Raw genomic sequence first — 57671 nt, forward strand, 5'->3', positions numbered from 1 at the left:
CATGTAGGCCCCTGCCATATTCATCGCAAAACCGGCCGCCCTGCGCGCCTGTTCGGTCGTGTCGATATCGGCCAGGGCTTGCTTGTACAGTTCGATAGCCCGGTGATTCTCCCCCTGGTAGCGGTAGGCGGTGGCCAGCAGATTTTGGTTTTCCAGCCTCAGCGGGGTGCCCGTGTCCAGGGCCATCGCCCGTTCCAGCACGCGTTCGGCAGAATCTACCTGCTGTTGCTCAAGCAACCGCTCGCCCCGTCCCAGGAGGGCCTGTTGCTGCCCGTATAAAAAACCGAGCGAATCGGCCAGATGCTGCGCCTGTAAAAAATAGACTTCCGCACTGTCCATCTGGCCGCGGTCAAGGGCGTCCCGGCCTATTTTATTAAGGATATTCACCTTGTGGCTGTCGGCCGGCAAATTCTCCAGGTTCGCCTTTATCCTTTCGATCGACCCTCCTTGTTGTCCCCACACCGCACTACTGGCACCAAAGCAGAAGGCCACAGCCAGGATCAGCCATTTAACGACATGCCGCAATTCCCACAACCAGTTCCCAAAAACATGCATAGCCAACGTATTGTTATTCATTCAGAGAGCACCATTAAAGATCTTTTCCAACACCACACCGCATCCCGGACAGCGGGGGATTTACATTGTTTGCCCGGATGGTCAAAACAGATTGTCGCACCCGCCAGGCATGATGCAACCGACAGTTTTGCAAAAGGCCTCGTTTATACGACAGAACATATTATGACAAGAATTATAACCAGGTAAAGTTTATGTAATCCCGCAATTATTTGTAAATTTGGAATCCAAAAATTCGGAGCAGTCTATTTTAACATCTGCCGGGCAAACTAACAATGTTCAGCGCAGATCAATTGTAAAAGGTAATCACCGAATAGAGCTGCAGAAGAATTTTTGTGCAACCTAAAGTACCTTTATAATTGATTACCGACAATGAAATTAGAGCAACTCAAAGATCTGTTATCAGATCGTATCCTGGTGCTGGATGGCGCCATGGGCACCATGATACAGGGATATGATCTGGCAGAAGATGATTTTCGCGGAACCCGTTTTGCTGATTTTGACCACGAACTGCAGGGCAACAACGACCTGCTCAGCCTCACCCGGCCCGATATAATCAAGGAGATCCATTCCCAGTTTCTTGAAGCGGGCTCTGACATTATCGAAACCAACACGTTCAGCGCCAACCGTATTTCACAGGCCGACTACCACCTGGAAGACCTGGCCTACGAGCTGAATGTCGCATCCGCACAAATCGCCCGCGAAGCCGCAGACGAGTACACCCGGCAGAATCCCGATAAACCGCGCTTCGTAGCCGGTGCTATCGGTCCCACCAACAAGACACTCTCCCTTTCGCCGGACGTGGAAGACCCCGGCTGCCGCGACATTTCGTTTGACCGGCTGGTGGAGACCTACGCCGAGCAGATCCGCGGGCTGTCCGAGGGTGGCGTCGACATCCTGCTGGTGGAAACGATCTTCGATACCCTGAACGCCAAAGCCGCCATCTACGCCATCCACAAACACGAAGAAGAGACCGGCCAGGCGTTCCCGGTCATGATCTCCGGAACCATCGTGGACCAGAGTGGGCGCACGCTCTCAGGGCAGACCACCGAGGCGTTCTGGATCTCGATTTCCCACACCCGCAACCTGCTGAGCGTGGGCCTGAACTGCTCACTCGGCTCCAGGCAGATGCGGCCCTACATCGAGGAGCTTTCCAACATTTCGGACTGCTTTACCAGCCTCTATCCCAATGCGGGGCTGCCCGACGAGATGGGCGAATACAACGAGTCGCCGGAATTTATGGCCGACCAGTTCAGGGAATACGCCGAATCCGGGTTTGTCAATATCGTGGGCGGCTGCTGCGGCACCACGCCCGATCACATCCGTGCTATTGCGGAGGCCTCCACCCGGTATGAGCCGCGCACTATTCCAGAGCAGGAGCCCTACCTGCGGCTCAGCGGACTGGAACCGCTGGTGGTGCGCCCCGACACCAACTTTGTGAATGTGGGCGAACGCACCAACGTGATGGGGTCGCGCAAGTTCAAGCGGCTGATCACCAACGGTGACTTTGAGGAGGCGCTCTCGGTGGCCCGCCAGCAGGTGGAAAACGGCGCCCAGATTGTCGACGTCAATATGGACGAGGGAATGCTCGATTCCGAAGAGGCAATGACCGACTTCCTGCAGCTTATCGCCGCCGAACCTGATATCTCAAAAGTGCCGATCATGATCGACTCCTCAAAATGGTCGGTCCTGAAGGCGGGACTCAAAACGGTACAGGGCAAAAGCGTAGTTAACTCCATCAGCCTGAAAGAGGGTGAAGAGGAGTTCAAGAAGCAGGCGCGCGAGATCCTTGATTTTGGAGCAGCCGTTATCGTCATGGCGTTCGACGAGAAGGGACAAGCCGACAACTTTGAACGACGTATCGAAATTTGCGAGCGCGCCTACAACATCCTTACCAGGGAGGTCGGGTTTGCCCCGCAGGATATCATCATGGATCCCAACATCCTGACGGTGGCCACCGGCATCGAAGAGCATAACAACTACGGCGTGGACTTTATCAGGGCCACCCGGTGGATCAAGGAAAACCTGCCGAGAGCCAAGGTAAGCGGGGGGGTCAGCAACATCTCCTTCTCGTTCCGTGGAAACAACCCTGTACGCGAGGCGATGCATTCCGCTTTCCTCTATCACGCCATCGACGCCGGCATGGATATGGGAATCGTCAACGCCGGCCAGCTGGAGGTCTACGAGCAGATCCCGGAAAAACTGCGGGCTCTGGTGGAAGATGTGCTGCTGAATCGCCGCGACGACGCCACCGAACGACTGCTGGAGTATGCCGAAAAAATTAAAAATGAAGAATCCGGGCAAAAGGCCGTAAAAAAAGAGGAATGGCGCGAAAACAGTGTGGAAAAACGTATTGAACACGCCCTGGTAAAGGGAATTGTGGACTATATTGTTGAAGATGTGGAAGAAGCCCGCCAAAAACTTGACCATGCCATCGACGTCATTGAAGGTCCCATGATGGCGGGCATGGACGTGGTGGGCGACCTGTTTGGATCCGGCAAGATGTTCCTGCCCCAGGTCGTAAAAAGCGCACGCGTCATGAAAAAGGGTGTGGCTCACCTGATCCCCTACATCGAAGAGGAGAAAGCCCAGAACGACAACAGTGAGCCCAAGGCCCGGGTACTGCTCGCCACCGTCAAGGGCGATGTCCATGACATCGGCAAGAATATTGTCGGCGTAGTGCTTCGCTGCAACAATTTTGACGTGATCGACCTCGGCGTGATGGTGCCGGCGGAAAAGATCCTGGAAGAGGCGCACAGCAACAAGGTGGATGTGATCGGCCTCAGCGGACTCATCACCCCTTCGCTGGATGAGATGGTACATGTGGCCAAGGAACTGAAGCGTGAAGGGTTCAACCAGCCACTGCTCATCGGCGGCGCCACCACCTCGAGACTGCATACAGCCGTCAAAATTGAGCCGATGTATGATCAGCCGGTCGTACACGTACTCGATGCCTCCCGAAGCGTCTCCGTAACCGGCAACCTGGTCTCCAAAACGCTGCGCAACGACTTTGTAGCGGAGATCAAGGAGGAGTACCGGCAGCTGCGCGACCAGCATGAAGGGCGCACCAGCCGCAGAAATTACCTGTCCCTGGAGGAGGCCCGCAACAATAAAACAGACATTGACTGGCCAAATACCCCCGTTGTAAAGCCCAAGAAGCTGGGAATCCACCTTTTTGAGGATTACCCTCTTTCAGAGCTGCGCAACTATATCGACTGGGGACCCTTTTTCATCACCTGGCAGATGCCCGGCCGCTTTCCCCAGGTGCTGGAGGATGACAAGTACGGTGAAGAGGCCCAAAAGCTGTATGAGGAAGCCAACAAGCTGCTGGATCGCATCGTCAAGGAGCAGCTGCTGCAGGCGAACGGGGTAATCGGGCTGTTTCCCGCTAACAGTGTGGACGACGACATCGAAATCTATACGGATGAAACGCGCTCGGAAGTCCGTACGGTACTCCACACCCTGCGGCAGCAGGCGGAAAAACGCCGGGGGCAGCCCAACAAGGCGCTGTCTGATTTTGTAGCGCCCAAAGAGACCGGCATCGACGATTATGTCGGGGGATTTGCCGTTACGGCCGGACTGGGTTCCGGGAAGCTGGTCCGGCGGTTCGAGGAGCAGCATGACGATTACCACGCCATCCTGACCAAGGCACTGGCTGACCGCCTGGCCGAGGCGTTTGCCGAGCTGTTGCACGAAAAGGTGCGAAAAGAGTACTGGGGATACGCCCCCGACGAAAACTTTAACAACGAGGAGCTTATCCGGGAAAAATATACCGGTATTCGTCCGGCAGCGGGCTATCCCGCCCAACCCGATCATACGGAAAAGGATATCCTGTTCGACCTGCTGGATGTCCAGGAAAAAACGGGCATTAAGCTGACCGAAACGTACGCCATGATCCCCCCGGCTTCGGTAAGTGGACTCTATTTTGCACACCCGGATTCCACCTATTTTAACGTCGGCAACCTCAAAAAAGACCAGGTAGAGGATTATGCGCGTCGCAAAGGCATGAGTGTAAAGGAGATAGAACGATGGCTGCAGTCGAACCTGGAGTATGATCCGGAGTAGTTGTTTGAATGAGTGATTGAATTAATGATTGAGTGAGTGCTTTTAGGGGGTGAGACGTGAAACGGCAGACGTGGTAGACTTCAAATGCTCAATGTATTAAAAATTTAAGGCGGTCAGTCGTCGGTCGTCGGTTCAATTCCTCTTAGGTGCTATTATAAGCCGTACCTGTATTGGCGTTTATTGTCTGCAATCAGGGATTTTTGGATCTAAATATCAATCAATTCTCATCGGGCGGCATAATTGCATGTTTCCAGGGAGGGGCACGACGATCCTTAAACCTGTCCTTTATCGACAAGAAGCGGCTATCAAGGCGGACCTCTCTACATTCGGCTGCTTTCCTTGTGTGCATTGCTCCGCGGGCGACGCGTCCACCGGCCGTCCGTAAAAAATGGACCGCCTGTATAATAAATTCCGGGTCTGTATAGTTATGTTCGTTGGATTGGGAAATAAGATCATCAGCTTTCTCGCCGGCTCTTGAATTTTTGGGGTCATTTAAACAATTTTTGGGCGATCAACTGGTGGGACCCAATCAATACAGTCAGAAGACGTTGAAAGACCTGTCTACCTGCTTTCAATGTGTTCCTAAACCAAGGGAAAAATGGGGATAGGTTTTTCGACCTCTCTCGACGGCGGGAAGGGATATCCGCGGTACACTTCAACAACCGCAGACCTTCCGGCATCAGCGGATCATCTTACAGGTTCAACAAAACCGGCCTGCGTAAACAGGGTCATGGATCGGCACTTTCCGGTTACGGCAGGCACAGGCTTGCCGGGCTGCTGTACCTGACCCAACACAGGTGTTATTCCTGTATTGATCGGCTATCCTTTACACAGTTCACAATGTATTCTGTAATCTAAAACATAACATGTACTAGGTATGGAAAAGATATATTACGCAGTCAGTTTCTGTCTCCTGCTTTTTTTTATCGGATCTATTCCACCGGCCGGTAACGCGGCCCCGCCGGACCAGGGCATCATGCTGTATACCGCCTATACCAGCCGGTCTGTGACACCTGGACAAACACTCAATTACGATATCGAAATTATTAACAACACCGGGCGAATACAGAATGTGGACCTGAACCTGCTCCGTGTCCCCGAAAGCTGGGAGCCCTCCTTTACTTCGGGTGCCAACACCATCCAGCAGATCGCCATAAAGCCGCGAGTGGGAGACTCGGGTGGTGGCTCCAGGACTCTTACCCTGCAGCTGCAGGTGCCCCTGAAAATCGAGAAAGGCACTTACCGCTTTTCCGTCCTCGCTTCCACAGAAACAGGCCTGGAGTATGAGCTGCCCCTGAGAGTTCAAGTCACCGAACAGGGAATTTTTGAAACGGAACTGCTGGTGGACCAGGCCAACATGGAGGGCTATGCCGATTCCGATTTCAACTACACGGTGACGATCAACAACCAGACCGCCCGGGAACAAAACTACGCCCTTACCGCCGATGCTCCCGCCGGTTGGGATGTGCGGTTCAGATCGGGTGGAAACTATGTAACCTCGGTGAATATTGCCTCCAATGAGAGCAAGGATATAACCGTCAAGGCCACGCCGAGCCAGAAAGCCGAGGCAGATACCGTGACGATCAACATACAGGCGCGGTCGGGCTCCACAGCCGATGAAGCGACCCTGGAGGCGGTGATCAAAGGCAAATACGGGCTGAACCTAACCACCCCTTCCGGTCGGCTCAGCACCAACATTACGGCCGGCAGCGAAAAGACGATCCCCCTTTCCATCCAAAATACCGGCACGGTGCCGCTGCACGATATCAGCATGTCGGCCGATACCCCGGTAAACTGGAATGCCACTTTTGACGAAAAAGAGATTGCACGGCTGGACCCGGGAGAAACCGCCACCGTCAACGCCACGGTCACGGCCAGTGACAACGCCATTGCCGGCGACTACCAGATGCAGATTACCGCCGACACCCCGGAAGCCTCCTCGGATGTAACATTCCGGGTTACCGTCAGCAAATCGATCACCTGGGGCTCGATCGGCATCGCCATCATACTGATCGTGCTGGGCGGGATATCCTACCTCTTCAAGAGATACGGGAGGCGATAACCATGGAACATCCGATTATTACGCTTCGGGATCTCGTCAAGGATTACGGGGAGACCCGGGCGGTGGATCACCTGGACCTGCAGATCCGGGAGGGAGAAATATTCGGACTCCTGGGTCCCAACGGGGCGGGCAAAACCACCATCATCCTGTCGATGCTCGGCCTGACGGAACCGACCGGGGGATCGGTCTCCATCAGGGGCTTTGACGCCACCTCCGAACCGCTGAAGGTGAAGCGCATTACCGGTTACCTGCCGGACGAGGTCGGGTTTTCGGACAACAGCACGGGGGTGGAAAGCCTGGTTTATACCGCCATGCTCAACGGCATTCCCCGCCCGAAAGCGGAGTCGGAGGCGCGTCAGCTCCTGCAGATGGTGGGACTGGAGGAGGCGGGCGACCAAAAGACGAAAACCTACTCCAAGGGGATGATCCAGCGGCTGGGACTGGCCGATGTGCTGATCAAGGATCCGGAGATCATGATCCTGGATGAGCCCACCATCGGCATCGACCCGAAAGGCATCAACGAGTTCCTGCAGATGATCCGTCGTCTCAGCAAGGAAAAGGGTATTACGGTGCTGTTGAGCTCTCACCTGCTGCACCAGGTCCAGAAAATATGCGACCGGGTGGGCATCCTGGTGGAGGGACGGCTGCTGGCCCTCGGCGACATCCACGAGCTGGCCGACGAACTGTTCGGGGATGCGGAGTCCACCATTCGCGCTGAAGTCTCTCCCCTCTCCGACCCGCTGATCCGAAGCCTGCAGGAGCTGGAGAAGGTCAGCCACGTGCAGGCCAACGGCAGGGAGCTCATCATACAGGCACCGAAAGAGACGGCCCCGCTGATCTCAAACCATATCGTGGAGCAGGGCGCCCGGCTGTTCCGGCTTTCCTACAAGGAGTATGGACTTGACGAAATTTATCAACACTATTTTGAAGGAGGTACCATCGATGTCTGATACTGTTCAACCGTTTTCCGTAATGGTTAACAAGGAGATCAAGGAGCATGTCCGCAGCTGGCGGTTTATCATCCTCGTGGCACTCATACTGCTGACCACCACCGGTTCGATCTACACGGTTCTCTCCGTAATCCAGCAGAATCCGGCGCAGATCAGTGCCGATACCAACTTTCTGTATCTTAAATTGTTTACGGAATCCACCGGCAACTTGCCGCCCTTTATTACCCTGATCGGCTTTCTCGGCCCCCTGGTCGGGATCGCCCTCGGGTTCGACGCGGTAAACTCGGAACGAGACAGCGGAACGTTGAGCCGAATCATCTCCCAGCCAATCCCGCGGGACTATTTCATCAACAGCAAGTTTGCCGGGGCGCTGGCGCTCATTGTCGTGCTTATCCTGTCACTCGGCCTGCTGGTGCTGGGACTGGGCATCCTCGTCATCGGGCTGCCGCCCGCGTTTGGTGAATTTCTGCGCATCATGGCGTTTCTGCTGTTCACGTGTATCTATATCGCCTTCTGGCTGAACCTGGGGATTACCGCTTCCATCATTTTCAGGCAGTCGTCGACCTCGGCGCTGTCGGTACTGGCGGTCTGGCTGTTTTTCACCGTCTTCTATTCCATGCTGGTTCGTTTTGTGGCAAATCTCTTTTTTTACAACCAGTCGGCCGTGCAGCAACTTACGGTGATGCTCTCCCGGTTTTCCCCTAACTTCCTGTTTAATGAATTAACCACCATCCTGCTAACTCCTTCGATCCGGAGTCTCGGGGCACTGAGTTTTGAACAGGTATCCGGGGCGATCCCCTCAACGCTGCCGCTGGGACAGAGCATGCTGCTGGTCTGGCCCAACATTACGGCCCTTGTCGCCGGTACGTTGATCTGTTTCGGCCTCTCCTACCTGCTGTTTATGAGGCAGGAAATACGAGCTTGACTTGGTCTTGGTCGTGAGTCTTGGGTCGTGAGTCTTGGGTCGTGAGTCTTGGGTCGTGAGTCTTGAGTTTTGGGTGGTGTATTTGTGGGGTGCTGGCCGAACCTGTTTTTCGTACCTGGAATAAAAAGCAGGCTACCCGGGATTACCTTGCAGGGACCGGGATGGGCTCTGGTGCCCGATTTTTTTTAAAACGGCAGTTGCAATCTGCTGGCGCAGTGGACCGAGGTCAAAGTAGTAGCCGTTTTCCCGGCGTCCCGCGTGTTGCCGGTTGGTAAACAGGATGACCGACAGGTCGTATTCCGGGATCGCCAGAATGCTCGTTCCGGTAAAGCCGGTGTGACCAAAGCTGCCCTTTGGCACTCCCTCAGCTGAAAAAACGGCAGGATCCATCGCCCATCCGAGCCCGTTTCCAAATTGGTCTATCGTTAAAAAAGTGTTGATCGCCGCCTCGGAAATAAGCTGTCTCCCCTGGTATTTCCCTTTCCGCAGCAACAGATGGACCAGCGATTGCAGCTCGGCGGCCGTGGAGAACAATCCGGCATGACCGGCCACGCCCCCGGCTCCGTACCAGGCGTTGCCATCGTTTACCTCGCCGCGCAACGTATAAAGGCGCCATCCATTCCAGGATTCAGGCTCCACATCCACGCTGTATCCGAAATCATCGTCATAAACCATCTGCTTCTCAAACGGGTTGCCGTGCGAGGTTGCGGCAATCTTTTCCCGGGAGATCCCGCTTTCAAGCGGATTAAAGCCGGTATGTTTCAAGTCCAGCGGCCGGTAGAGCTCCTGCTCCAGGAACTGGTCGAGCGGCTGACCCGAAACGCGCCGAATTATTTCGCCCAGCAGCATAAATCCCAGGTCGCTGTAATGGCGTTCCGCGCCCACCTCGTACTTCAGTGGTAATGAAGCGATATAGTCATACTGTTCTTCAGCGTTGGAGGCATAGTAATAGGTGGGTACCCACTGCGGAAGTCCGGCGGTATGCCTTAGCAGGTGACGCACCGTGATTTTTTTCTTATCTCCCCGGGCAAACTCCGGCAGCCACCGATGGACCGGGGAATCCAGCTGAATCCGCTCGCTGTCCGCCAGCAACATAATACCAAACGTCGTGGCACTCACCTTCGTCAACGACGCCAGGTCAAACAGGTGCCCGGTCGTCATGGTATCTGGCTGCTCCAGCCGTTCCAACTCAAAGGTGTACAATTGAGCATACCCGTAGGCTTTGTGATGCAGGATGGAATCACCCTGCTGCACACGTACCACGGCGCCGGGAATATGCTCCTGCGCTACCGCGCGGTCCACCAGGCTGTCGACGGCGGAGATGCTGACGGCCTCCCGGCTTTGCTGATTCACGGTATCTGAACAGGCCGAAAAAATAAATACCGCAGGTACAATTAGAATGGCCCATAATACTCGTAATGGGCACAGTTTTTCAGCTGCTTCCTGTTTTTCATTGATGTAGTACCCGTCTTCGGGCCATAACAGGAATTTGATGGAAGGCGTTAGCCCGGGTTTCTCACGAGTATGTTGGATAAAATTATGTAACTTCATGGATGACCATAACTTATACTATTTTTTACTGCCAAATCATCATTACAGTCTGTAATGGGCTGCGAAATGGACCTTTCAGCTGCGTTGAAGGACAAATTTCTTGGTGAGAAATGCGGGTTAGATCCAAGGATATCCCCCTTCTTATTCCGATTCCGGGTATGCCAACCGATCCAGAAACTCATACCGTTCCTGGTGCTGTGCCGCCCGCAGGCGGGAATGAACATCGATCTGCATCACCCTGCGTTTATTTCCCTCTTGCAGTGCCTTCCATTCCGGTAGTCCCAGGCCGTTGGGATCTCCCCTTTGTACGAAATTCGCCACAAAACCCCGAAAAATATCGGAGACCTGGTAATCTTCTTCCGTCCAGGCGTACACATGATTTCTGGGAAGGTTTCCCATCACATATTCAATCTCAGCAGCGTGAACGGCGCCCGTGGCCGGCGGGGGTTTGGAATCCTCTTCAGACGCCATGGCGGGGCGCGGGCGCGAATAGTAGTAACGGTACACCGGGCTGGTGCTCGTTTTACTGTGGATATCACTCCACTTCCACGTGCTAAAAGCGATGAACCGGTCGCCCGCCAGGGCAGTGGCCGACTTCAGCACTTCTTCACCGGTGTTGCCAGGGTACAGGTCCAGGATCTTATCTGCGTGCTCGCCATACAGCTGGTTGACCAGCGCCTTATAGTTTTCGGGAGTCGGCTTTTTACCCTGGAAAAGAAACTGGTGGCTCATCTCTTCCGAATTCCACCCCACCAGCAGGGGCACGTCGGCCTGTTCGCCCGAACGGTAGATCTCAATCGGTTTTTTCGGAAAAAAGTACCCATCCACTGTTACAGGAAACCGGGGCACATCTTCGCGTGCCGTTGCCTCCAGCACTTTTTCAGCCGGCATCTGTCGCATCTCTTCAAGGGAGGCGGCCCCGAGCAGATCCTGGAATGTACGCCCGGCTTTTTCTCCTTTTCGAAGGGAAACTGCCGAAAGACTCCCCAAAAGCGAACCACTCTCTCCCACGGCTCCCGCAATCAGGTCCCTGGACAGCGGGGAGGCCATCTGCGCACTCACCGACATTGAACCCGCGGATTCACCTGCAATCGTGACTTGCTCCGGGTCGCCGCCAAAAGCCTCGATATTTTCTTTTACCCACTGCAGGGCCCTTGCCTGATCCAGCAGACCGTAATTTCCGGAAGCGGAATGCGGCGACTCAGCAGTCAACCCGGGATGGGAGAGAAATCCAAATACAGACAACCGGTAATTTACCGTAACCACTACAAGTCCTTTATTTCGCGCCATGCTTTCCCCGTCATACCGCGGTTCTGATCCGTCGCCGGCCATCAATCCCCCGCCATAAAAATAGACCAGCACCGGCAGATCGGCCCCGGGACTCTCGACCGGCGACCAAACATTCAGGTAGAGGCAGTCTTCACTCATTCCATCCGACCGGAAAACCATATCGTCGAAAATGGGCCGCTGCATACAGCGCGGACCAAACTGTTTTACCTGTTTTATCCCGGTCCAGTCGTCAACCGGCCGGGGAGGTCTCCACCGAAGTTTGCCGACTGGTGGCGCCGCAAAAGGAATACCCTTGTAGATATAGACCCCGGAATCGTTAATTCCTTCAACGGTGCCGTTCTCGGTTTCGACCCGGGGAGCCGCATTATCGGTCGATTGTGAAAAAGCGTCGGGGGCCAATAGAATACCTGTTCCTATTACAATGGTAACAATTTTAGTGACTAACGATTGAAGCATGCTAACCAGGTTTAGAGTGACGGTGACAAGCGTTTCCAACATCCTGTTGCTGCCTGAGGCACCAATAGTAATAGTATGAATTTTCTTTAACAAGAGGCCTTTGAAAAACCGTTGTTTTGCAAAGGTCCTCTAACAAGTTGTCATGCAGATAGAAAATAGAGCCCGGCCCGGTCTGCTCTTTGCTAATTGCAAAATCAACCCCCGTTCCAGGCCTTTCTGGTCCACCTGGAAATATTGCCTGCGGCAACCACGATAATGCTTCCCACTGCGGTGTACAGCGGCCAGGCGATCGCAAGTCCCTCTCCCGGCAGCAGGTCCTGAACAGGTCCCTCCACCATAAAAAGCAGTGAAATGAGCCCGGCAAAAAAGCCGATCATGGCGTCCCGGCGGTCTGGCTTGTCAAACCAGCGGCCAAGCACAAAAGCCCCGAGCAGCCCACCATAGGTATAGGAGGCGATACCCAGCCCGAGTTCGACGACAGCGGGACGTTCTCCCTCCTGCAGCTGGAGCAGTGCAAAAAAGTAGGCGGAACCCGTGAGAATCAATGCCCAGATGATCGTGATCATGCGGGAGACCTGCAGGTCGCGGGCCTCGGTATTGTCTTTGCCGAAATAGGGTTTGTACAGGTCGAGCGTAGTAGATGAGGCGAGCGAGTTGAGTGAGGAGCTCAGGCTGCTCATGGCGGCCGCAAAAAGGGCGGCAACGATTAACCCCGACAAGCCTGCCGGCAGCTGCTCGACAATGAATTTGGCGAAAATTTCGTCCGTGGTGACCAGTCCCAGCGCTTCGGCAGACTGTGCTTCGTAAAATGCATATAACAGGATTCCTATTCCCAGAAACAGCGCAAACTGAAGGGCCACCACCACGCCACTCCAGACCAGGGCCTTCTGGCTGTTCTCCAGGTTACGGGTCGTCAGCAGCCGCTGGACGATCAGCTGGTCGGTTCCGTGTGAAGCCACCGAAAAGATTGCACCCCCGACGAGGGCGGTAAAGAAGGTATAGGGTGTGGCAATAAAATCAGTAAAGCTCATGTCGAAGCCAAACTCCAGGAAGTTCAGCTTCCCGGCCTCGGCAGCAGTCGTAACGGCGGCCGGGAGTCCCCCCGGAATACCGCCGATCATAATACCGGCGGCCAGTAGCGCCCCGCCGATATACACCGCCATCTGCATTACGTCCATCCATACCACGGCCTTGATTCCTCCAATAAGCGTGTAGATGACGGTAACCAGGGAGATGGCGCTGATCGACAACAGGTACAGCTGCAGGTCTCCCCACCCGATAAACGCCCCGCCCAGCCGCAAGATAATAGCCAGGGGAATAGCCGTGGCAAAAAGCCTGACTCCGTCGGCCAGCAGGCGGGTAACCATAAAGGTGGTACTGGTGGCGTTGCGCATGGCAGGACCGAACCGGTTGGCCAGAAACTGGTAGGCCGTCGTGAGATTCCCTTCATAATACTTTGGGAGAAAAAACAGGCTTACCAGCACCCGTCCCGCAATATAACCGAGCGTAATCTGGAGAAAAGTGAGATTACCACCATACGCCACGGCCGGAATGCTGATAAAGGTCAGTGTACTGGTCTCCGTGGCTACAACGGAAAAAAGAACTGCCCACCAGGGGATGCCCTCTCCTCCCAAAAAATAGTCGGAAGTTGAGGTCTGCTTCCCGGCGATGCGAATACCGATAACAGCCACCCCCACCAGGTACACCACAATGACGATGTAATCAACGGCACTAAATCCCAAAACAGCTTCCTTTGTTTGTGACGATTAAACTGCTATATCACCAGAACAGCTCGAACCTGCTGCATCCTGACACTCCCGTCCCTATTTCAACGTGCTGCTCAGCCATCTGTACAGTTCGCCGATGGCCCGGCCCCGGTGGCTTATCCTGTTTTTTTCTTCTGCATCCAACTGGGCAAACGTCTGCTCATATCCCTCGGGCTGGAATACAGGATCGTAACCAAACCCTTTGTCTCCCCGGCGTTCTTTTAAAATTTTACCCCGGCAGATTCCCTCGAAAAAGTGTTCACCGCCCTTCTCATCGATATACGCAACCACGGTACGAAACCGGGCCGTCCGGTTCCGATCATCGACCCCGGCCAGTTCCGCCAGCAGCTTGTCGGTATTGTCATCGTAAGAGGCATTTTCGCCGGCATAGCGGGCTGAAAACACGCCGGGGCGTCCATCCAGGGCATCCACCTCCAGGCCAGTGTCATCCGCCAGGGCGGGCAGACCGGTCTTCTCAAAAACGTAGCGGGCCTTTTTCCGGGCGTTGCCTTTCAGGGTCTGCTTGTCCTCCTCCACTTCGCCGAGCTCCTCAAAATCGAGTGCCGACTTCAGTTCCAGGTCAAGGTCGGACAGCGTTTCCCGCAGTTCCTGTATTTTGTGCTCATTGCGGCTGGCCAGTATCAGATTTTTCATACTTCTGTTTCACAGTTAAAATTGCTGGAAAAATTAATTGACATCTGGTTCATTGCTTAAGTCACGATAGCTGACGCAACACTTCCTGGGCTTCGTGCCACTTGAGGCGTGGACCAAACTGAGAAACGATCCGGGAACAGGCCAGGCTCGCCAGTTTCCCGGCCGCCGCGAACCCCATACCGTTTGTAATTCCGTACAAAAACGCCCCGGCAAACATATCGCCCGCGCCGTTGGTGTCAACAGCTTTTACATCATAAGGTTCGATATCGATAAACGTGTCGCCGTCGTAGATCATCGCGCCATTGCTGCCCTGGGTAATAACAAAACGCCGGGCTTCTTTTTTGAGCGCTTCGCGGGCTTCCAGCAAGTCCGTCTTGCCGGTATATTCCTTCGCTTCATCCTCGTTGCAAAACAGCAGGTCTACCGAAGCCCCGATTACCTCTTCAAAACGATCTTTGAACGCCTCCACCACCGAGGGATCCGACAGCGTGAGGGCGGTGTTCACCTCGTGATTCTCCGCAATATTTTTCGCCTGTTTCATCGCTTCAAGTCCGGTATCGGAGGCCACCAGGTAACCTTCGAGGTACAGGTAGTCGGAGACGCTGATAGCATGTTCATCCACCTCATTTTTTGAGAGCGATGAGGTAATTCCAAGATAGGTATTGAGCGTTCGGTCCGCATCACCGGTAATCATGACCAGGCATTTTCCCGTAATTCCCTCCGGCTGCTGCTGCCGGTCAAAGTTCGTGTCGATTCCCGCCTCTTTCATCTCCTCCAGGTAGTCATCTCCAAACTTGTCATCGGCCACTTTGCAGGAATAAAATGCTTTTCCCCCGAACTGGCTGACTGCGTACACGGTATTGGCGGCAGAGCCTCCCGGTTTTCGAACCGCTTCGGCGTGGTTGATATCTTCAATAAGCCTGAACTGCGTTTCCTCATCGACCAGGGTCATGACCCCTTTTTTGACTTTATGTTTGCTTAGAAAATCATCAGACACCTCAAATTCTATGTCCACAAGGGCGTTACCGATGCCATACACGTTATATTTTCTCTTCATAGCAGGAACTGTAACAGATCATGATGTTAACGATTAAAACGAAACTCGAATAAAGTACGGACTCTGCGTCTGGTTTGAAAATGGGTTTCTTTCGGGAACAGTCCCGGGGCAATTCTGTGACATCCATTCCATGGGATGAATCCTGAGATTAAATAGGGCATCCTCAAAAAGTCAAATTTGCCCTTTTCCCTTTTGGGCTCCTTTATCATCTTTCCTCATTCATTTTTTTCGATAAAACAACTGGAATCACCCGCGAAACGTAGTAATTGACTACGAGGAATCAGTTAATTGTGGAGACCTTTGCAGAACCTACTATGTTGTTGGGAGTTGGTTGTACCACCGACCTTATATAGCAGATAAAACGGGAATACAACTCCCTCCAAACGCTGATTTGAATATTTTGAAAAATACTTCTAAGTATAATTTTACGTGAATGGCGCCCTGGACGGGAAAAACTCATTCCCCCCGATTTATTCCTGAAAATCATCTATTTTAGACGCCATGCATTTATTCGTACCATACCTAAAACAACGACTTCAGCAGGCCCTGCCGGGGCGAAATGTGCAGCTGAAAATGGCTCCCGAACCGGTCGGAACCCGTGGGCCTGAGCGCAAGATGGAGCCCACGCCCCATGCGCGACAGAGCAGCGTGCTGGTATTGTTCTATCCCAATGAGGAGATGGAGCTGGAGATTCTGCTTACCCTGCGAAGCAGCGACATTGACCACGGGGGACAGATCAGCTTCCCGGGCGGTCGTTCGGAGGAGGGAGAAACTCCTGTCGAAACGGCACTGCGCGAGGCACGGGAGGAGGTGGGCATCGACCCCGGCCAGGTGCATATCGCCGGGCAGCTGACCAAGCTTTTTGTCAGTCATTCCAATAACGATGTGACCCCCGTAGTCGGCTATATGGAGGAACAGCCCGAATTATCCCTCGATCCCCGCGAAGTGGAAGAGGCCTTTTCCGTGGAGCTGGAAAGCCTGCTGGGAAAGAAAAATCTGACCGTGGAGGACTGGAATCTGCGGAATCACACCTTCAAAGTGCCGTATTGGGATGTCCACCGCGTGCCGCTCTGGGGAGCCACCGCCATGATGCTGAATGAGTTCCTGGAACTCTACCGGGAGTTCAGGTCGGAGGCTCATAATGCTGGTATCGACTGACCTTGCCGGAAAATCTGTCCCTGCTCAACGCATCCTTGTCATCCGGGTATCTGCGGAACGCCCCATTCGATGTTTGCCAGTCGTAACGGGATGGAGTTGAAAAAAGGAGTTTACATATGATCTGTTTGAAGCAGAGGTGGCAATTCATTTTTTTGAACCGGACCGCAACAGTTCCACCGCCTCGCTTCCCACCTGCATGCCGATGGATATTCCCATTCCGCTCAACCCGGCCGCCGTAAAAATTCGGCCTTCCATATGTTTTACGACCGGCATTTTATTTTCGGTAAATCCCATGATGCCCGACCATTCCTGTTCGATTTTCCAGCCGCTCGGCAATTTCAGGGTCTCCTCTGCAAACCGGACGAGGTACTCTTTTATCTTCAGATTAATCCCGAGCTGGTCGGTGGCTTCCTCCTGTTCAGCTATGTTCCGGCCGCCTCCCAGCAGCAGTCGGTCCCCGACATCCCGGAAATAGAGGTACCCGCGATCGTGGTGAAATGTACCCCGCCACTCCAGGTTGTCAATGGGTGCGGTCAACAAAATATATCCCCGTGCCGGGGTTACTTCCGTGCCCGGCCAAAGGTTTTTCACAAACCCGTTGGTGGCCACCAGGACCTGGTCACCCGCAAATTCGGTCCCGTCATCCAGCAAAACAAAACCGGCCGGAACCACTTGCTGAACTTCTGCATTCCAGCGTATCTCTATCCCCGCTTTTTTTGCCCGGTCTATGAGCGCTTTCATCATTCTCCCGGGGTGCAGGGCGCCCTCCAGGCGGTTAAAAATTACAGGATAACCATTCAATCTGCCTGTTGTATATACCTCTTCTTCACCGGCCAGCTGCAAAAGCCAGCGATTGAATTTGGGGATCTGCTGTTTGGCCTCGCTAAACGCCGCTTGAGATCTAAACAGCTCGTATCCACCACACGGTTTGTAACCGATGGCATCTGCTCCCAGGGTCGACTTTAACAGTTCCAGGCCATTAAAACGCCTTTTTATCCTTGTTTTAAGCTGCTCTTCGGGGATCCGATCAAGATCGGCCTGGTGCTCGGTGATGGAACCGATGCAGGCAAAACCGGCGTTGCGGGTGCTGGCACCCCGCGGTGCCGCCCCTCGTTCCAACACCAGTACGGATCTGCCGGGATGGGACTGCCTGTAAAATAAGGCCGACGAAAGTCCGGTAATACCAGCCCCCACGACGATCAGATCGTAGCTTGTTTGAAAAGCAACTTTTTCCCAAAAGGAGAGATCATTCATTGGGATTTACTGCGTATTGCGTGAAAATATCGCTTGTCCTGATTAAATCACAACTCTGGAGGGAGCGGATGAAAAACCAGGGAAGCCATCAGTGCCGCGCCGGTCTTAAAGCACTCTTCATCCACGTTATAGTGCGGGTGGTGCCAGGGATGAACAGCTCCGGCGGCCTCGCTTCCGCTGCCAAGGAAGAAAAAAGCGCCTGGAAAATGCTGCTGGTAAAACGCAAAATCCTCCCCCGCCATAATTGGTTTTTCGAGTATCTTTACCTGCTCTTTGCCGATGATCTCAGCCGCGGTTTCAATAACAATATCGGTCGCCCAGCCGGTATTGTCGACCGCCGGGTAGCCGGGATCAAACGTGTAGGTATAGTCGGCACCGGCCGAGGTAGTGATCCCCTGCACAATTTTCTCGATACGTTCGCTGATAAATTCAGCGGTCTGCTGCGAGAACGTTCGAATGGTGCCGATCATCTCCACTTTTTCCGGGATTATATTGTGGGCGGTTCCCCCCGCAATCTTCCCGATCGTGATGACCACCGGCTCACTGGGATCAATATTGCGGCTGGCGATGGTTTGGATAGCCGTTACAGCCTGGGCTGCCAGTACCACCGGGTCTACCGTCTCATGCGGGGAGGCGGCGTGCCCCCCTTTGCCGATAATCTCGATATTAAACTCGTCGGGGCGGGCCATCAGCGGACCCTCTTTTATACCGATCTGTCCCGGCTCCAGGAATGAACTGGAATGGAGTCCATAGATTACATCCACCCCTTTTTCCTGCAGGTAGCCCGTCTCGCAGAGCAGGCGTCCCCCGCCCGGCAGTTTTTCCTCGGCCGGTTGAAAAATCAGCAATACGGTTCCCTCAATTTCCTCTCTCAGGTCATTGAGGATATGGGCTGCTCCGACCAGGTTGGCCGTGTGACTGTCGTGACCACAGCAGTGGGCCACCCCTTCATTTTCTGACATAAATTCCTTCTTGTGCTCTCCCTCCTCCTGGATCGCGAGAGCATCGATATCAGCGCGCAGCGCCACCACGCGGTCGGAGGACTGGTCCCCTTCCAGCACTCCCACGCAGCCGGTATCCAGCGGACGGTCTGCCGGGATATCCAGCTCTTCAAGCTTCTCGATAATATATTTTGTCGTTTCGTGTTCCTGGTAGCTCACTTCCGGGTGCCGGTGGAGATGTCGCCGTACCTGGACCATCTCGTCAAAATATTGTTCCGTTAGCGCCTGAATTTTTTTTACCTGCATGATTATGTTTTAATAGATTGAGACCGGATACGAGTATGACTCAAAATAATTAAATTTGGTCAACTCTTTTATCCCGATTTGCAACTTTTACCTCGCGTTCGCGTACCGGTCAACTGTGACAGATAGTCTATATTCAGATTAACCGATTTAAGCACAAAAAAATGAGCAGCAAAAACATTTCGTGGGAAATTGTGGTCGCCGGCCTCGCTTTTGTGGGCATCGCTATTTTCCTGTTAAATCGGGAAGACAGGCCGCCCCGCCCCCCGGCTCCTTCGAATGCCGCCACCGATTCAGTGCAGGTACCCCGCCCACCGCTTCCCCCGTCGATCGTTATCGACCTGCAAAACCTGGAGAATTTGAAGAATCTCCGGAATCTGAAAAATCTTGAGAATTTGAAAAACCTGGAAAACATTGATATAGAACTTCGACACCTCGACAAACTCATACAGCACGGGGCTGAATCACTGGCCTTGGGAGAAGAGGCGACAGGTTCGGTTGACGAATCGCTCCGCAAGCTGGAGCAAAAACTGCAGGAGCTCGAGCATGGAGACTTTAAGATAAAGTTGCAGGATAAAAAGGTGTTTATTAACCGGCGGTACAACGTGGAAGAGGCCTCCTGGTCTGAAGTTTCGCCGGGCGTGTATGTATATCGAAAATCATTTGAGCTTCCCCGGCACAACAATGTGGACCTCGATCTGAGCTTCGGAAATGTTAATATTGTCGGCGCCGATTCCACCGGTGGAGAGATCGTCATACAGGCCACCGGGGATGTCGGAGATCAACGGGCCCTTGCCCAAAACATCTCTGTGGACCGGAAACAGGAAAATGGAAATATGGCTCTTTCCATTTTATCAAAAAAACGCCCCTCGCTTTCAGACCGAATCAACCTGGAGACAACGGTCACGGTTCCGCGACAAACCAGTTTTACGGTTAACACTTCCGGCGGGCACATTTCCATTACCAGTATTGAGGGCGATCAGCGTTTGGAAACAAGCGGCGGCCATATCACCCTCAATGACCTTTCGGGTACGATACATGCAACATCCCGTGGAGGACATATTACCAGCGAACAGCTTGAGGGCGACATCATGTTGACGACCTCCGGCGGCCATATCCGGATTGAAAAAAGCAGCGGTACGATAGAGCTTTCGACGGGAGGAGGGCATATCAACATCAACCGCCTGCATGGTACAGGTGAGGCGAAAACTTCAGGGGGCAATATCTCCGCTGATATCCGATCTCTTCAGGGCCCCCTGGATTTCAACACCTCGGCGGGCAATATTTCACTTTTGCTTCCCCGCTCGCTAAATGCCGATATTACGGCTCGTGGTACCGAGGTTTCGATCAGCGATTCATTTGAGTTCGATGGTACCCGAACCAAAGGTAAAATTGAAGGAGCCATCAACGACGGAGGGCTTCCGATAACGGCCCACTGCGGGTATGGCACTGTTTCCATCTCGACCAATGACTGACAACGAAGATAATTCCACTCGAAACAACAACCTCCGCACCACCGAGGACGGGTCCCACACGCTCTACTCCCGGCAGTTCGACCAGCACTACCACAATCCCAACGGGGCGGTCGCGGAAAGCCGGCACAATTTTTTTGAGAAAAACGGGTTGCTGGACCGGCTTTCCGAACCGGAGTCCATTACCATCCTGGAAACGGGATTTGGTACGGGACTCAACCTGGTGCTTCTCGCGGATGAATACCTGAACAGGAAACTGCGGCACGCAGTCCATTTCTACAGCATTGAGGGATTTCCGGTGGATGCCGAAACCGCCCGGTCATTTAACTATGCCAACCACCTGGATCACCCGGAACTTGTGGACAAGCTTCCCCGTATTTTCGAGCAGATAGAACCGGGCCTGAACAAATTTGAACTCATTCCCGGGGTCACGCTTCACCTGTTCTTTGGCCTTTTCAAGGAGTTTAACCCCGCCAATCTGGAAGCGGATTTTATATTTCACGACCCTTTTTCTCCCGCCGTAAACGAAGAACTGTGGACCGGCGATGTATTTAAGAAACTGGCAGAATGGAGCAGTGCCGACGCCGTACTGACGACCTATTCCGCGGCCTCCAGAGCGCGCGGGGCGATGGCCTGGGCGGGATGGCACGTTGCACGAGAAAAAGGCGCCCTAGGCAAGCGCGAGATGACGGTGGCCTCTAGAAATCCCAAAAAACTGGCTCACCTGGAGAGTGTAAACGAAGAGCGACTGGCCCGGCGCTACGAAACCAATGATTTTTAGAGGGCTTCAAAAAAACATTGGTTTTACAATATCCTCATTTCATCCCTTTACCTGTACCTTCAGAGCCGTGCTCAATAAAATACCGGTTCATCAATGCTGCTGTAATGTGTAATACCAGCCTTCTAAACAAACCACAGATCACACCCGACCCATAACTCACGACCGATGACCCAATATACACCACTCATTGATCCCACAATTCCGCCCGAATCGTCTGGGCGCTCTGTTCGGAGATCTGGTATTCCAGCTTGATACGCCTTTTTTCCGGAATTTTCTGTTCCACCAGGCTGGCACTGTCCGGGGTATAAAGGATGAGATCGGTTTCCCGAACAAAAAGCGGCAATGATTTGCCATAGGTCGCCCCCGCCACGAACGAGCCCTCGAACTTCATGTTCAGTTTTAACTGGTTTATCACATTGGGAATCGTTTTGTCCTCGGCAGCAACCAGCCCGATCGTTTCTATGGCCGCCCGGTCCACAATCGAGAGAATCACATCCGGGTCAAAGCCGTAGACAATCGGCAGCAGGCGGCCGGTCTCGGCAAAATCGCGGAACGAATTCAGCAGGTGCACCGGCACGAAAAGAGCATCATATTTTACCGTCTCATTGTACTGGTCGGAGGTGAGAATGGTGCTTTTTACCCCCACCCGTTTATTAATCGACTCTGACAGCATCCGCCCGAGCTCCTTCGTTTCCCCGACCGTGGCACATGTTTCAATACGATCCGGCCAGTCCATAAAGCTGAGCTGCTCCTGGAACAGCTCGTCGATCTCGGTTTCATCCAGCCCGTAGCCGATCAGCTCCTCCAGCAGCTTCCGCATCTTCTCGGCCCCCACCTCCAGCCGGTCCGATTTATCCAGCGTGGATGTCTGCCGCTCGACAATGAAGCCGCGCCCCTGTTCACTGGCTACCAATCCTTCATCCGCCAGTATATGGTAGGCCTTGCGCACCGTATGGAAGCTGGTCTCCAGCTGCTGGCCCAGCTTGCGCGTAGAGGGCAGCACTTCCCCCACCTGGAACTGCTTGGTGGCGATCATCAGGCGGATGCGGTCGGCAATGTATTTGGCGGAATTTTTCACGGGAAGTTGTTGAATTATTGAATTGCAGAATTAAAGAATTGTTTAATTGATACCGTCATTGAGCAATTCAATAAATCTATAAGTCAATAATTATCATTTCTTGTCTACCAGTTTCTTCAGCTCCGAGACCAGCATGAGCGATTCGATCGGGGTCATCCGGTTGGGATCGCAGGCATCCAGCTTGTCGATCAGCGTTTCGATGTTGGGATCGAGCTGGGTCTGGAACAGCGACATCTGGTCGATCTGCCCCTGCTTCTCCATCTCTTTTGTGGCTTTCTTGATCGCCTCTTTTTTCTTTTGGGCGCCCTCCTCCAGCGTGCCGTTGCTGTCGGTGATATCGATGCTGTGGTTCTCCAGGTTCTTCAGGATCTCCCTGGCCCGTTCAATCACAATGGAAGGCAGGCCCGCCATATCCGCCACCTGGATGCCGTAGCTGTGATCGGCCCCGCCGCGCACCAGCTTGTGGAGAAAGACAATCTCCCCGTCATGTTCCTGCACTTTCACGTTATAGTTGGCAATGTGTTCATACATGTTTTGAAGCTCATTCAGCTCGTGGTAGTGGGTGGCAAACAGCGTTTTGGCAGCCACGCTCGGCTGGTTGTGCAGGTACTCCGCCAGCGACCACGCAATGCTGAGTCCGTCAAACGTGCTGGTGCCGCGACCCACCTCGTCCAGCAAAATAAGCGAGTTGCGGGTGGCATTGTTCAGGATGTTGGCGGCCTCGTTCATCTCCACCAGAAACGTACTTTCGCCGGCGGCAAGGTTGTCGGAAGCCCCGACCCGCGTAAAGATTTTATCCACAAGCCCGATGTGTGCCTTTTCAGCCGGAACGAAACTGCCGACCTGGGCCATCAATACAATGAGGCCGGTTTGACGAAGAATAATGCTCTTACCCGCCATATTGGGACCGGTGATAATCAGGATCTGCTCATCCTCATTTTCCAGGTGCAGGTCGTTGGGGATAAAGGGCTCTCCGGGGGGGAGGGTCTTCTCCACAACGGGATGGCGTCCTTTCGTAATGTCGATCACCTGGTCGTCGGCGATATTGGGCTTGCAATAGTTGTTGTGGTAGGCCACCTCGGCAAAACTGTGGAGGCAGTCGAGTTCGGCCACGGCCTGGGCGATCTGCTGTACCTCTTCGGCGTACTGCGCTACATACTGCCGCAGCTCTTCGAAAAGCTCATATTCCAGCGTCTTGCTGCGCTCTTCGGAGGACAGGATCTTTTCCTCCACCTCTTTCAGTTCGGGGGTAATATACCGCTCGGAATTGACCAGGGTCTGCTTGCGGTTAAAATGTTCCGGCACTTTATCGGTATGCGTGTTCGTCACCTCGATGTAGTATCCAAACACCTTGTTATACCCAATTTTAAGCGACGGGATGCCGGTCTCCTGCGAAAGTTCATCCTTTAGCCTGGCGATGTAGTTTTTCCCATTGCGGGCCACATCGCGGAGTTCATCCAGCTCCTCGTTGTAGCCGTCTTTAAAGATATCGCCGTCGCGCACGCTGGCGGGCGGATCCTCCTGTATCGCTTTCTCGATCTTCTCCTGCAGTTCAATCATCAGCTTCAGGCGATCGCGGATATCCGTCAGCAGCGGCTCCTGCAGCTTGTTGAACTGCATTTTGATGCGCGGCACCTGCGCAAGTGACTGCTTCAGCTTCATCAGATCGCGGGCGTTGGTCCGCCCCACACAGATGCGCGACATCAGCCGTTCCAGGTCGCCCACCTGTTCCAGCTCCTCACGCAGGTTTTCACGAACTTCGTGGTTCACATTCAGTGCCTCCACGGCATTCAGACGCTGTGTTATCGGCTCTATCCGTTTCAGGGGGCGCATAATCCACTTGCGCAGCAGGCGCCCGCCCATGGCCGTGCTGGTCTGATCCATAATGGAGATCAGCGTGCCCTCGGTGCCGCCTTCCTGGATGCTCGTAATCAGCTCCAGATTTCGCTTCGTGGAACTGTCGAGCGCCATATATTCGTTGTTTTCAAACGCCTTCAGCCGCTTGATATGTCCCAGTGACGCCTTCTGGGTATCCTGCACGTAATGCAGCAGGGCGCCGGCCGCCACCTGGGCGACTTCCTGTCCTTCTACACCAAACCCCTTTAACGAATGGGTTTCAAAATGATCGGTCAACAGGTTGTAGCCGTAATCCCCCTCGTATACCCAGTCTTCCACAAACGTGATATTATAATCCTGAAGCTCTTTCGGCACGTTGTTTTTTAGCTTTTTCTGCAGGATAAGCTCCGATGGCGTAATGGAGCGCAGCAGGTCCAGCAGCTGATCTTTATGCACCTGACTGAGCTGGAATTCGCCGGTGGAGACGTCCACGAACGAGAGGCCCGCCGTATCGCCCGACCAGCAGATCGCCGCCGCGTAGTTGTTGCGCTTGTGTTCCAGCAGCTTTTCCGACATGGTAACGCCCGGCGTGGTGATCTCCGTCACTTCGCGATCCACCACTTTGCGTCCCGCATTCTTGGCTTCCGAGGGATCCTCCACCTGTTCACAAATCGCAACCCGGTGGCCGCGCTTCACCAGTTTGGGCAGGTAGGTGTCCAGGGCATGGTAGGGGAAACCTGCCAGCGGCGTCTGGTCGCTTCCGTTGTTCCGCTTGGTGAGCGTGATGCCCAGCTCTTCGCTCACCGTTTTGGCATCGTCGTCAAAGGTTTCATAAAAGTCGCCCACGCGGAACAGCAAAATTGTTCCCTCGTACTGATCCTTTATTTTTTGGTATTGCCGCATTAACGGGGTCAGCTTTTTGGTCGCTGTGCTCATCTGCCTTATACTTACTTAATTTGACTTTTCAGAATTAACGGGTTTATACTTGGCTCACAGAATTTCTGTTCAGCATATTTCATGTTGTAAACACCGGGCCAGCTGAGAAAGGAAATATTGTTGCTGAACGATCAAGTGCAAATTTTTTTTATTATTCCAGTATATCGAAATTCAATCATCCGTCGTGTTGACTAACAAGGATAAGTATAAGGAATTCTGGCGGCTCATCGTAAAACTCGTCTTAAAGAAAGATGTTTTTTTCAACGCGTCCGCGATTACCTTCAACCTTTTTATCTGTGCCATTCCCTTTACGCTTCTGTTGATCTCCATCATAGGATATGTGCTCTCCTACGAGGAGGCGTTCAGGGAGATCATCCGCTACGGCCAGGAGCTGTTTCCCAGTTTCGCATTTGAATCAAAAAGCGGGGATGTCTACAAGGGAGCCATCACCCTTCAAACCCTGCTGAAACCGCTTATCGGGGTACGGCGCATTTTTGGTATAGTGGGCGTGGTAATCCTGATTGTATTCGCACAAGGCCTGTTCCACACGGTAAAGCATGTGGTGTTCGAGGTTTTTGAAATCCAGGATCGAAAGCACCCCGTTCTAGAAATGGTCTACAACTTCTTTACCTTTGGAGTTGTGGGAGGGGTCTTCATCTTTTTCAGCCTGGTCATCTATGTCGTTTCCTTTATCTCATTCGACCAGCTCACCGTACCCTTTACCAACCGGATTATTGAACTCAGCTGGATTTTTGAATTTCTGAATACGATTATTCCTGTCGCATTTACCTTCCTGCTATTCTACATCATCTTCCGTTACATAAGTGAAAAACGGATGCAGCCAAAGGTGGCATTTGTCGGGGCCCTTGTGTATACCGTACTGTTTGAAATAGCAAAATTCGGCGTAGGCATTTATCTTGATTACGCCTTCCGGGCCTACCGCTATTTTTACCAGGGATATGCCATTGCCGTGGTAATCGGGATCTGGGCCTTTTATTCGGCCGCCCTGCTCGTATTTGCTACCATTGTTGCCCGTGCTTATCAAGAGGTATTTGTAGATGCCCGTCATTTGAAAGAAAATCCCTACACCTCAATTTCCTGACCACCATGTCCGCTGCCAGGCTCACTGAAGACTTCTACCTTGATCCCGATGTGACACAGGTTGCCCGCAACCTGGTGGGAAAGGTGCTTTGCACCCGCCTGCACAACCAGCCCCTGACGGCGGGCCTGATCGTGGAAACAGAGGCCTATTCCGGCAACAACGACAAGGCCTGCCATGCCAACAACGGCACCCGGACAAAACGAACGGAAGTGATGTACCATCGCGGCGGGGTGGCGTATGTCTATCTCTGCTATGGTATTCACCACCTGTTCAACGTAGTAACCAATGAAGAGGATCACGCCGATGCCGTACTGATTCGGGCCGTGGAACCTGTAGAAGGTATTGATACCATCCTCGAACGCCGAGGGGCCGACACCCTGACGCCCGCCGTTGCCGCCGGACCGGGACGGCTGACCCAGGCCCTCGGTATCACCACCGACCATTACGGGTACGACCTTCGGGGAGAGCAGATATGGATTGAGGATCGCGGGTCGCTGATCTCTGAGAGATCCATTACCAGCTCGCCGCGCATCGGGGTAGAGTATGCCGGGGAACACGCCGGGCGAAACTGGCGCTTCTATGTTGAGAAACATGCGTGGGTAAGCTGAATACTTTCTCAACAACCCCTTCAAAAAAAAGAGCCCACCCGCTATGGATGGACTCTGACAATAAATACAAAAGGTGGTATCTACTAGCTCTCGCCTTGCACAGACTGGAGCCGCTGCTTTAATTCCTGGTTGGTCTGAACACCTCTCATTATCTGCTGGAAACGTTGCGGCGTCAGTCCTTCATCCTGTATCAGCTGTACAAATTGCTGCTGGGCCTGCTTATTGATTTTCATCAGCTCCGGCTGAATTGTCTTGATTTTTTCCTGCTCTTCCTGGCTGGGCTGTACCGACGACTGCGGATTTCGCTGACTCATCATTATTTTCTGGAAGCGGGCAAATTCCATCCCCTCATCCTCTACCAGGGTTTGGACTTCAGACTGTACTTCCTGCTGGATGGACTGCGCAGAGTCGGTAATATTTGAAAATTTTTGCAACTCTTCATCAGAGACATCTTCAGGCGCCGCTGGTTGGGGAGGTTGCATCTGCTGCTGACCGCCTTGCGCATACGCTACAGAGGCAGCAATAAATAACATTAAACAAAGAGAGAGAGAGGTTCTGAAAAATTTCATATAACTATAGATTCCACGGGTTTTAATTGAAAATATGACCTTAATGTAACCATTATTTTCCCCGATCTAAAACATGGCGTTGGGTTCTCCCTGAGAGCGGCAGCTTAATTTTAAAAATTAATTTAACATTAAAGGAAACTTTTTCCTAGTAATGCATTAAGGGGGGAGCGATTTAAAGCGACACTAACCATAACTTCACTACCAAATCATTTATGATCTCATTAAAATCCGTTACGAGTAGTTTTCTCGCCCTTCTCTTTATATTATTCAGCGGGGCATTTACCCCCATCAGGAACATGGCTGCCACAGCGTGGGAAATTGACAAGGCACACAGCAAAATTTCGTTTGAAGTCACCCACTTCTTTACCCCGGTTTCCGGACAATTTACCGATTACAATTCCGACATCAACTTTGATCCCGATAATCTCGGGGAAAGCAGTGTGGATGTAGAGATCCAGGTAAGCAGCATCGACACGGACAACCAGAAGCGGGACGGGCACCTGCAGTCCGGCGATTTCTTTAACGCCGCGGAATATCCCACCATCACGTTTTCCAGTAACGAAATAGTAAAGAAAAGCGGGCAAAACGAATTTGCCGCAATAGGTACCCTCACCATCAAGGATGTGAGCCGGGAAATTGAATTACCATTCACACTGCTGGGCATTCGGGACCATCCGATGCAGGAAAATACGCAGCTGGCGGATATTAAATTTACCCACTCCATTAACCGGAACGACTACGACGTGGGAACCGGCGACTGGGTTGCGACAGCAGTAGTTGGCGGTGAAGTCGATATTACCGGTACGCTTGAGCTGAACAGCTCCTCCAGCTGATTTTATTGATCCCACGCCAGGATGGTCCGTCTAGCCCGGATTTCTCACGAGTATTTTGGATAAAATCCAGTAACTTTATGGATGACAACAACTTATGACATTTATTGCTGCCAAATTATCATTACAGTCTGTAACAGGCTGTGATATTGGCCTTTCAGCTGCGTTGTAGGACAAATCGCCTTGCTGAAAAACAAATTTCTTGGTGAGAAATCCGGGCTAGCGGCGGACCATCTTTTTTTATATCTCCTTCCAAAAACAAGCTGGATTTGTTGCATGAGGATTCCAATCTTGCGTGCAAATTGCAACCCAACATCAATATATGCGCATTGTATCGCTGCTGCCAGGCACCACCGAAATTGTTTGCGCTTTGGGACTGGAATCCCAACTCGTGGGACGCTCCCATGAGTGTGATTTCCCAGCCTCCGTTCGAGCTCTTCCAGCCTGCACCGAACCGAAATATCAGGCTGAAGGCACCAGCCGCCAGGTTGATCAACGGATAACAACGCTGATCCGGGAAGGACTTTCGATCTACCGCGTAGACGCTTCGCTGCTCGCCTCGCTGGAACCCGACATTATTCTCACCCAGGATCATTGCGAGGTGTGCGCGGCCTCCTATGCTGAAGTACGGCAAGCCGTACAGGAACAGCTGAGCAGCAGCGTCGAAATCCTGTCTGTTTCGCCCACCGATCTGGATGAGGTCTTTTTAGCAATTAACCAGATCGGTGAAGCCCTCGGGGTGCCAGAAAAGGGAACGGCGCTCATCAAATCCATGATCACCCGTTTCAATGAAATTCAGTCCAGGACCGGGCAGCTGCCCTCTCCTGAAGTTGTATCCATAGAATGGATCGATCCCCTTATGGCATCGGGCAACTGGTTCCCGGAACTGGTCCGCATAGCCGGCGGCACTTCCCTGCTCGGGACTGCCGGTGAACCTTCTCCCTGGATAGACTGGTCACAGCTGGAAGAGCAGGATCCCGACATTCTGCTTGTCTCTCCCTGCGGGTATTCGCTCAACAAAACGGCCGGCGAAATGATCACTTTGACATCACACCCCGGGTGGAGCCGGCTCAAGGCTGTTCAGCAGAACCGCGTGTTCCTGGCGGAGGGACACCACTATTTTCACCGGCCGGGTCCCCGGCTCACAGATTCTGCCGAGATACTCGCTGAAATCTTTCATCCCGGCATCTTTGATCCAGGCCATCACAAATCGGGCTGGATCAAATTTACTGCAAAGGCAGGAAAATAGCCGGAACAATCCAATATAAAGACGCCGCCTCGCAATCGAACTGAGGTTGACCACATCCATCCCGGCGGAACCTTCAAGAGGGGCTTTGCAAAGCTCCTGGTTTTTCAAAAACCTTTCAAATATGTTTCCAAAAAATAATATGGGGGATATTTTATTTAAAAGCCTGCAAACAGTACATTACGGTCAGGAGTGATACCGTTACCACGAGCAAACAGGTATTTTAATGAAAAGCAAGTTGACTAACACCGGGAGCAGCCGGGTACTATTTCTGTTTTTGTCTGTCTCTATCCTGGTTTCCTGCGGCACATTTTCAGGGGATATCGAACCGACCCTGGACGAGCTTGTGATGCCCGAGGGATTCCAGGTTTCCATCTACTCTTCGGAAGTTCCCAACGCCCGATCGATGACTCGAAGTCCCTCCGGAGTTCTTTTTGTGGGAACCCGCCAGGCGGGCAAGGTGTACGCCGTACTGGATGAAGATGGCGACTTTCAGGCCGACCGCGTCATTACGATTGCCGAAGGATTGGAGATGCCCAACGGGGTCGCTTTTCGGGATGGGGATCTGTACGTGGCGGAAGTCAGCCGGATTCTCCGCTACGACGATATTGAGGACCACTTGGAAAACCCTCCCGATCCGGTTGTCATTACCGACGATTATCCCACCGAGGAGCACCACGGTTGGAAATATATCGACTTTGGTCCCGATGGCAAGCTGTATGTTCCGGTGGGCGCTCCCTGTAATATCTGCGAGTCGGAAGACGAGATTTTTGCCACCATTACCCGGATTAATCCCGACGGCACAGGCCGCGAAATTGTTGCCCGCGGAGTCCGCAACACGGTGGGATTCACCTGGCATCCCGAAACCGGCAACCTCTGGTTTACGGATAACAACCGCGACTGGATGGGAGACGATCTCCCGCCGTGCGAACTCAACCGTTTGACGGAGCAGGGGCAGCATTTTGGCTACCCCTACCTGCACGGCAACGAAGTATGGGACCCCGAATTTGGCGAAAAAGGGAAGTCCATGGATACCGATTTTACAACCCCGGCCCAGCTGCTGGGTCCCCATGTTGCTCCGCTCGGCGTTACCTTCTACACCGGTTCCATGTTTCCGGCGGAGTACCAAAACCAGATTTTTATAGCCGAACACGGCAGCTGGAACCGAAGCGAAAAAATTGGCTACCGAGTTACACTTGTCCGGCTGGAAAATCGCCAACCGGTATCCTACGAGCCCTTTATCGAAGGATGGCTGCGGGAGGATGGATCGGTCTGGGGACGCCCGGTGGCCCTGCTCCAGCTTGAGGACGGTTCCATGCTCATTTCTGATGATCGAAGCGGCACCATCTATCGCTTAACCTATAACAGCAATCAATAACTCACTTTTTCATACACGCTTATGATGAGATCCCGACGATCAGGTAAATATCGCAATGTAGGTCTGCTTCTGCTCAGAATCGGCCTGGGCATCGCTTTTATCTTTCATGGACTTCCCAAGGTATTCGGGGGACCGGAAGCATGGACGGCTTACGGTACGGCCATGCAATACCTTGGAATCGATGCGGCGCCGATGTTCTTTGGTTTCATTGCGGGAATCACCGAACTGTTTGGAGGCATATTCCTAATGCTCGGCCTTTTTTATCGCCCCATCCTGGTCATGCTAACCCTTACGATGCTGGTGGCCATGGCCTCCAAAATCGGGGAGGGCGCGGGATACCCGGAGATCGCCCATCCCATGAAAATGGCGATTGTTTTCTTCAGCATGATTTTTATCGGCCCGGGCAAGTACAGCCTGGAAAACCGGCTCAACAAGCGGCGGAGGCTGTTTTAACAATACCTTGCTAAACTGAAGCATCGGAAGCGGTGACAGGCAAATTGACTTTCCGGGTATGCTCATCATCCAGAAATATTCAGGTTTTATCACCTTAGTCAACCTTGTATGGGTCGAAGCCGGGCCGGTTTAGAGTGAACCACCCCGTGCATTAACTTGTTTTTGCAATGGAGTGATCACTGAGCAGTTCAACATTATTTGAATCAAGGAAGGATAAGACGTATGCGTGCAATGGTGTTCAACAAGGCGGGCAAACCCCTGGAACTGCAAGAGTTGCCCCAACCGGAGCCGGGAGAAAATCAGCTGCTGATCAACGTACGTGCCTGCGGGGTCTGCCGAACCGATCTGCACATCCTGGACGGCGATCTTGATGAGCCCAACCTGCCCCTTGTTCCCGGGCACCAGATTGTCGGTATCGTCGAAGAGGTGGGGACGAAAGTCTCGGGATTTTCGCCGGGTGAAAAAGTGGGAGTGCCCTGGCTGGGCAACACATGCGGGCAGTGTGAATTTTGCCGGCAAGACCAGGAAAATCTTTGTGACCAGGCATTGTTTACCGGGTACGACCTAAATGGCGGTTTTGCTGAGTATACAGTTGCTGATGCCCGCTTTTGCTTTCCGATTCCCGCAGATTACCCCGATGAGCAAGCCGCCCCCCTGCTGTGTGCCGGGCTGATCGGGTACCGCTCGCTTCGCAAGACCGGAAATGCACAAAAGCTCGGGTTTTACGGATTCGGCTCATCGGCCCACATCCTCACCCAGGTGGCAAACTATCAACAAAAGGTGGTCTACGCCTTTACACGCCCGGGCGATACACAAGGGCAGCAGTTTGCCCGGCAGAAAGGGGCTGTCTGGTCGGGCGGCTCTGATGAATATCCCCCCGAAAAGCTGGATGCCGCCATCATTTTTGCACCGGTGGGGCCGCTGGTTCCACAAGCCCTCAAGGCGTTGAAAAAGGGAGGAACCGTGGTCTGTGCCGGCATCCACATGAGTGATATTCCCTCATTCCCCTACCATATTTTGTGGGAGGAGCGAAGCATTGAATCAGTCGCCAACCTCACGCGCCGGGATGGCCGGGAGTTCCTGGAGCTGGCTCCCCGTATTCCGGTCAAAAGCAACGTGAAAACCTACCCACTGGAAGAGGCGAACCGGGCCCTTAATGACCTGCGGGAAGGAAATTTCGAAGGTTCCGCGGTTTTAACAACAGGTTCTTAAGCTCGCAGGTGAAGACCTAAGCACGGGAGCTCACATAAAAACAACCGGCGATCAACAGCTGCTGTCGTGGTTATTTTGTTTTAAAATTGGTTAAGGCTGAATTAAATGTCATCTTGCTCCATATGGTCTGTCCTGTGACCTTTCACCTGTTGTGATATTAACCATGATTCTTTGTAAATTTGCCGCACTATCCGAGCGGTTAGCAAGACCCATTACCATCTGAATCGAAAATGCTCTTTATCTATGTATGATATTGTACTGATTCCGGGAGACGGTATCGGCCCCGAAATAACTGATTCCGTGACCACGATATTGAAAAAAGCCGGTGCCGAAATCAACTGGATCCGGTGTGACGCCGGGCTTAAAGCCTATAACGAGCTTGGCGATCCTCTTCCCGACGAGACGCTTGAAGCGCTGGATAAATACCGGATTGCGCTAAAAGGTCCGCTCACTACCCCGGTCGGTTCCGGCTTCAGGTCAGTCAATGTTGCACTTCGTCAAAAATTTAAGCTGTACAGCAATATCCGGCCGGCCAAAACGCTGCCGTATATCAAGACATCTTTCAAGGATGTTGACATGGTGATATTCCGGGAGAATACGCAGGGATTATACATCGGCAAGGAGCATTGGGTGGGACCCGAGCAGGGACATGCAGAGAGTATCGCGGTCGTTACCCGGGAAGCCAGTGAAAAAATCATCCGGGCCGCTTTTACATATGCCGAGCGCAACAACCGGAAAAAGGTGACCCTGGTTCACAAGGCCAACATCCTGAAACTCACTACCGGACTTTTCCTGGAGGTGGGACAGGAGATTGCCTCGGAATTCCCGGATATTGAATTTGAAGACCTTATCGTTGACAACATGGCCATGCAGATGGTCATGCGTCCCTACCGTTTTGATGTTATTGTGACCACCAACCTGTTTGGAGACATCCTTTCGGACCTGGCCTCCGGACTTGTGGGAGGACTTGGCGTTACCGGGGCCGCCAACATCGGGGATGATGCCGCCATTTTTGAGGCTGTCCACGGCTCGGCGCCCGATATTGCGGGCGAAGGCAAGGCCAATCCCATCGCCTTCCTGTTTGGAGCCCTGATGATGCTAGATCACCTGGAAGAGACCGAAATGGCCGAACGCATACGCCAGGCAGTGTACGAAACCCTGAAATACGAAAAGGTCTGCACCCCGGATATCGGCGGACTGGGAACCACCGAAACGTTTACACGATCGGTTTGTAATAACCTGGAGTAACTTTTTATAAAACAGTCAAAAACAGATATCAAAAATTCTATTGAAATGCATTTCCAAATATCTGCAAGAGACTCACTTACTTGTCATCTAGTCCATCCGCGGATTTACGATATTATTGTAGATCGAACCAAAGGTATAGCTCACCCCGATTGTTGCGCTCATTGAATAGTCGGTTGCCAGCGCTCTCTGGCGCAAGATAATTTCTTCTTCCGTCAAATCCTGTTTGGAGAGAGATAGCTGATCGTTAATAAGAGAGTACTCAAATCCAAGATCTACTGATAGACCCCGGTACACCCGAAATTCGACCGAAGTGTCAAATTCCAGGCGATTTTTGGTAACGTCATGCATGTAATGGCTACCCTGGAGTGAAGCATCAACCTGTCCCCATGTCTCAGTGATTTCCAATATGGCTTCAAGTTCCTGCTCCAGGAGCCGCTCCTTTGTTTTATTAAATATTGTAGTGTCACGATACTCCTGGAGGGAAGGGGTGATCCTGTATTGGATGCGCAGCTCACGCCGATTGTATTCCCTGTACGGAAAAATATTATACTCCAGTGTGGGGCTTGCTCCGGCTTCAAGATGAACATTATTGTAGGATGAAGAAGCCAGCCGTGAGGTCAGGCCGGCTGACCAGTGTTCACCAAGGCTTTTTGCGGCAAATCCCGTAAATGACTTGCTGATCGAGGTACTGATAATATCTTTCTTGTCGTCAAAAATAAATTTCTCTTTCTCAATATCATAATCCAGCTGTAGATCTATTTTCCACTCCGGGGTTACATGTGTTGCATCAAAGTCCCACTCAATTTCATAAGATTTCTCGCGCTCTTCCCCGTCATAATCAAATTCAACATCTGTTTCAAAAACCCAGTTATTCCATCCATCACGATCTTTTTGTGGAGACTCCATATCCGGCAGGCTAAAACTGAGATCGAAGTGATTGAACAGCGAGGTACTTTTCAGGTAGGGTAACAGCCCCAGTTTGATGTGACGAAGCAGTCCGGCCCGTTCCTCGTCGTCAGTGTCTGATTTGGCCGAGGCATACAAAAGAGTATCAGTTTCGGTTTGTAACTTGTTCTTCCCAATAAATTTGAGTGTATACTCCTCGCCACCACTCGCAGTACCGACATCTGTGATTAAAAGATGAATATCAGCATCACTGGGATTCCTCACAAAATTGATGAACTTAATTTCAGATCGCAGGTAGTCTTCATAGCATCCCGAGCAATCCAGGTAAACATTCAGCATATCATATTCCATCTCAGAAACACGGTCTTGCGCTGCCAATTGGTCAATACAGGTAAAAAATACCACGATACCAGTTAACAAAGTTACCTTATGCAGCAGCTCGTCATTCATAATTATGCTTTTCATTTATATTACCCGTCCTTAGATAGTCGTATCTCTTTTGAAGCCATAATTAAATGACGAATAACGAGATATCTGAAAATATTCGACCAACGAGTGAAGGGGCACTATAAAAAGCTGATTTGATCAAAAAGAACGTTCGTAGATAGGTCTATTCCGTTCATACCAGGAGAGTTGTCGTTCATCCTTTCTTTTATCTATTTACATCAAATTAAAGTATTATTTACTCTCCTATGTGAGACCGGAAAATCAACGACACACTATGCAGATCAAAAAGCGGCTAAAAGATATCTTTTTTAGCGAAATCAGTATTTTCATCTTCTTGTGGCTGCTCTACCTGATAGCCCCGATCGAGCTTGATATGAGTGACAATGACCTCGACCTGGATGTTAGCGAGGTGGCTATGGTCTGCTACTATATGTTGCTCGTGGGCATCAATAATTTTTTACTCATCCCGCGCTTCCTGTCTCAAGGCCGTGCCTACCTGTACCTGGGGCTCATTTTGGCTACACTTTTGTTATTTAGTTTTGTAGATGATACAATGATGGAATTCCTATTTCAGGGAGATGACGATCTGAGTTGGGGATGGTCGGGCGTGCGCAATTCATTTTTCCAGATGGGTATTCTGACCATCTTTTTCGGGAGCTTTAAACTGTTGTGGGATTACCAAACCCAGAAACAACGAATGAATGCACTGGAAAAAGAGCGCGTTGAAAGTGAACTGAAATTCCTGAAATCCCAGATCAACCCTCATGTGCTGTTCAACCATCTGAACAGCATCTACTACTACACAATGGAAAAATCTGAGAAGGTGCCGGAAATGGTGCTCAAACTCTCCGATGTAATGCGCTATATGCTGTACGAGGCCAATGAAAAATTTGTACCCCTCGAAAAGGAGATTGAGTACATTGAGAATTTCATCGAGCTGGAAAAGATTCGACATGAGGGCCAGGGACGGGTTATATTCAATGTGGATGGACGGATTGATGGAAAGCGTATTGCCCCGCTGCTGCTGATCTCATTCATTGAAAACAGTTTTAAACACAGCCACCAGACGAAGACAGACGATATCCTGATCATCATCAATATCGGTGTAGAGGGTGATTGGCTGAATTTCACTGCTGTCAATAACTGGTCGGACATCGACCAGGAGAACCTGGAAGGAGAGTCGGGGATCGGGCTGCCCAATGTCAAGAAGCGACTTGCACTATTGTATCCGGATCAGCACTCACTGCAAATAAACAAGGATGGTGAGCTGTTTATCGTTCACATGCGAATTAAATTGGATCATGGAAAAGATTAAGTGTCTCATACTTGAGGATGAAAAACCAGCCCAGGGCGTACTGAAAAATTATATCGGAGACGTCCCATACCTTGAACTGATTTCCGTTCATGCAAATCCGCTGGATGCAATGGAGATGCTGCAATCAAAATCTGTTGACCTTATTTTTTTGGATATCAATCTCCCCAAGATCTCGGGTCTAAATTTTTTGAAATCGCTCAATGATCCTCCCGAAGTGATTATCACCACTGCATACTCCGAATATGCCCTGGAAGGTTTTGAATTAAACGTAGCAGATTACCTGCTGAAACCCATCTCGTTTGAGCGGTTCCTGAAGGCGGTTTCGTCTCTTAAAACAGGAACGCAACAGGGCGAAAAACCGGAAGAAGTCACTCAAGTGGCTGCTGAAGCTCACTCGTTTACTTTTGAAAAGGCGGATAACGTCATTTATAAAATTGATTATCAGGCAATCAGGTATATTGAATCAGACCGTGATTACATACGACTGTTTATGGATGAACGGAAACTCATGTTCCGCCAGTCTCTAAAATACTGGGAAGAAATTCTACCTGAGCGCAACTTTGTGAGAGTACATAAATCGTACATCCTTAACATAGCACAGATTACACGCATAGTGGGCAACCGCGTGTACCTGGGAGAGGATGTCATTCCCATCGGCCGAAGCTACAAGGATGATTTTATTGAAAAAATTGAAGATTGTAACTGAAGTTGCAAATGATGCCTTTTTAAAAAATGCTTTGAATGCCAGTGAGTCTATTAAAGTGTAACCTTCCTAATCCAATGCTTTAGCAAGCAGGAGTATCAGCACAGCGGAACAGGAACCTGAAATATGATATCATTTTTTGTTCCTGTATTATCTCACAAACATCCATTTTTTAGGCGTATATTCCTTTGCAGACAAGCGTCAATATAAACGCGTTATAAATATGAAATGGTTGCTAACTTTATTAATCCTACTGCCATCCATCCTGCAAGCACAAGAATACAAGGTCGAGCATAGATGCCAAGGGAATAACAAACATACGATGGTCGTTGAATACCACGATCTTTACTATGTTGTCGTTACCCCCGAGTATTTTCAACACAACTGGACAATTCGGCATCTGGATGGAATCAGCTTCGGCGGTCAAGGGACCCTGCATTATTCTACCAATGCAACCCGCTCCAATCAAATGGAAGTGAATATTATCTCACAATCCAAGTGGAAGTATTCCGGCCGGACAGGTGCGATAAATGTTTGCAGAGAGATTGTAAAAGGCAATTCTTACTGAAAGAGTATAGGAACACCCGAAAGTTTATGAAAGAGGGTCACCAGTTATTTAATTACCTCAACTAAGGCCACATACGCCTCGTTGCCCGGCGTCTTTAGGGTTATCGTTCCGCGGTCTCCCCAGTTGGACCGGTCTCCTTCCCACTTGACCTCTACTTCCTCCGGTTCCGACCAGGACAACTCTTCAATGTTCAGCCATCGAACCCTGACCTGTTCGACATATTCCCACGGATCAAGATCGATCATGAAACGGCCTCTTGGGAAATAAACGGCATACTCATTTCCAATATCAGCCGTAACGTAGGCTTCAACCGCACTACGGGCCGCGGCCACGCGATGTCGCAACAGGTCATTATGCGGAGAGGCGGAAAAGATATCAAACTCCTCCAGCAGCATATCCAGGGCCTTAAGATTAGTCTGAACGCGCTCGTTCAGCCCGGAACCCCACACGCGCGGCAGGGCGGGACGGTGGAAGCGACTGGATGCGGTGCCGGCAAAAATGTTACGCCAAAACCGGTTGATTGCCTCGGTTTCCGTGCCCGCGGAATAGTTTACTCCATCTGCCCCGCCGTACACTTTTTCGTTGTTCATCGGCATGGGATCGGAGGCCAGTTTCTTCCTCCAGTCCATAATATTATCCCAGTGCCCCTGTCCCCTTGCCCCTCTTGAGTCCTGGTTATTCTGGGATATTTCAACATAGCTGTAGGTATCATGGTACGTCATGGCAGCCCGTACGGAGTTGCTGGGATCAAACTGCATGGTGGTTACGTACGCTTCCCGACCCATATCGTTGGCTGCCTGATTAATGTACCGGGCCCAGTAGTTCTCCCATATCGGTCCCTCACTGCTTTCATTATTTATATTATACAAAATATGATCATAGCTCAGGGCGATGGAAAGCAGCTTATCAATATATTTTTTTTGATAAGCTAATACCTCGGTATTATTCGTTTCCACCGTGTTATGGAAATCATCATCATCGCCAATAACCTCATTGGAATAATTCACATTATTTTTCCCGGTCCACGGATCGTTCGGTCCACCCAGATCAAATACATCCCACAATGTAAGCTGTACGATGATTCCCCGTTTAGCCGTCTCGTTTAGAAAAAATGTCAGTCGGTCCCAGTACTCCTCGTTCCACTGATCCAGATTATAAAAACCATCACTATTCCGCGGAAAGGCAGAAACATTATCCTCATCGCGATTGGACATGGTATTGCGCACATAATTTCCGCCCACCGACGCGAGAAGATCGAGATGATCGGTCAGCTTGTCGCCGGTCCACTGAAACAGGTTGTCGTCATCGCTGCCCCCGCGCAGCAGGATCGGCTCGCCCTCATACTCCCAATACCACGGGTTTTCATCATAGGGTTGGATGGGAGAAGGTGCCTGAATCGCACCTGTTGTTTTATTCCCCGGCTCACCGGCCAAATTACCCACAGGCGCAGTCCCTTCAGGCAGCAGGAAAAATAAAATTAGTAACAGAAACTGGCTTAATCTATTAAAAAGCATAGTGTTCGTATTTTTATTGAAACTTTAAATTCAATGTATCACAAAACTTAAGATCAAAGCTGCAATCAGTCCTCTCTGTTTCGACAAAAGTTGAAGCATGACAAGAGCCCTGTAATACATTTGCGATAAATGGTTTTGAGATTCATAAATCGATCATTCCATCGATAGGTTGTGTTTGGCCCTCCACGCTGGATACTCCTCGGCCAGCAGTTCCCCGGCCCAGTCGCCGTACCAATCGTAACCGGCGCGCCGTTCCTGCGGAACCTTGGAGTACTCATAGAAAATATCTGAATCACGGTTCATAAAGATGGGACGATTGGTTTCAATCTCGTAAAAACGTGCCCACAATGGTCCCGCCTCGGGATCCTCCACGAGCCGCTTGTCTTCCCGTCCTTTTTCATCAGTAAACTCCTCGTATCGATAGCCGTGGATCGCGGTGTCCCTGTACCATTCAACGGCACCTTCAACAGCGGCGGTGATCTCCGGGGTGGGTTCTTCGACTGCCATCAAAAAACGTACGATACCTGCACTCGCGGCACCGGCAAGAGACGGCGGCTCGTAGGAACGGGCCCACGCCGGCTCAAGCGTTTCCGGATCGTGCTGTGCGCACCAGGCGGTTCGCTGCCCATCCTGTATGATCTGCATGTCCAGGATGGCTTCTATCCCCTTGTTGACCGCTTCGGAAGCGCGCTGACGCCTGGATGAATCAACGAATGTATAGGGATCCTCCCCTTCCGCTACATCACGCAGCATGCGCATCGCGCCGATCATCGCCCCGTCGTTGAAGGTAATCATTTCATAATATCCTTCCCGGATGGGATAGTACTGTGGCCAGCCGCCGCTATCGTACTGGGCCTCCACCAAGTAGTCTACGCCTTTCAGAAACCCCTCTTTGAAGCGGTCGTGGCCGGTCGCATTATGCACCCGGGCCAAATAGCGCATTTGCGTATAGGTCGCACCGTTGTCTATGGTAATGTTGCTGAGCGTGGTTCCTCCCGCGGACTGTTCGTTGCGGATGCTGTCTTTATCCGCCTCGCCGAGTACCTGCGACATGTCGATATTCTTCGGCCACCCGCCACTCTCGTGCTGGTAGAGCAACACATTGTCTGCTATGCGAACAGCTTCAGGGCCCTGGTACCATTCCGCTTCCTGCTCAAGTGCGTCATCCCAGTCAATGGAATCCACTGCAGCCGGATCTCCTGATTGCCCCGACTCGCCACATGAGATAAAAAACATAACCAAAAACAGGGGTATGCACCGCAAACTTAATTTGCTATTCATAGCCATTTTCATCTTTTCCAATTCATGATTTGGATGGATACCATCATGTTGAGAATCAAAGCCCGATCTTACCGGTTGCTTGTTATTCATAATACTCCATTTCCCATATCGTCTTAATGTTCTATTGAAGCTATAAGCAACTGATGAATGAAGACCTCTCAAAAAATATTCGACCAACGGTCGATAAGGCACTATGAACGGGCGATAAAACCACAGAAACCTTTACTCGGCCGGTGTGCAATAACCTGGAGTGACTAATATAAAAACAGTCCAAAACAGATAGTTAAAAAATCCCCTCTGTCTACTCAAAAACAGAGAGGATGATATTATGGGAAATTTCTTAATTTGGGATCATTTATAATTTGATTCTAACATCCTCACTTAGTGATGGGCTCAAAGATAAGTTTACTCCATCTGCCCCGCGCCCAGGCAAATCCATCACCTTCAGGTATAAGTCCGTTGGAATGCGTATTGGATGCTATGCGGAGCGTATCTCCCGAATTAATTTCGATTTTGTCCCATGTGTGGCTTGCATTTCCAAACGGTTGGTCTGTCTCCGGATTTACAAACTCTGCTTTAAACTCACTATTGATAAAGAGTCGATAGGTAGACTCTCCGTCTTCTTCAGGCATTGTTTCAATAGTAACATTGTAAACCCCCGATTCTCCTCTCCAAATCGTCTCAACGGCCCCAAATTCATTGGGATATTCAATCGAATTTACCGCAATTACCCCTCTGGATTCATCCCGATATGCCGGGACATATCCCTCCACTTCCAACCGTTCGAAATCCTGAACAGCCACAAGGGTATCGGTTTGTGATACTTCTATTGTTGCAGACGATTCCTGCTTCTCGCTTCTTCCACAGCCAACCAACAGGTACATTATAAGCAAAAATGTGCACATAACGCCTGCTACAGGGAACCTTTCCTTTTTACTATTGCATTGAACACAACTTGACATCATAATGAATGGGGTTAAAATGTAAATTCAGAATAATAATTCTGCCTTCACGGGTTAAAATTATCATAATTAGTTTTTCGTCCACTATACCAACGGTAACGATGAACCGCCCCCGTAAATCAATACCTCCCTCCATATGGCCACCATGGATTCCTGTAATAAGGGGATTCAATCGCTATTTCCCCGCCATTATTCTGATATGAGGCCCGTGCCCGTACCCAGTGTTCATCTTCGGGAATCTGTTCGATATGGAACTCATACGGTTCCTGGCTGGCTGTAGCCACAATTTCATTGTCTATCATTAAGTCTATGGATTTGATGACAGCGTTGGAGCGTCCTTTCTCAACATGCACCGTAACTGCTCCAATCTGGCCCGGCCACTCCATCCGCAGTTCCGGTGTTCCGGGTTTTCCGGTGATTTCTGCCAGCTTGTCAAAAAAAGCTCGTTTGCGATCGGATGAAATGTGCCAGTTTACCGGCACACTTTGATAGCCTAAATTGTAATCTTCATTTTCTTCCGGTAACCGAAAATCGAAATATCCCCATGAGGTATAGTTCCGGGCACTAACAACAAAGTTATTTCCTTCATCTCCCCATCCCTGTTCTTCAACACGCCAAGGTTGGTCGTCTTCATTGCTCACGATCGGCATAGGCGTATAAACATCCATCGCCCGGACTTGGCGAATCATTTCAGTTATCCGAGAAGGATTCTCAACACCGTTTCCGTGGAGTAAAACATAGTCAGATGCGTCAACGATGTTCGCCGGTGGTACTCCGCCTCCTCCAAGTGATGTACTGACATAAAGAGATCGGCCATCCCTTTCAATATTACCGGCTCTTTCGATCAATTCGTGTACGCGATCACACTTGAGAATAGGAGTTTCGGAATATGCCACGTTGCACTCATTGTTGATTTCAATAATTACGTTCGTGTATTTTTTTCCAGCAGCCATTCAGTCGCATTGTCGACCGCCTGTATCACCGCCTCCTCGTTCTCAAAGTTTCTGTCCTGTCCAAAGTAGAAATAACCGAGGATAACGACCATTCCCAGCTCATCAGCCCTGTTTAGTACACGCTCGAGCCGATTCATGTAGTCTGATCTCAAAGAACCGTCCGGTGCAAATGCGGAGTTGTCCCAGCGCTGTTCGCTGCAATAACCGTACGGGCAACCGCCCTGGAGGTTAAGAGCAATACCGAGCAGACCGTGCTCACGCCAAGTAGCCATGGCATCGTTAAACTCCCTTGTATTGCGGTCAGGATCCCATCGCCGCGTATCGGGGTAGGCCCATTGTCCCCGAGTTTTTGTATTCAGGTCGTCAAATATTCCTTGCACCAGACGGGCATTCATTAGAAGTCCCTCGATCAAAACCTCCTTGCCATCAGAAGGCGTCCAAGTGCGCCCTTCGTAAGTCGGGGAACCGTTAATGTAAAACTGCTCTCCGACGATAGTCACCTTTGTTTTCCGTTCCTGTGTATGTGATTCTTTGTCCATCTCACAGCCGGAGGTAATAAAGAGGATAGATAAAGCAACTATGCTTCCGGCAAATATATTTTTAACTACTTTTTTTATAAATAGTATTCTCATATTGTTCTGTTCTGATAACAGTTGTTGTGTTTACCCGGATTATTCGTAAGAAAATGAACTATCGAACGTCGACCATTTGATGGATAAATGATGTAATCCATAGCTCATATTTGGGTGACGGGACAAAGGCTGCGTAATTTAATAGGAGCCCGTGTTGTCCCGAAAATAGCTTTAACGTACCCATCTAGGATTTCGAGCGTTATTATCGGGCTCCTTTCATAAGAATTTACTCTGAATTATCCGGGGTTAATCTCTCTTTGAACCGTGTTATTGCTTTCGCACCAGTATGACCCAGTCCTGTCGTTCTTCAGCTTCCACCGGTGGGATACCCAAAGAAACACGGCCAGGGCCATTTACCTCAACGACGCGTCCCCTTCGTACCACCGGAGACTTGACGTTGGGCACAGCTGAAAGTACACTTTCCGGCTCTCGCGAATACGTTTCCGGGACTTCCAGGACCCGTCCCTGTTGCAGTTCGCCCCCTTCACGCGGATTAAACCATTCTACCGAGTACGTTCCGGAATCTTCGAGCAAAAGGGTAGAGGCGCCGCCATCCGGTAGGTAAATCACATATACTTCCCCCGGATCTGCAAAAACAAAATCCTTTTCACTGCGCGTCAGACCGTTTGCATTATCCATTTCCCAGAAAGGAATGTTATTGTCACGATAAAAATCCATTGCGATTCGCGTATAATCCCACAAGGCGTCCCTGCTTCGCCAGTCTTCCGCATTCAGGTCATTTTGCTCCTCACTATACCCGAAATACCATTCCGAACCGTCCCCCCCGGCAGCAATGGTTGCCCAGTAGACTGCCCGGGCATCATCCTGGTTATAGTTGTCATCCCAGTCGTCGGTTGTAACGCCAAGGCCACCGCTGCCGGCTTCATCAAGCGATACATTCCAGTTGCGACTGGACTGGTCCGACATTTCCACCAGGGATCTTATCCTGTTAAAATTATCCCACGGCTGCATGTTATTGGTTTGCACGGAGGGACCTTCAAAATATTCGAAGCCGACAAGGGGTCCATACACTTCATCATAATCCCCGGGATAGGAATGAATAACCACGGGGTGGTCGTACGGATCGAGGTCGTGGATATATTTTGCATACGATTTTGCCAAATCCATATCGCGGTCTCCCAACTCATTCCAAAGATCATGCTCTTCCCCAAGATTCCAGTTGAGGGCATGGTGGTGGGCAAACCGGGCTACCAGTTCCCGGTAATACAGCTTCCGTTCGGTTCCCAGTTCACCGCCATCCAGCAACTGATCATTTTCAGTTTCCTGTGTCTTAAAATGAGCAAACAAGCCGAGTTCATCAGCATGAGTGAATACCATTCCCCATTGTGCCAGCTTGGAAACATCGTAACGACCGGTTTCCGTATGGTTGATCCAGGGCCACACATTTTTCCCGTCACCGCCGGCCGTCATCGTGATGAACGAAAAAGCATTCATCCCTTTCTCAGACAGGTAATTGAGGGCGCCGATGAGTCCCTTGCCCTTGTCGCCCTGCCATACGGGATCTCCCGGGTTCCAGTCTTGTACATGTGCGTTGTATGATTTTAGCGGTGCAGGGCCTCGTCGGTCGTTATGCTGAGTGCTTCCCCACAGTAGCTCATCACTATAACTGTGGCTGGTTGATCCTGTTTGCAGGTAGGTGCCATCAAAATCCTCATATGCCAGCAGCGTTTCGGGGGCGTCGGCTCCGCCTTTCATGAACCACTCTCCGTTATCAAACTGCAGGTACCGTTCTCCCACGTAGCGGAGCATCCCCTTTCCGCGATGGTCGCGGCCACTTTTGTCTGTTTCCGATATATTCAACGTGCCGGTGGCTCCGTCAAAAGAAGTCGCTTCTCCTGCATTCGGATCCAATTTAATCGCCACCTTGTCACCCTGGCGAAAGGAGGCGACATAGGTCCATTCCCCCGTTTGATCCGGTGTAAAATGGACCCGCCATTTGTTGCCTGAAGTGGCGCTTGTTTCCGCAGCATTTCCATCGGCAGCAAAGTAGCCGGGAACCACGTACGTGCTCTGACCACTTTCATGCCGGAATATGACATTTAGCCGATAGCCCAAAAACGGGTTGAAGGCATCGGTCTCACTGACTTCGGGTCCGTCAAATGTAATAGTGATCGGGTGCCACTTTTTTTGTTCGCCATCAATCGAACCGCTAGATTGAGCTAATATGATATCCGGTCTTATCAGCAATGCTGATATTAGAATCATAAAAAAAGTTAATTTCTTCATAGTATTCATGTTTTAATTGTAATGGTTTATGTTTGCTTTAAGCATTTCTACTTTACAGCCTTACCTATTTTTTGAATAAATTGACTATTAATTTTGTCGGTGATTACTTTGTCACTTTGGTCCAAACCCAATCGTACCAACACCATATTCCATTCAGGAATAATAAAAAGATTATTATTGTTATGGCCCCAGGCTGCAAATGTGCCTTTTGGTGCACCTGGCCATTTCCTATCCCCATTCGGTTTGACACCATTAACCCACCAGTTAAACCCGTAGATGCCACTACCTTCTATTCCACTTTCGAAATGTCCCAGGGGGAGTGAGGCTGGAACTTGTACGGCACTGGCTTTCTGTATCCAATCCTTTGGAATCAACTGTTTGCCATCCCAGTTACCCTGATTTAGGAACAGATGGCCAAAACGGGCAATTTCTCGTGCTGAAATGAAAATATGATTACTGTTATTGCCCGCACCTCCATTGATTTTATATCCCCCGAACTCGCCGAAATCTCCCCACCGCCACTGATCAGGATTTACACCTATGGGGTCCAAGACTCGACGTTTGATAAAATCCTCCAGTGGCTCCCCAGCAATTCTGGTTAAAATATTTGCAAATTGATTCATAGCTGAATCCCAATAAGCATACTTTGAACCAGGAGGTGTAAACAACGGGTCACCGGGAATAAACGGTGTTGTACTCGGACCATGTGTATAATCGCCGCGCGGCTCGTCGCCATGCGCTCTGTACCCGGATGTCATGGTTGCGAAGTGTCTGAGTTCCAACTCGGGATAATTTTCATCCATTTCTGGGATAATATCCCTCGCGAGGGTATTAATATTGGCCTTGCCGTCACCTATCAACAAGCCTAGAACTGTACTGGTAAAAGATTTGGTCACTGACCAGACACCATGTACTTTATCCACGTTTTCACCTTCCCAAATCAGATATCCATTCCGTATAACCATTAATTCTTTTACTCCATCGAATCCGGAATTTTCCTCTAAAAAAAGAATCGCCTCGTTCAATTTTGAGGAGTCTATTCCCTGTAATTCAGGTTCAGTTTGCTCCCATTTATCTCCCGGAAATATCGTATCCTCGTTTTGTCGTAAAGTATCTTGAGTAGCTGCAATTTTGTCACTCTTGCTTGTTCCATTTTGTTTCTGATTCTTTACTTCATCACAAGCAATCATTAAGAACAATAATAGACTTGTAATGGAAATTTTTATTTTCATGATTACGTAAACTTTATAATTCACCAATTGAGATCCCTACCACGAATTTGCATCCATCCACTATTCAACAGGTTTAAATGGGTTTTCAAGACGAGCATTAATGAAGTCACTAATTTGATCATGGCCCATTTCCTTGTCCAGGAAGCCAAATACGGCCACACCATCGGTGCCAGTCAGGGCATGCTCATCCTCATCCCGGCCATAGCTGAAGATGACCATGTTGTCCGGCTGCGCCCAGCCTTCATCCCCGCCCTCGGTATGGCCTTTTGCACCTACATACAGAATTTGGCTGGCCTCTTTATCGGTAAAGTAGAAAAACGGGGAGGGGAAATCGTTTCCAAATTCCGGGTTGAGGTAGCCAAGGCCCCTGGCGTTTTCCAGTCCATACTTAACCCCATCTTCTAGCACATAATGCTGCTGTTCAATATCCATCTGGCCGGCAATCGGACCTTCAAACAGGAAAGCGTAGGGCTGTCTCGCCTCCAACACTTCTATAGCTGCATGACTAGGAAAAAAATGATAGAGTACCCTGTAATTGTCATTCCAGGATTCTAAAATCAGATGTTCACCTCGGAGTGTATCAGTAAAATTGATCGGAATAGTATTCGTATCAATCCAGCGTGAATCCCCTCCTCCTCCACGGCATGGATGACCGAATCCGTCGGGACCAAAGTTGGGCCACCCTCTCCACTCCCGGTTATCGACACAGTCATTGCCTATCCAGTCATTTCCCTCGCTATCGATGGCGGATGAAAATCCCGTACTTGTATACCCTGAGTCAGCATGTTCATATTCAAAATGCCAGGTCCCATTTGCCGTTTCAATCTTCCAGGTTTGGTAATCAAACCTTTGCTCTTTCGTCACTACTACAGTATTCCCCCGGTTAGCAGCAGGCTCACTTGTCTTTTGGTCTTCCTGACAGCCGTACATAAAAAACAGAAGGGGCAAACTGAGACCAACAATTAATGACTTCATATGGCTTGTATTATGTAATTATGTTTTAAATCGATTCTATGTTTACATCATTAATTTCCCGTGGCATACCGGATGCCGCCCCATACATGCTGCAGAAACAACACATCTGTCAGGATTAAGATGTTATTTTGGGATTTAAGTTATTCCTCTAATCCTTCGGTTGGAACCCGGTGGATGGTTTTATGAATCATGTGACTCAGGTCCGTCCCATCTGTGGTGGAAATCTGGTAATTTATCGACATTACCAGTCCCAATGAGGCTTCAATCATATCCGGCAATTCCTCCAGTGTACCCAGTGAGCTGCGTACCATTCCCGGTCTTAGAGCCGGGATTTCCAGGAATACCGCTCTACCGTCATCAGATAAGCGAACTGATTCAACATGTACCGGATCAGGATGGGTTTCTCCAGGATTTTCTACCGAATACAACTGTCCCCGTGTACCATATTGGCTCGTCCACGGATACGTCCATTGTTGCAATTCATAATTCTCCAGGTCTGCAGCTGTCTTGGGGTCCAGTTGTTGATTAAACCGCAGTTCAAGTCCCCCGGCTTTCGTATTAAGGGCTACCGGCAGGTTCAAAGGCTGCCCGGTATACCGTACGCGGTGAAAAGAACCCCAGTCTTCTCCAATTGATTGCCAGCTTGTCATTCCGGCAATATAGAGATGCCCATCTTCGTGGAACCTTCCGCGTTCCAGACCTGATTTAAACATGAGAGGCAAGTTTAAGTGAGCTCCCTGCCATACTCCGCCAATGTCTTCTTTTAAGATCAATGAAAGGTTAGCCCTGCCATAAGAGGCCAGCAACAGGTCATCCTGCAGTTCAGCGGGCCACTTATCTGACTCAATAAACATCGGTTTAGCCGGTGAATTGTCAATATAATGGGGCGTCCAAATAAGCGGTGGCACAAAGGATTCCGGCTGTTCAGGCTGATGGGCCGAGGGGATAAAACCGTGGAATTCCCCCTTTTTTATTCTATGTACTTTGCTTGTAGGAACCCAGTTGCCTTCATTATCAGCATATACCATCTCGCCGTCGGGACCGACGTCCAACCCATTGGGGTTGCGCAGACCTCTGGCAATGGCTTCAAGCTTTTCGCCATTTGGTGACAGTTTAAAAAGAACCCCGTGATGTGGAGTCACCTCTGCATCCCTGGGCGGGCCCTCTCCCCTGAGATAGGGGGGCCAGGGAGTTGATTTTGCAAAATAGAAATTCCCCTGGGAGTCCGTCTCCAGGTTCATTGTAAATGCATGAAAATTGGTTGAGGCCATCAGATCATTATTGAAGTTTTCATAAAAATCTGCGTAGCCGTCATTGTTTACATCATGCAATCGTGTAATCTGGTCGCGCCCGGTAACGTAGATTTTATCATCAACCACCTTAACGCCACTTGGTTGAAAAAGGCCGGTTGCATAGCGATGCCAGCGGAGTGTTCCCAGATCTTCTCTGATCCCCTCTACCAGCCATACATCTCCACTCAGAGAGGCGACTACGGCACGGCCGTCAGACAAGAAGTCCACATCCATTAACCTGATGAACGAATTCCAGGGATTTGGTTCAGGCACTGTGAGCTCATCCACGGTAAACGGTCCATCTTCTTCCCCCATTACAGCCTCCGTTTCCAGGGGTTTCCACTGGTCCGGTCCCGGTTTTTTTAGTTCAGAAAGATCAGATACACTTGCAGCCCGTTTTAGATACCCTTCCATATAACCTGCTTCCTCGCCGGGTAAAATCGGACCGATAGCAAGTTTAAATCGAGTAGGCTTCATGAGAGCAGGCAGATCGAGTATGAGATGGCGGTTTGTAATTCTCCATTCGGCCTCATCGGGAATTCCCTGCGCTCCGACCGTACGGGTGTTGTTTCCAACTTGTATTTTTATGTACTCTTTGGAATTGGAAACAGATTGTATTTCCGTTCTTGCGCTATCCGGTACTTGCAACACATGTAAAGAGAGCGTCTCCTCCGTGGGACTCAAATTAAACGTCCTCGTAAATACCGGGTGAGTATCCACACGGTCAAAACCCGGCAGTTCCAGGATATCACTGTCACCAATGGTATATGAAAACAGAACCTGTTTCCCATGGGTATACAGTCCCTTGTAATGGCCCTGCTCTTTGGGTATAGGTCCATATGGCCATCTCCTGGGATCATCAAATTCTCCATCGAGCGTCCATCCGGGTGTCTGACTCGTCTCGAAATGGGTAATACCAGCAGGGCTGGGCCAATCCTCAAGCCCGTCCCGCGCCAGGTACCACTGGAGAAATCCCCCGGTCCAGGCACCAGCCATGCGCAGCAGATCCGTGTCAAAAGTTATTACGGCCTCTGGATCCTCTCCCACTTTAACAGCTATTCCTTTATACACAAATATGCTGCTGGTCGTAACCGGATCATGGGTAATCGTAGAGGTTACAAATGGCCCATGGTCCATCGGATTCATATTGTCAGAGGGCTGAAACTGGGCCTGTGTAGTTTTCGGCAGGCCTAAAGAAGCAAACCATAAACATACTGAAGATAGCAATACCTGTTTTAAAACATTCATCTTATAAACCATGTTAACATTTAACTTATCAATTTTTATTTAAACTCATCTCAAGAGGGCTTTGCAAAACCGTTGTTTTGGCCAATATCGGTATTTTCGCGGATTCGAAATCCTCATTTATGGAGTATAAACTGCGGTTCCGAATCCGCTCAGGCTTTGATCTTGACCAAGACCCCTGGTTTTGCAAAGCCCTCCTCAACTATACTCATGGCCACTGGTGAACAGCTGTATGGTTAAAAAACCAGCTGTAATCAGCCATCCCAAAGTGGAAATAACCAATCCCTACCCACCGACTGGTCGTTATGTCCCCCGGCGGGATTGACTTAATGTTCAATCAGCAAAATGGATTATTAAAATTTCACTCCAGGATGGATTTGTTTTCCAGGAATATTACAAATGCTCTACCTCCCAAAGCGTTGTTATCTGACGGGCTCCAGGGCTTTCCAACGATATCAAGCATACCATTGCCCGTAACGTCTCCAAATACAATCTCGTGACCACCAAGATTTTCATCAGAAATCACATGTTCTTTCCATTCAACGGTTGGATTGTTGGACCAGGAAGGACCGACTCCAAGATTTTCCCATAAATAATAGCGCGGATTTAATTCCCCGTTTTCTCCCGGACGAGCCCGCTGCCAGTCCTGTTCAGCCGAAATAACATCAAGTTTGCCATCTCCGGTAAAATCAGCCACACCCAGGGAATGCAGACCTCCCATTACACGATCCCATCCTGCAATTTCATGCCGGTGCCACTCTATTGTTCCATTGGAATCCGGACCAAGGTTCTCCATCCACCAGACTCTGCCCCCTCGCATTTCTTCTACGGTCTGGACTACATCTGGTCGCCCGTCTTGATTTATATCAGCGACCCACGATCTTGCCGCATCGGCTGCCCAGCTTGGCTCGCCCTCCGGCAGGGGCATGAAGGGACCCAGATCATGTTTCTCCCATTCGGTCCCCTCTCCATCAACATTTTCATACCATACATCTGTACGAACTACATCAGTGTCTCCGTCTCCATCAAGATCTCCAAATCCCTTGGGTGCTACACCGCCATGGACAGGTTCTCCAATGTCATGTCGTATCCATGAATCTGTGGGATCACTGGGAATCTCATACCACCGAAAGTTATTCCGATCCGACATTGTAATCATATCCATTCGTCCATCCCCATTGATATCAGCTACGACCTGATCGTGGATAGAGCCATCCATAATGTCTTCATCGAATACAATTTGCTCATACGGTTCGTTGAGATCACCAGAATTCCGGTACCATGCGCCACCTACCACGTAGTCGGGCAGCCCGTCACCATCTACGTCCAATACAGTACCACCGGCATCGGTTGGTGGATTTTCGCCCACTATAAATTTGGTCCAATACCCAGGTTCATGATATTTGTATACATATATTTTATCCGTATCACGCGAACTCATGATGAACTCAAGATTTTCATCACCATCCATATCAGCAAGAGCTGTATTGGAAAACGCCCCCCCGATAAGAGAATCATCAATGATATGTGTTCTGAATTTTACTTTTTGTTCGCTATTTGAACTTTGTGCCGTGGTGTCAACAGCTGAACCCACCATCAACACCAGGAGGAAGGCAACTGTAAGGTTTAGGCACTTTTTACTTCGATATACCGTGTTATTTGTAGCCATAATGGATAAACTGGTTGAACATTAATTGTTGTTGTGCAAGACTTTTCTTCGTTGATTCTATAAATGTTGTACCACTTGAAGATCTTATTCCGTTGAGATTAACCGACCCTGCATCTGGGTCCAGTGAGCAGAGTATGTACAGATGTATGGATATGTCCCAGGTGGCGGTACCTCAAAAACAACTTCTACTGTATCACCGGAATAAGCCAATGCACTGTATGCGAGAATACGATCCATTTCTTTCTCCGGAATCCAATCATTGGATATTGCCTGAAGAGCCGCAATACCCACCGGTCTGATATCCTTTTCTTCCCGGACCAATACAATGTTATGACTCATATCACTGTCATTGATATATACAATCTTTAAAATACTACCCGCTTTGGCACGTATCTCTGTTACAGAATAACTCAGTTCAACCCCTTCTGATCTGATCTCTACAACAGTGGTATCACCATACTCCTTATGATGCCCATTAGTTTTATATGGTGTGTTTTCTATGATATCATCATTCAAACTATTTATTCCTGTCGTACGCGCATGCGTTGTGATAACAAAAAGAGGTATAAGCAATAAGGTGATACACATTAAAAAATGATTCTGCATAAAAATTTTTATCTGCTATGTATTCAAATGATTATTGACCAAGAATTACTGTCGCTGATCGATTTTGTTGACAATTTCATTTTCTGTTTGCAGCCGATCCTGTTGTACATTCTCCCACATGGCCAGAAGTTCCTCTTTCATTTCTTCATACAGTTCAGGCTTAAACGATGACATTTCCACCTTTTCCAACGGATCCTTCTCCACGTTATATAATTGAAACACTGTCGGCTTTTTGAATTGCTCCTCTCTTCCCTCGGTATACCCTCTCATCACATACGGTCCCCTTGATATAACCACCTTCGGAACCGGTAAGTCAAGTGGTTCGGGTCCAACATACTTTTGATTGTAACCATTGCCTGCTATTGCCCACTCCTGGCCGGTAAGTTCATTCTGCCAGTATAAAGGTTTATCCCTCTCTATTTTTTCATTCCTTAGCAGCAAAGGTACAAGACTTTCACCATCCAGATCCAGATTCTCCGGTATTTCTGTTCCTGTTAATTCAGCCACGGTAGGCAGTACGTCGACCGTTGAGTTGGGTTCACTGGTAATTCCGGGTTTTATTTTGCCCGGCCATCGAACCATACCAGGTACCCGAATTCCACCTTCATACAGTTGTCGCTTTTGTCCGAACAACGGATAGGAAGTCCCATAGGAACGATGAGCCCCCCAGTATACATCGCGTACTTCAGGTCCATTGTCGCTTGAAAAGAAGATTATGGTATTTTCGAGTATGGTGTCTTCTACTTCCCACTGCTGATCAAGAAAATCCAGAACCCGGCCCATATGATGATCCAGGTAGGTTACATTGGCATAGTACTTATTTTTCGGAACATTGCCCGTATTGTACAAAGCATTAAAAGCCGGAGGATTCTGTACTTTTTCATGAACGGCATCATAGGGAAGGTACAAGAAAAAAGGTTTATCAGGATTTCTTTTATGTTGGAGCCAATCGATTGCCCTGTCCGTTATAATTTGAGAGGAATAGCCCTGAATTACACCCAGATGTTTGCCGGTCACCTCCTCATTTGACAAGTAAAAATCGCCCGGGTTACGCATCGCATTCGTCTGTAAACTGGCCGTTCTGTGTGGATTTTCCTTGGAGACAAACGCATAATCAAATCCCTGTTGATTGGGAAAAGAACCGGTCCACCCTGTCCAGTTTCCGGGTTCTGTCCAGTCCGCGCCGTTTAAATGCCACTTGCCAAAAATGGCCGTTTGATAACCATTTTGTTTTAACAATTCCGCGATAGTTACCTCTTTACCGCTTAAAAAATATTGGTCATCTTCCTCCAAATCGTTTATCCACCGATTGATATTATGCCTAGTCGGAGTCTTTCCCGTCAATAAACCAGCCCGGGAAGGTGAACAGGTTGGGTCCGCAGCATAATGCCGCGTAAAAACCAGCGCCTCTTTGGCGAATCGCGATAGATTTGGAGTTTTTATATATGGATTGCTGAATTGATCAACACCCTCCAATTCAAGGTTTAGGTCTCCATATCCCAGATCATCAACTAAAATATATATTATATTCACACCATCGCCTCCATCTAAATTTTCTATAGCAATAGCTTCTACTGCAGAAAAGAAGAAAAACAGAAGCAGGCTAAATGATGCTAAAATTTTCCGCATGAGATTGATATTCGTGTTGGAGCCTATTTTTCCGGGGTCTCGGCTTTAACGTTTCACTTAACAAGCCACCCTGAACTATTACTGCCATCCGTAACTAGTGCAGTGCCGCCATTTCGGCCGTTTCTGGCAGAACGCGGATACCACCGACCAAGCTGACCTATGCAGATAGATCATGTGAAGGTATGCTTCGGAACACCTATTCTGTGGTTAATCCGCAGTATAAGCCTCATCTGCGTTCCAGTATCCCGTAAACCCGAATGGTTATGGTTGACTGGACACTAACACCTACCTGCCAGATTCCCGATCTATTACGTTATTCTATCGCTATCTATCTTCATATTGGAATATTTAGGGAGCCTCGATAGCAATTGGGACACTATAATTCCATTCGGTTGTCTGGTCAGACCGCGCGGCCACACGGATATGTAAATTGCCACCGCCCCTTTCTTCCGCCATCTCCAGGAGCTCAGAATCAAGTGTAACAGTTGCAGTTCCCGAATTGCTGCCTAGCGTTTCCTGTCGGGTTTGCCACCTGGGACCATTGCCGGTGTTGACACCCACTTTGGCAACCGAACTCACCAGCACAACTCGTTCTTCTGCTGTATGTCCCTGGCTGGGAGTTATCTCATAATTGACTTCAAGATCCCCACCGGAAACGGTAGCTGTGGGCTCAGGAATCACCAAATAGGGTGTAACGGTAATGTTATGTTCTACAGGATCACCTGTGAGATCCACATTCTGGTCGCCTGGGCCATCAACAGGACCTTCAATCCAAACGGTATAAGACTGTGGATACAACTGCAGATTTGAATAAGAACCATCGCCGTTAACCCTCAATTCCAGCGGTACCCGATCCTCTTCCCCCAAAACAAATACCGTTAAAGCTGCATTTGAGATATCCCCGGAAACCGGATTTCCATCTTGATCGAGTATCATGCCACTGATCTGGCCATCATAACCAAAATCAGTGACCGTCTCGCTACAACTCGATAAAACGACTACACAGATTGCCATCAGTACTAAAGTCGGAATTTTTCTAATTGTTATAGCATTCATTTTCATCTTATTTAAATTGCAAATTTATTTTTTGAATTGAATTTGGAACAACCACTCCCTTAGTACCCGGGGTTCTCCACCAGGTCTCCATTTTCTTCAATTCTGCTATTGGTAATCGGATTGTAATAATGCTCCGGCCGAAACTCACGCTGCGTCGCTTCAGCATCCATAGGAATAAAGTAAAATTGACCTGTCTCATGGTGTAAAATGGTCCGGACTCCCTGTACTCTTTGGCCATCCAATCTATCCTGGGCAATTCTCCATCTTCGCAGATCATCCCATCGATGAGCTTCATATACCAATTCACTCGTTCGTTCTCTTCTCACCCGTTCACGAGTTATTGTTCCTGCATCCAACTCTGGTAAACCGACTCTTTCGCGTGTGTAGTTGAGAAATTCAGCTGCATCAGCCAGATTACCCAGTTCAAATTCACTCTCTGCTGCAATTAAATACATCTCGGCCAATCGCAACTCTTTCCAATTGTTATCCTCTCTATCATCCGGTATCAGTATATCTTCATCGGGCACATATTTATAGAGTAAAAGTCCCGTGGATGGAAAGAATTGATTAGCCTGCCTTCGACTGGCATCTCCAACGGTGGGAGTACCTTCAAAATTTACACCGACTTCCGAAATTATATTGTCCGGGTTGGTCCCTCCTTGTGTCGGATCCAGACCTTCATATGATTGTACAACATTACCTCCATATAAATCACCCTGAAACAGGACTTGTGCATGGACTCTCGGGTCTTTATTGGCCCAGGGCGCAGCACCATTATCATATAAGTTATCTGGCCCTAAATCCGGATTGGTGAACGTACCGTCCAAATTTTCAAAACTCATTACATGTCCCAGTGTGGGATTCAATTCCGAACCCTGTCCTTCTGAAAATGGAGTCGGTTGAACCTGGTGAGCGAACGGATGGTTAATTTCAACGCCGTTATATATTCTTTCAAATATAATCTCCGGATTTGAGTCTTCAACGAAAATATTCCAATAGGTTTGGGCCGGGTCGCCCCCTTGAAGTAATGAATAAGCCCCAGAATTAATTACCTGCTGGGCGGCATCACTTGCTTTTTGGTAAAATTCGTCAGCCCTGGATGATGGAATGCCTGTTAGCCCGTTATCTGCCAGCGTGCCAAAATTTGCAATTGAAGCCGACCAAAGATTCGCCCGTGCTTTATAGGCATAGGCCGTCCATTCGTTAACACGGCCTTTTTCTTCGGGATTTCCCAATCCCGCTAACATACCCGCTGCTGTTTCCAACTCCGTGTCTATAAAGTCGGCGAGTGCTTCCTCCGTACTTCTTACCCGATATTGCTCCGGGACCTCCTCAAACGGATCGAGCACAACATCAACCAGGGGTACGCCTCCGTACCTGGACTGCATTTTAAAATAGACGGCCGCCCTCAATACCCTGGCTTCGCCTTCAAGCCGGGACTTGAAATCTTCAGACAATTCGGAAGCCCGGATATTTTCTATAAAGGAATTCAGATCCCTTATATACTCGTAGTCCCATAACCCTACACAATCTGTCTCTGCATCCATTCCGCCATGAGTTCTACAACCCTCAAAGTTACCCCCTCTCTCAGTGCCTAAATCGTGATGTCCAAGCGTGCCGTCAAAACGCAAGCCGGGACTGTTAAAACCGTTAAAGGGGAACCCTGCGTACAAGTCTGCTGCCAGTGCCTCGGCAAAAGCTTCATCCTGAAATACCTGCTCAGCACTTACCCGGTCTCTCGGATCCTCATTAAGGTCCAAAACGCCCTCACAGGAAACCAAAACCAGAAGTAAAATGATAAGCGGTGCTACCGGTTTATATAATTGCTTTGTGTTTTTCATAACTTTATAAATTTGTTTTACCAGTGAATTTTTTGATTGAATTTCATTTTAGAAATCAATTTCAACCCCAAAATTGTACACGCGGGTCTGTGGATGATAATTTCCAAAAAATTGTGCAGGATTTTCATCAATCTCAGGGTCTAAAAAATCAAGATCTGAGAACGTTAATAAATTGGTTCCTCCTGTATACAATTTCACACCTCTTAATCCTAGTCCACTAACTAGGTCTGTGGGAACGGTATAGCTTATTTGAACCTGTTTGAGTCGCAAGTAGGATCCATCAATCAAAAACATGTCGTACTCGTCATCGAATATTCCCGAAGCTCGCGGCCATCTTGCCTCTTCTGCACTTACCGTGGGGAGGCCAAATTCATTTTCCGGGATATATGCATCCTTTATGTCCTTTTGCAGGGCAACCCCATTGGATGGGAACGGTTCCTCAAACTCACTCCAGTCAAGATTCCAGCCAAAAAGAGCCGCACCCTGCCAGAACGTGGAAAGCTCAAACCCTTTCCAGCCGACACGGGTATTGAATCCGAATGTAAACCGTGGCTGAGTACCGGAGCTGGCTATATACTTGTCAGCATCGGTAATCCTGCCATCGCCGTTTCTATCCACGACTTTTGCATCTCCCACCTGGATAGAACGATTTCCATTACCATCAATATCCGCCCAGCTATTGATCTCCTCCTGAGATGCAAACAACCCGTCAGTTTCATAATACCATATCTGCCCAAACGGACCTGAAACTGCTCGCCGGTCAATTTGCTTTTCACGTCGCTCTACTTCCTTGTTGATGAAATCAGGCTCATCTGTGTGTCTTACGATTTCCTCGTGGATCCCA

Annotated in this window: 45 protein-coding genes (2 of these 45 cut by a window edge); 18 read left to right on the forward strand and 27 right to left on the reverse strand. The window is 50.1% G+C overall.

All coding sequences use genetic code 11. From position 1 onward, the window contains the following. Positions 1-576, reverse strand: the beginning of a protein-coding gene (locus ACG2E4_RS02675) for an ATP-binding protein (RefSeq protein WP_395275628.1). It extends 1614 nt beyond the left edge of the window; 576 of the gene's 2190 nt are visible here — the first part of the coding sequence; its start codon is at positions 574-576; its stop codon lies beyond the left edge, outside the window. A gap of 369 nt (positions 577-945) precedes the next feature. On the opposite strand from ACG2E4_RS02675, the gene metH reads away from it, so the two are divergent. The 4 genes from metH to ACG2E4_RS02695 all read left to right on the forward strand — a co-directional run bounded on the left by metH (position 946) and on the right by ACG2E4_RS02695 (position 8575). After that, positions 946-4638, forward strand: coding sequence for a methionine synthase (gene metH / locus ACG2E4_RS02680; protein WP_395275629.1), 3693 nt, complete (start codon positions 946-948; stop codon positions 4636-4638). 877 nt (positions 4639-5515) lie between these two features. Beyond that, on the forward strand, positions 5516-6700 hold the full coding sequence (locus tag ACG2E4_RS02685) for an NEW3 domain-containing protein (protein ID WP_395275630.1): 1185 nt from the start codon (positions 5516-5518) through the stop codon (positions 6698-6700). Between the two features lie 2 nt (positions 6701-6702). Beyond that, positions 6703-7650, forward strand: a complete 948-nt coding sequence (locus tag ACG2E4_RS02690) for an ABC transporter ATP-binding protein (protein WP_395257132.1) — start codon at positions 6703-6705, stop codon at positions 7648-7650. Further along, a complete protein-coding gene (locus ACG2E4_RS02695; protein ID WP_395257134.1) occupies positions 7643-8575 on the forward strand; it encodes an ABC transporter permease subunit in 933 nt (310 codons plus the stop codon). The genes ACG2E4_RS02690 and ACG2E4_RS02695 overlap by 8 nt, the downstream gene beginning before the upstream one ends. 132 nt (positions 8576-8707) lie before the next feature. Here the strand turns inward: ACG2E4_RS02695 and ACG2E4_RS02700 are convergent, their stop codons facing one another. The 5 genes from ACG2E4_RS02700 to ACG2E4_RS02720 form a co-directional block, all read right to left on the reverse strand. After that, positions 8708-10126 carry a serine hydrolase domain-containing protein gene (locus ACG2E4_RS02700; RefSeq protein WP_395275631.1) on the reverse strand — a complete coding sequence of 473 codons (1419 nt, stop codon included), beginning with the start codon at positions 10124-10126 and terminating at the stop codon, positions 8708-8710. 141 nt (positions 10127-10267) lie between these two features. Continuing rightward, positions 10268-11872 (reverse strand): carboxylesterase/lipase family protein, encoded by a 1605-nt coding sequence (locus ACG2E4_RS02705; protein ID WP_395275632.1) that lies wholly within the window; start codon positions 11870-11872, stop codon positions 10268-10270. Between the two features lie 194 nt (positions 11873-12066). Then, the gene (locus tag ACG2E4_RS02710) at positions 12067-13614 is read right to left on the reverse strand and encodes a sodium:solute symporter (RefSeq protein ID WP_395275633.1); all 1548 of its coding nucleotides are present in this window, start codon (positions 13612-13614) and stop codon (positions 12067-12069) included. An 81-nt stretch (positions 13615-13695) separates the two neighbouring features. Beyond that, positions 13696-14292 (reverse strand): RdgB/HAM1 family non-canonical purine NTP pyrophosphatase, encoded by a 597-nt coding sequence (gene rdgB / locus ACG2E4_RS02715; RefSeq protein WP_395257142.1) that lies wholly within the window; start codon positions 14290-14292, stop codon positions 13696-13698. 61 nt (positions 14293-14353) lie between these two features. Next, on the reverse strand, positions 14354-15349 hold the full coding sequence (locus ACG2E4_RS02720; protein ID WP_395275634.1) for an adenosine kinase: 996 nt from the start codon (positions 15347-15349) through the stop codon (positions 14354-14356). 501 nt (positions 15350-15850) lie between these two features. Here ACG2E4_RS02720 and ACG2E4_RS02725 point away from each other — a divergent pair. Continuing rightward, on the forward strand, positions 15851-16507 hold the full coding sequence (locus ACG2E4_RS02725) for an NUDIX hydrolase (protein ID WP_395275635.1): 657 nt from the start codon (positions 15851-15853) through the stop codon (positions 16505-16507). 144 nt (positions 16508-16651) lie between these two features. Here ACG2E4_RS02725 and ACG2E4_RS02730 read toward each other — a convergent pair whose 3' ends face one another. Together ACG2E4_RS02730 and ACG2E4_RS02735 are read right to left on the reverse strand one after the other, a co-directional pair. After that, a complete protein-coding gene (locus tag ACG2E4_RS02730; RefSeq protein ID WP_395275636.1) occupies positions 16652-17761 on the reverse strand; it encodes an NAD(P)/FAD-dependent oxidoreductase in 1110 nt (369 codons plus the stop codon). A 47-nt stretch (positions 17762-17808) separates the two neighbouring features. Beyond that, positions 17809-19008 (reverse strand): M20 family metallopeptidase, encoded by a 1200-nt coding sequence (locus tag ACG2E4_RS02735; protein ID WP_395275637.1) that lies wholly within the window; start codon positions 19006-19008, stop codon positions 17809-17811. A 161-nt stretch (positions 19009-19169) separates the two neighbouring features. Here ACG2E4_RS02735 and ACG2E4_RS02740 point away from each other — a divergent pair, with 161 nt between their 5' ends. Then, complete coding sequence (locus tag ACG2E4_RS02740; protein ID WP_395257152.1) at positions 19170-20480, forward strand: DUF4097 family beta strand repeat-containing protein; 1311 nt, start codon at positions 19170-19172, stop codon at positions 20478-20480. Further along, a complete protein-coding gene (gene mnmD / locus ACG2E4_RS02745) occupies positions 20473-21258 on the forward strand; it encodes a tRNA (5-methylaminomethyl-2-thiouridine)(34)-methyltransferase MnmD (protein WP_395275638.1) in 786 nt (261 codons plus the stop codon). Before ACG2E4_RS02740 ends, mnmD begins: the two co-directional genes overlap by 8 nt. A gap of 184 nt (positions 21259-21442) precedes the next feature. On the opposite strand, the gene ACG2E4_RS02750 is transcribed toward mnmD, so the two are convergent. Together ACG2E4_RS02750 and mutS are read right to left on the reverse strand one after the other, a co-directional pair. After that, positions 21443-22336: a GntR family transcriptional regulator gene (locus tag ACG2E4_RS02750; protein WP_395257156.1), complete on the reverse strand. Its 894-nt coding sequence runs from the start codon at positions 22334-22336 to the stop codon at positions 21443-21445. A gap of 93 nt (positions 22337-22429) precedes the next feature. Further along, the gene (mutS, locus tag ACG2E4_RS02755; RefSeq protein WP_395275639.1) at positions 22430-25108 is read right to left on the reverse strand and encodes a DNA mismatch repair protein MutS; all 2679 of its coding nucleotides are present in this window, start codon (positions 25106-25108) and stop codon (positions 22430-22432) included. A 184-nt stretch (positions 25109-25292) separates the two neighbouring features. Between mutS and ACG2E4_RS02760 the strand changes: the two genes are divergently transcribed. Beyond that, positions 25293-26210: a YihY/virulence factor BrkB family protein gene (locus tag ACG2E4_RS02760; RefSeq protein ID WP_395275640.1), complete on the forward strand. Its 918-nt coding sequence runs from the start codon at positions 25293-25295 to the stop codon at positions 26208-26210. Positions 26211-26215: 5 nt separating this feature from the next. Further along, positions 26216-26818: a DNA-3-methyladenine glycosylase gene (locus ACG2E4_RS02765; protein ID WP_395257162.1), complete on the forward strand. Its 603-nt coding sequence runs from the start codon at positions 26216-26218 to the stop codon at positions 26816-26818. A gap of 83 nt (positions 26819-26901) precedes the next feature. Here the strand turns inward: ACG2E4_RS02765 and ACG2E4_RS02770 are convergent, their stop codons facing one another. Continuing rightward, complete coding sequence (locus ACG2E4_RS02770) at positions 26902-27351, reverse strand: DUF4168 domain-containing protein (RefSeq protein WP_395275641.1); 450 nt, start codon at positions 27349-27351, stop codon at positions 26902-26904. Between the two features lie 248 nt (positions 27352-27599). Here ACG2E4_RS02770 and ACG2E4_RS02775 point away from each other — a divergent pair, with 248 nt between their 5' ends. The 6 genes from ACG2E4_RS02775 to ACG2E4_RS02800 all read left to right on the forward strand — a co-directional run bounded on the left by ACG2E4_RS02775 (position 27600) and on the right by ACG2E4_RS02800 (position 33754). Then, positions 27600-28220: a YceI family protein gene (locus ACG2E4_RS02775; RefSeq protein ID WP_395275642.1), complete on the forward strand. Its 621-nt coding sequence runs from the start codon at positions 27600-27602 to the stop codon at positions 28218-28220. 319 nt (positions 28221-28539) lie between these two features. Next, positions 28540-29466, forward strand: coding sequence for a cobalamin-binding protein (locus ACG2E4_RS02780; RefSeq protein WP_395275643.1), 927 nt, complete (start codon positions 28540-28542; stop codon positions 29464-29466). 223 nt (positions 29467-29689) lie between these two features. Then, the gene (locus tag ACG2E4_RS02785) at positions 29690-30841 is read left to right on the forward strand and encodes a PQQ-dependent sugar dehydrogenase (RefSeq protein WP_395275644.1); all 1152 of its coding nucleotides are present in this window, start codon (positions 29690-29692) and stop codon (positions 30839-30841) included. A gap of 21 nt (positions 30842-30862) precedes the next feature. Next, entirely contained in the window at positions 30863-31294 is a 432-nt protein-coding gene (locus ACG2E4_RS02790; RefSeq protein ID WP_395257172.1) for a DoxX family protein, read from the forward strand. A 222-nt stretch (positions 31295-31516) separates the two neighbouring features. Then, entirely contained in the window at positions 31517-32506 is a 990-nt protein-coding gene (locus ACG2E4_RS02795; protein WP_395275645.1) for a zinc-dependent alcohol dehydrogenase family protein, read from the forward strand. Between the two features lie 243 nt (positions 32507-32749). Then, on the forward strand, positions 32750-33754 hold the full coding sequence (locus tag ACG2E4_RS02800; protein WP_395257176.1) for an isocitrate/isopropylmalate dehydrogenase family protein: 1005 nt from the start codon (positions 32750-32752) through the stop codon (positions 33752-33754). A gap of 87 nt (positions 33755-33841) precedes the next feature. On the opposite strand, the gene ACG2E4_RS02805 is transcribed toward ACG2E4_RS02800, so the two are convergent. After that, positions 33842-35125 carry a hypothetical protein gene (locus ACG2E4_RS02805; protein WP_395275646.1) on the reverse strand — a complete coding sequence of 428 codons (1284 nt, stop codon included), beginning with the start codon at positions 35123-35125 and terminating at the stop codon, positions 33842-33844. A gap of 256 nt (positions 35126-35381) precedes the next feature. On the opposite strand from ACG2E4_RS02805, the gene ACG2E4_RS02810 reads away from it, so the two are divergent. From ACG2E4_RS02810 to ACG2E4_RS02820, 3 genes are all read left to right on the forward strand, one after another. Continuing rightward, entirely contained in the window at positions 35382-36422 is a 1041-nt protein-coding gene (locus ACG2E4_RS02810) for a sensor histidine kinase (protein ID WP_395275647.1), read from the forward strand. Next, entirely contained in the window at positions 36409-37128 is a 720-nt protein-coding gene (locus ACG2E4_RS02815; RefSeq protein WP_395275648.1) for a LytR/AlgR family response regulator transcription factor, read from the forward strand. The genes ACG2E4_RS02810 and ACG2E4_RS02815 overlap by 14 nt, the downstream gene beginning before the upstream one ends. Before the next feature lie 220 nt (positions 37129-37348). Beyond that, the gene (locus ACG2E4_RS02820; RefSeq protein ID WP_395257180.1) at positions 37349-37693 is read left to right on the forward strand and encodes a hypothetical protein; all 345 of its coding nucleotides are present in this window, start codon (positions 37349-37351) and stop codon (positions 37691-37693) included. 44 nt (positions 37694-37737) lie between these two features. On the opposite strand, the gene ACG2E4_RS02825 is transcribed toward ACG2E4_RS02820, so the two are convergent. From ACG2E4_RS02825 to ACG2E4_RS02895, 15 genes are all read right to left on the reverse strand, one after another. Then, positions 37738-39207 carry a hypothetical protein gene (locus ACG2E4_RS02825; RefSeq protein ID WP_395275649.1) on the reverse strand — a complete coding sequence of 490 codons (1470 nt, stop codon included), beginning with the start codon at positions 39205-39207 and terminating at the stop codon, positions 37738-37740. A gap of 153 nt (positions 39208-39360) precedes the next feature. Next, positions 39361-40443, reverse strand: a complete 1083-nt coding sequence (gene pelA / locus ACG2E4_RS02830; RefSeq protein ID WP_395275650.1) for a pectate lyase — start codon at positions 40441-40443, stop codon at positions 39361-39363. 422 nt (positions 40444-40865) lie between these two features. Then, a complete protein-coding gene (locus ACG2E4_RS02835) occupies positions 40866-41393 on the reverse strand; it encodes a hypothetical protein (RefSeq protein WP_395275651.1) in 528 nt (175 codons plus the stop codon). Between the two features lie 176 nt (positions 41394-41569). Beyond that, entirely contained in the window at positions 41570-42403 is an 834-nt protein-coding gene (locus ACG2E4_RS02840) for a hypothetical protein (RefSeq protein WP_395275652.1), read from the reverse strand. Next, entirely contained in the window at positions 42373-43035 is a 663-nt protein-coding gene (locus ACG2E4_RS02845) for a hypothetical protein (RefSeq protein WP_395275653.1), read from the reverse strand. Before ACG2E4_RS02845 ends, ACG2E4_RS02840 begins: the two co-directional genes overlap by 31 nt. Positions 43036-43302: 267 nt before the next feature. Continuing rightward, on the reverse strand, positions 43303-45282 hold the full coding sequence (locus ACG2E4_RS02850) for a DUF5060 domain-containing protein (RefSeq protein WP_395275654.1): 1980 nt from the start codon (positions 45280-45282) through the stop codon (positions 43303-43305). 47 nt (positions 45283-45329) lie between these two features. Beyond that, the gene (locus ACG2E4_RS02855; protein WP_395275655.1) at positions 45330-46514 is read right to left on the reverse strand and encodes a serine hydrolase domain-containing protein; all 1185 of its coding nucleotides are present in this window, start codon (positions 46512-46514) and stop codon (positions 45330-45332) included. A 60-nt stretch (positions 46515-46574) separates the two neighbouring features. After that, positions 46575-47489 (reverse strand): hypothetical protein, encoded by a 915-nt coding sequence (locus ACG2E4_RS02860; RefSeq protein ID WP_395275656.1) that lies wholly within the window; start codon positions 47487-47489, stop codon positions 46575-46577. 140 nt (positions 47490-47629) lie between these two features. Next, on the reverse strand, positions 47630-49918 hold the full coding sequence (locus ACG2E4_RS02865) for a DUF6797 domain-containing protein (protein ID WP_395275657.1): 2289 nt from the start codon (positions 49916-49918) through the stop codon (positions 47630-47632). A gap of 469 nt (positions 49919-50387) precedes the next feature. Further along, a complete protein-coding gene (locus ACG2E4_RS02870) occupies positions 50388-51695 on the reverse strand; it encodes an FG-GAP repeat domain-containing protein (protein WP_395275658.1) in 1308 nt (435 codons plus the stop codon). An 84-nt stretch (positions 51696-51779) separates the two neighbouring features. Next, complete coding sequence (locus tag ACG2E4_RS02875; RefSeq protein WP_395275659.1) at positions 51780-52211, reverse strand: plastocyanin/azurin family copper-binding protein; 432 nt, start codon at positions 52209-52211, stop codon at positions 51780-51782. Positions 52212-52346: 135 nt separating this feature from the next. Then, positions 52347-53930: a sulfatase gene (locus tag ACG2E4_RS02880; RefSeq protein ID WP_395275660.1), complete on the reverse strand. Its 1584-nt coding sequence runs from the start codon at positions 53928-53930 to the stop codon at positions 52347-52349. A 348-nt stretch (positions 53931-54278) separates the two neighbouring features. Next, positions 54279-54866, reverse strand: coding sequence for a hypothetical protein (locus ACG2E4_RS02885; RefSeq protein ID WP_395275661.1), 588 nt, complete (start codon positions 54864-54866; stop codon positions 54279-54281). A gap of 179 nt (positions 54867-55045) precedes the next feature. Continuing rightward, positions 55046-56617 (reverse strand): RagB/SusD family nutrient uptake outer membrane protein, encoded by a 1572-nt coding sequence (locus ACG2E4_RS02890; RefSeq protein WP_395275662.1) that lies wholly within the window; start codon positions 56615-56617, stop codon positions 55046-55048. Between the two features lie 258 nt (positions 56618-56875). Continuing rightward, positions 56876-57671 carry the final stretch of a SusC/RagA family TonB-linked outer membrane protein gene (locus tag ACG2E4_RS02895; RefSeq protein ID WP_395257205.1) on the reverse strand. Its footprint extends 2717 nt past the window's final position, so only the last 796 of its 3513 coding nucleotides appear in the window; the start codon falls outside the window, past its right edge; it ends in the stop codon at positions 56876-56878.

The sequence above is a fragment of the Halalkalibaculum sp. DA384 genome (assembly GCF_043951955.1).
In the GTDB taxonomy this organism is placed as follows: Bacteria; Bacteroidota; Rhodothermia; order Balneolales; family Balneolaceae; genus JAMQKA01.

Bases quoted from the DNA above. Each gene is read 5' to 3' on its own strand.
- ACG2E4_RS02770 (WP_395275641.1), bottom strand. From the start codon at position 27,351: ATGTTATTTATTGCTGCCTCTGTAGCGTATGCGCAAGGCGGTCAGCAG.
- ACG2E4_RS02780 (WP_395275643.1), top strand. From the start codon at position 28,540: ATGCGCATTGTATCGCTGCTGCCAGGCACCACCGAAATTGTTTGCGCT.
- ACG2E4_RS02870 (WP_395275658.1), bottom strand. From the start codon at position 51,695: ATGGCTACAAATAACACGGTATATCGAAGTAAAAAGTGCCTAAACCTT.
- ACG2E4_RS02785 (WP_395275644.1), top strand. From the start codon at position 29,690: ATGAAAAGCAAGTTGACTAACACCGGGAGCAGCCGGGTACTATTTCTG.
- ACG2E4_RS02845 (WP_395275653.1), bottom strand. From the start codon at position 43,035: ATGAGAATACTATTTATAAAAAAAGTAGTTAAAAATATATTTGCCGGA.
- ACG2E4_RS02705 (WP_395275632.1), bottom strand. From the start codon at position 11,872: ATGCTTCAATCGTTAGTCACTAAAATTGTTACCATTGTAATAGGAACA.
- metH (WP_395275629.1), top strand. From the start codon at position 946: ATGAAATTAGAGCAACTCAAAGATCTGTTATCAGATCGTATCCTGGTG.
- ACG2E4_RS02855 (WP_395275655.1), bottom strand. From the start codon at position 46,514: ATGAAAATAAAAATTTCCATTACAAGTCTATTATTGTTCTTAATGATT.
- ACG2E4_RS02790 (WP_395257172.1), top strand. From the start codon at position 30,863: ATGATGAGATCCCGACGATCAGGTAAATATCGCAATGTAGGTCTGCTT.
- ACG2E4_RS02820 (WP_395257180.1), top strand. From the start codon at position 37,349: ATGAAATGGTTGCTAACTTTATTAATCCTACTGCCATCCATCCTGCAA.
- ACG2E4_RS02775 (WP_395275642.1), top strand. From the start codon at position 27,600: ATGATCTCATTAAAATCCGTTACGAGTAGTTTTCTCGCCCTTCTCTTT.
- ACG2E4_RS02865 (WP_395275657.1), bottom strand. From the start codon at position 49,918: ATGGACCATGGGCCATTTGTAACCTCTACGATTACCCATGATCCGGTT.
- ACG2E4_RS02810 (WP_395275647.1), top strand. From the start codon at position 35,382: ATGCAGATCAAAAAGCGGCTAAAAGATATCTTTTTTAGCGAAATCAGT.
- ACG2E4_RS02800 (WP_395257176.1), top strand. From the start codon at position 32,750: ATGTATGATATTGTACTGATTCCGGGAGACGGTATCGGCCCCGAAATA.
- ACG2E4_RS02860 (WP_395275656.1), bottom strand. From the start codon at position 47,489: ATGAAGTCATTAATTGTTGGTCTCAGTTTGCCCCTTCTGTTTTTTATG.
- ACG2E4_RS02885 (WP_395275661.1), bottom strand. From the start codon at position 54,866: ATGATACTCGATCAAGATGGAAATCCGGTTTCCGGGGATATCTCAAAT.
- mnmD (WP_395275638.1), top strand. From the start codon at position 20,473: ATGACTGACAACGAAGATAATTCCACTCGAAACAACAACCTCCGCACC.
- mutS (WP_395275639.1), bottom strand. From the start codon at position 25,108: ATGAGCACAGCGACCAAAAAGCTGACCCCGTTAATGCGGCAATACCAA.
- ACG2E4_RS02825 (WP_395275649.1), bottom strand. From the start codon at position 39,207: ATGCTTTTTAATAGATTAAGCCAGTTTCTGTTACTAATTTTATTTTTC.
- ACG2E4_RS02700 (WP_395275631.1), bottom strand. From the start codon at position 10,126: ATGAAGTTACATAATTTTATCCAACATACTCGTGAGAAACCCGGGCTA.
- ACG2E4_RS02735 (WP_395275637.1), bottom strand. From the start codon at position 19,008: ATGCAGGTAAAAAAAATTCAGGCGCTAACGGAACAATATTTTGACGAG.
- ACG2E4_RS02740 (WP_395257152.1), top strand. From the start codon at position 19,170: ATGAGCAGCAAAAACATTTCGTGGGAAATTGTGGTCGCCGGCCTCGCT.
- pelA (WP_395275650.1), bottom strand. From the start codon at position 40,443: ATGTTTTTTATCTCATGTGGCGAGTCGGGGCAATCAGGAGATCCGGCT.
- ACG2E4_RS02880 (WP_395275660.1), bottom strand. From the start codon at position 53,930: ATGCGGAAAATTTTAGCATCATTTAGCCTGCTTCTGTTTTTCTTCTTT.
- ACG2E4_RS02815 (WP_395275648.1), top strand. From the start codon at position 36,409: ATGGAAAAGATTAAGTGTCTCATACTTGAGGATGAAAAACCAGCCCAG.
- rdgB (WP_395257142.1), bottom strand. From the start codon at position 14,292: ATGAAAAATCTGATACTGGCCAGCCGCAATGAGCACAAAATACAGGAA.
- ACG2E4_RS02720 (WP_395275634.1), bottom strand. From the start codon at position 15,349: ATGAAGAGAAAATATAACGTGTATGGCATCGGTAACGCCCTTGTGGAC.
- ACG2E4_RS02835 (WP_395275651.1), bottom strand. From the start codon at position 41,393: ATGTGCACATTTTTGCTTATAATGTACCTGTTGGTTGGCTGTGGAAGA.
- ACG2E4_RS02725 (WP_395275635.1), top strand. From the start codon at position 15,851: ATGCATTTATTCGTACCATACCTAAAACAACGACTTCAGCAGGCCCTG.
- ACG2E4_RS02805 (WP_395275646.1), bottom strand. From the start codon at position 35,125: ATGAAAAGCATAATTATGAATGACGAGCTGCTGCATAAGGTAACTTTG.
- ACG2E4_RS02850 (WP_395275654.1), bottom strand. From the start codon at position 45,282: ATGAAGAAATTAACTTTTTTTATGATTCTAATATCAGCATTGCTGATA.
- ACG2E4_RS02765 (WP_395257162.1), top strand. From the start codon at position 26,216: ATGTCCGCTGCCAGGCTCACTGAAGACTTCTACCTTGATCCCGATGTG.
- ACG2E4_RS02685 (WP_395275630.1), top strand. From the start codon at position 5,516: ATGGAAAAGATATATTACGCAGTCAGTTTCTGTCTCCTGCTTTTTTTT.
- ACG2E4_RS02840 (WP_395275652.1), bottom strand. From the start codon at position 42,403: ATGGCTGCTGGAAAAAAATACACGAACGTAATTATTGAAATCAACAAT.
- ACG2E4_RS02795 (WP_395275645.1), top strand. From the start codon at position 31,517: ATGCGTGCAATGGTGTTCAACAAGGCGGGCAAACCCCTGGAACTGCAA.
- ACG2E4_RS02730 (WP_395275636.1), bottom strand. From the start codon at position 17,761: ATGAATGATCTCTCCTTTTGGGAAAAAGTTGCTTTTCAAACAAGCTAC.
- ACG2E4_RS02690 (WP_395257132.1), top strand. From the start codon at position 6,703: ATGGAACATCCGATTATTACGCTTCGGGATCTCGTCAAGGATTACGGG.
- ACG2E4_RS02695 (WP_395257134.1), top strand. From the start codon at position 7,643: ATGTCTGATACTGTTCAACCGTTTTCCGTAATGGTTAACAAGGAGATC.